Annotated in this window: 59 protein-coding genes and 1 other annotated feature (1 of these 60 running past the window's edge); of the genes, 49 read left to right on the top strand and 10 right to left on the bottom strand. The window is 27.1% G+C overall.

Features of this window, described 5'->3' with window-relative positions; genetic code table 11:
• The 7 genes from clpB to M4I33_RS12575 form a co-directional block, all read left to right on the top strand.
• On the top strand, positions 1 to 628 hold the 3' end of the coding sequence (gene clpB, locus M4I33_RS12605; RefSeq protein ID WP_257917126.1) for an ATP-dependent chaperone ClpB. Its footprint begins 1976 nt before the window's first position; the window shows 628 of its 2604 coding nt (coding positions 1977-2604); the start codon falls outside the window, past its left edge; the stop codon is at positions 626 to 628.
• A 96-nt stretch (positions 629 to 724) separates the two neighbouring features.
• Positions 725 to 1117, top strand: coding sequence for a hypothetical protein (locus tag M4I33_RS12600; RefSeq protein WP_257917125.1), 393 nt, complete (start codon positions 725 to 727; stop codon positions 1115 to 1117).
• 157 nt (positions 1118 to 1274) lie between these two features.
• Entirely contained in the window at positions 1275 to 2447 is a 1173-nt protein-coding gene (locus M4I33_RS12595; protein ID WP_257917124.1) for a cation:proton antiporter, read from the top strand.
• 203 nt (positions 2448 to 2650) lie between these two features.
• On the top strand, positions 2651 to 4189 hold the full coding sequence (locus tag M4I33_RS12590; protein WP_257917123.1) for a GGDEF domain-containing protein: 1539 nt from the start codon (positions 2651 to 2653) through the stop codon (positions 4187 to 4189).
• A 19-nt stretch (positions 4190 to 4208) separates the two neighbouring features.
• Positions 4209 to 5729, top strand: coding sequence for a GGDEF domain-containing protein (locus M4I33_RS12585; protein ID WP_257917122.1), 1521 nt, complete (start codon positions 4209 to 4211; stop codon positions 5727 to 5729).
• Positions 5730 to 5825: 96 nt separating this feature from the next.
• Positions 5826 to 6551, top strand: coding sequence for a Bax inhibitor-1/YccA family protein (locus M4I33_RS12580; RefSeq protein ID WP_257917121.1), 726 nt, complete (start codon positions 5826 to 5828; stop codon positions 6549 to 6551).
• A gap of 213 nt (positions 6552 to 6764) precedes the next feature.
• On the top strand, positions 6765 to 6932 hold the full coding sequence (locus tag M4I33_RS12575) for a hypothetical protein (RefSeq protein WP_257917120.1): 168 nt from the start codon (positions 6765 to 6767) through the stop codon (positions 6930 to 6932).
• A gap of 42 nt (positions 6933 to 6974) precedes the next feature.
• Here the strand turns inward: M4I33_RS12575 and yjeM are convergent, their stop codons facing one another.
• Positions 6975 to 8474, bottom strand: a complete 1500-nt coding sequence (gene yjeM / locus M4I33_RS12570) for a glutamate/gamma-aminobutyrate family transporter YjeM (RefSeq protein WP_257917119.1) — start codon at positions 8472 to 8474, stop codon at positions 6975 to 6977.
• Positions 8475 to 8761: 287 nt separating this feature from the next.
• On the opposite strand from yjeM, the gene M4I33_RS12565 reads away from it, so the two are divergent.
• Positions 8762 to 10921, top strand: coding sequence for a YhgE/Pip domain-containing protein (locus tag M4I33_RS12565; protein ID WP_257917118.1), 2160 nt, complete (start codon positions 8762 to 8764; stop codon positions 10919 to 10921).
• A 10-nt stretch (positions 10922 to 10931) separates the two neighbouring features.
• Entirely contained in the window at positions 10932 to 13097 is a 2166-nt protein-coding gene (locus tag M4I33_RS12560; protein ID WP_257917117.1) for a YhgE/Pip domain-containing protein, read from the top strand.
• Positions 13098 to 13128: 31 nt separating this feature from the next.
• Here the strand turns inward: M4I33_RS12560 and M4I33_RS12555 are convergent, their stop codons facing one another.
• The gene (locus tag M4I33_RS12555) at positions 13129 to 14268 is read right to left on the bottom strand and encodes an AI-2E family transporter (protein WP_257917116.1); all 1140 of its coding nucleotides are present in this window, start codon (positions 14266 to 14268) and stop codon (positions 13129 to 13131) included.
• A 189-nt stretch (positions 14269 to 14457) separates the two neighbouring features.
• Here M4I33_RS12555 and M4I33_RS12550 point away from each other — a divergent pair, with 189 nt between their 5' ends.
• The 4 genes from M4I33_RS12550 to M4I33_RS12535 all read left to right on the top strand — a co-directional run bounded on the left by M4I33_RS12550 (position 14458) and on the right by M4I33_RS12535 (position 18703).
• Positions 14458 to 15123: a response regulator transcription factor gene (locus tag M4I33_RS12550; RefSeq protein WP_257917115.1), complete on the top strand. Its 666-nt coding sequence runs from the start codon at positions 14458 to 14460 to the stop codon at positions 15121 to 15123.
• On the top strand, positions 15101 to 16516 hold the full coding sequence (locus tag M4I33_RS12545; RefSeq protein ID WP_257917114.1) for a HAMP domain-containing sensor histidine kinase: 1416 nt from the start codon (positions 15101 to 15103) through the stop codon (positions 16514 to 16516). Before M4I33_RS12550 ends, M4I33_RS12545 begins: the two co-directional genes overlap by 23 nt.
• A gap of 85 nt (positions 16517 to 16601) precedes the next feature.
• A complete protein-coding gene (locus M4I33_RS12540; RefSeq protein ID WP_257917112.1) occupies positions 16602 to 18023 on the top strand; it encodes an ABC transporter permease in 1422 nt (473 codons plus the stop codon).
• Between the two features lie 17 nt (positions 18024 to 18040).
• Positions 18041 to 18703 carry an ABC transporter ATP-binding protein gene (locus tag M4I33_RS12535; RefSeq protein ID WP_257917111.1) on the top strand — a complete coding sequence of 221 codons (663 nt, stop codon included), beginning with the start codon at positions 18041 to 18043 and terminating at the stop codon, positions 18701 to 18703.
• 71 nt (positions 18704 to 18774) lie between these two features.
• Here the strand turns inward: M4I33_RS12535 and M4I33_RS12530 are convergent, their stop codons facing one another.
• The 4 genes from M4I33_RS12530 to M4I33_RS12515 form a co-directional block, all read right to left on the bottom strand.
• A complete protein-coding gene (locus M4I33_RS12530) occupies positions 18775 to 18948 on the bottom strand; it encodes an alpha/beta-type small acid-soluble spore protein (RefSeq protein ID WP_194189719.1) in 174 nt (57 codons plus the stop codon).
• Between the two features lie 119 nt (positions 18949 to 19067).
• Positions 19068 to 20051 (bottom strand): P1 family peptidase, encoded by a 984-nt coding sequence (locus M4I33_RS12525; protein WP_257917110.1) that lies wholly within the window; start codon positions 20049 to 20051, stop codon positions 19068 to 19070.
• A 72-nt stretch (positions 20052 to 20123) separates the two neighbouring features.
• Positions 20124 to 20714, bottom strand: coding sequence for an ECF transporter S component (locus tag M4I33_RS12520; RefSeq protein ID WP_257917109.1), 591 nt, complete (start codon positions 20712 to 20714; stop codon positions 20124 to 20126).
• A 344-nt stretch (positions 20715 to 21058) separates the two neighbouring features.
• Positions 21059 to 21250, bottom strand: coding sequence for a PspC domain-containing protein (locus M4I33_RS12515; protein ID WP_194189722.1), 192 nt, complete (start codon positions 21248 to 21250; stop codon positions 21059 to 21061).
• 117 nt (positions 21251 to 21367) lie between these two features.
• Between M4I33_RS12515 and M4I33_RS12510 the strand changes: the two genes are divergently transcribed.
• The 9 genes from M4I33_RS12510 (at position 21368) to M4I33_RS12470 (ending at position 29458) form a co-directional block, all read left to right on the top strand.
• Positions 21368 to 21739 (top strand): GntR family transcriptional regulator, encoded by a 372-nt coding sequence (locus M4I33_RS12510; RefSeq protein WP_257917108.1) that lies wholly within the window; start codon positions 21368 to 21370, stop codon positions 21737 to 21739.
• A gap of 10 nt (positions 21740 to 21749) precedes the next feature.
• The gene (locus M4I33_RS12505) at positions 21750 to 22886 is read left to right on the top strand and encodes a DUF1648 domain-containing protein (RefSeq protein ID WP_257917107.1); all 1137 of its coding nucleotides are present in this window, start codon (positions 21750 to 21752) and stop codon (positions 22884 to 22886) included.
• A gap of 8 nt (positions 22887 to 22894) precedes the next feature.
• The gene (locus tag M4I33_RS12500; RefSeq protein WP_257917106.1) at positions 22895 to 23455 is read left to right on the top strand and encodes an NUDIX hydrolase; all 561 of its coding nucleotides are present in this window, start codon (positions 22895 to 22897) and stop codon (positions 23453 to 23455) included.
• Positions 23456 to 23664: 209 nt separating this feature from the next.
• Positions 23665 to 25122, top strand: a complete 1458-nt coding sequence (gene thrC / locus M4I33_RS12495; protein ID WP_257917105.1) for a threonine synthase — start codon at positions 23665 to 23667, stop codon at positions 25120 to 25122.
• The gene (gene thrB, locus M4I33_RS12490) at positions 25115 to 26017 is read left to right on the top strand and encodes a homoserine kinase (RefSeq protein ID WP_257917104.1); all 903 of its coding nucleotides are present in this window, start codon (positions 25115 to 25117) and stop codon (positions 26015 to 26017) included. The genes thrC and thrB overlap by 8 nt, the downstream gene beginning before the upstream one ends.
• Positions 26017 to 26454, top strand: a complete 438-nt coding sequence (locus M4I33_RS12485; RefSeq protein WP_194189728.1) for an ACT domain-containing protein — start codon at positions 26017 to 26019, stop codon at positions 26452 to 26454. Before thrB ends, M4I33_RS12485 begins: the two co-directional genes overlap by 1 nt.
• Positions 26455 to 26610: 156 nt before the next feature.
• A complete protein-coding gene (locus tag M4I33_RS12480; protein ID WP_257917103.1) occupies positions 26611 to 27114 on the top strand; it encodes a GNAT family N-acetyltransferase in 504 nt (167 codons plus the stop codon).
• Between the two features lie 65 nt (positions 27115 to 27179).
• Positions 27180 to 28304, top strand: a complete 1125-nt coding sequence (locus tag M4I33_RS12475; protein WP_257917102.1) for a hypothetical protein — start codon at positions 27180 to 27182, stop codon at positions 28302 to 28304.
• A 20-nt stretch (positions 28305 to 28324) separates the two neighbouring features.
• Positions 28325 to 29458 carry a hypothetical protein gene (locus M4I33_RS12470; protein ID WP_257917101.1) on the top strand — a complete coding sequence of 378 codons (1134 nt, stop codon included), beginning with the start codon at positions 28325 to 28327 and terminating at the stop codon, positions 29456 to 29458.
• Positions 29459 to 29501: 43 nt separating this feature from the next.
• On the opposite strand, the gene M4I33_RS12465 is transcribed toward M4I33_RS12470, so the two are convergent.
• Positions 29502 to 31505 carry a sulfatase-like hydrolase/transferase gene (locus M4I33_RS12465; RefSeq protein WP_257917100.1) on the bottom strand — a complete coding sequence of 668 codons (2004 nt, stop codon included), beginning with the start codon at positions 31503 to 31505 and terminating at the stop codon, positions 29502 to 29504.
• A 167-nt stretch (positions 31506 to 31672) separates the two neighbouring features.
• Here M4I33_RS12465 and hisZ point away from each other — a divergent pair, with 167 nt between their 5' ends.
• Genes hisZ through hisE form a run of 10 tightly spaced genes read left to right on the top strand, consistent with a single transcriptional unit; the run spans position 31673 to position 39114 of the window.
• Positions 31673 to 32761 carry an ATP phosphoribosyltransferase regulatory subunit gene (gene hisZ, locus M4I33_RS12460; protein WP_257917099.1) on the top strand — a complete coding sequence of 363 codons (1089 nt, stop codon included), beginning with the start codon at positions 31673 to 31675 and terminating at the stop codon, positions 32759 to 32761.
• A gap of 11 nt (positions 32762 to 32772) precedes the next feature.
• Positions 32773 to 33396 carry an ATP phosphoribosyltransferase gene (gene hisG / locus M4I33_RS12455; protein WP_257917098.1) on the top strand — a complete coding sequence of 208 codons (624 nt, stop codon included), beginning with the start codon at positions 32773 to 32775 and terminating at the stop codon, positions 33394 to 33396.
• 1 nt (position 33397) lies between these two features.
• Positions 33398 to 34702 (top strand): histidinol dehydrogenase, encoded by a 1305-nt coding sequence (gene hisD, locus M4I33_RS12450; RefSeq protein WP_257917097.1) that lies wholly within the window; start codon positions 33398 to 33400, stop codon positions 34700 to 34702.
• Positions 34689 to 35723: a histidinol-phosphate transaminase gene (gene hisC / locus M4I33_RS12445; RefSeq protein ID WP_257917096.1), complete on the top strand. Its 1035-nt coding sequence runs from the start codon at positions 34689 to 34691 to the stop codon at positions 35721 to 35723. Before hisD ends, hisC begins: the two co-directional genes overlap by 14 nt.
• Before the next feature lie 13 nt (positions 35724 to 35736).
• Complete coding sequence (hisB, locus tag M4I33_RS12440) at positions 35737 to 36318, top strand: imidazoleglycerol-phosphate dehydratase HisB (protein WP_257917095.1); 582 nt, start codon at positions 35737 to 35739, stop codon at positions 36316 to 36318.
• Between the two features lie 18 nt (positions 36319 to 36336).
• The gene (gene hisH, locus M4I33_RS12435) at positions 36337 to 36942 is read left to right on the top strand and encodes an imidazole glycerol phosphate synthase subunit HisH (RefSeq protein WP_257917094.1); all 606 of its coding nucleotides are present in this window, start codon (positions 36337 to 36339) and stop codon (positions 36940 to 36942) included.
• Positions 36943 to 36953: 11 nt separating this feature from the next.
• Entirely contained in the window at positions 36954 to 37670 is a 717-nt protein-coding gene (gene hisA / locus M4I33_RS12430; protein WP_257917093.1) for a 1-(5-phosphoribosyl)-5-[(5-phosphoribosylamino)methylideneamino]imidazole-4-carboxamide isomerase, read from the top strand.
• Positions 37671 to 37679: 9 nt separating this feature from the next.
• Entirely contained in the window at positions 37680 to 38444 is a 765-nt protein-coding gene (gene hisF, locus M4I33_RS12425) for an imidazole glycerol phosphate synthase subunit HisF (protein WP_257917092.1), read from the top strand.
• A gap of 1 nt (position 38445) precedes the next feature.
• A complete protein-coding gene (gene hisI / locus M4I33_RS12420) occupies positions 38446 to 38778 on the top strand; it encodes a phosphoribosyl-AMP cyclohydrolase (RefSeq protein ID WP_257917091.1) in 333 nt (110 codons plus the stop codon).
• A gap of 3 nt (positions 38779 to 38781) precedes the next feature.
• On the top strand, positions 38782 to 39114 hold the full coding sequence (gene hisE, locus M4I33_RS12415; protein WP_257917090.1) for a phosphoribosyl-ATP diphosphatase: 333 nt from the start codon (positions 38782 to 38784) through the stop codon (positions 39112 to 39114).
• A 30-nt stretch (positions 39115 to 39144) separates the two neighbouring features.
• Here the strand turns inward: hisE and M4I33_RS12410 are convergent, their stop codons facing one another.
• Complete coding sequence (locus tag M4I33_RS12410; protein WP_257917089.1) at positions 39145 to 39822, bottom strand: hypothetical protein; 678 nt, start codon at positions 39820 to 39822, stop codon at positions 39145 to 39147.
• An 11-nt stretch (positions 39823 to 39833) separates the two neighbouring features.
• Entirely contained in the window at positions 39834 to 40154 is a 321-nt protein-coding gene (locus M4I33_RS12405; protein ID WP_257917088.1) for a PadR family transcriptional regulator, read from the bottom strand.
• 222 nt (positions 40155 to 40376) lie between these two features.
• Here M4I33_RS12405 and M4I33_RS12400 point away from each other — a divergent pair, with 222 nt between their 5' ends.
• The 10 genes from M4I33_RS12400 (at position 40377) to M4I33_RS12355 (ending at position 50273) form a co-directional block, all read left to right on the top strand.
• Positions 40377 to 40802: a hypothetical protein gene (locus tag M4I33_RS12400; protein ID WP_257917087.1), complete on the top strand. Its 426-nt coding sequence runs from the start codon at positions 40377 to 40379 to the stop codon at positions 40800 to 40802.
• Between the two features lie 96 nt (positions 40803 to 40898).
• Complete coding sequence (locus M4I33_RS12395) at positions 40899 to 41978, top strand: histidinol-phosphate transaminase (protein ID WP_257917086.1); 1080 nt, start codon at positions 40899 to 40901, stop codon at positions 41976 to 41978.
• 83 nt (positions 41979 to 42061) lie between these two features.
• The gene (locus M4I33_RS12390) at positions 42062 to 42571 is read left to right on the top strand and encodes a hypothetical protein (RefSeq protein ID WP_257917085.1); all 510 of its coding nucleotides are present in this window, start codon (positions 42062 to 42064) and stop codon (positions 42569 to 42571) included.
• A gap of 60 nt (positions 42572 to 42631) precedes the next feature.
• Positions 42632 to 44395, top strand: coding sequence for a DNA helicase RecQ (gene recQ / locus M4I33_RS12385; protein WP_257917084.1), 1764 nt, complete (start codon positions 42632 to 42634; stop codon positions 44393 to 44395).
• A gap of 106 nt (positions 44396 to 44501) precedes the next feature.
• A complete protein-coding gene (locus M4I33_RS12380) occupies positions 44502 to 46424 on the top strand; it encodes a PrkA family serine protein kinase (RefSeq protein WP_257917083.1) in 1923 nt (640 codons plus the stop codon).
• Between the two features lie 3 nt (positions 46425 to 46427).
• Positions 46428 to 47600: a sporulation protein YhbH gene (gene yhbH, locus M4I33_RS12375; RefSeq protein ID WP_257917082.1), complete on the top strand. Its 1173-nt coding sequence runs from the start codon at positions 46428 to 46430 to the stop codon at positions 47598 to 47600.
• Positions 47601 to 47603: 3 nt separating this feature from the next.
• Positions 47604 to 48989 carry a SpoVR family protein gene (locus M4I33_RS12370; RefSeq protein ID WP_257917081.1) on the top strand — a complete coding sequence of 462 codons (1386 nt, stop codon included), beginning with the start codon at positions 47604 to 47606 and terminating at the stop codon, positions 48987 to 48989.
• 46 nt (positions 48990 to 49035) lie between these two features.
• Complete coding sequence (locus M4I33_RS12365) at positions 49036 to 49599, top strand: rubrerythrin family protein (RefSeq protein WP_257917080.1); 564 nt, start codon at positions 49036 to 49038, stop codon at positions 49597 to 49599.
• Complete coding sequence (locus M4I33_RS12360; protein ID WP_257917079.1) at positions 49596 to 49811, top strand: hypothetical protein; 216 nt, start codon at positions 49596 to 49598, stop codon at positions 49809 to 49811. The genes M4I33_RS12365 and M4I33_RS12360 overlap by 4 nt, the downstream gene beginning before the upstream one ends.
• A 78-nt stretch (positions 49812 to 49889) precedes the next feature.
• On the top strand, positions 49890 to 50273 hold the full coding sequence (locus tag M4I33_RS12355; RefSeq protein WP_257917078.1) for a hypothetical protein: 384 nt from the start codon (positions 49890 to 49892) through the stop codon (positions 50271 to 50273).
• 53 nt (positions 50274 to 50326) lie between these two features.
• Here the strand turns inward: M4I33_RS12355 and pssA are convergent, their stop codons facing one another.
• Positions 50327 to 50848: a CDP-diacylglycerol--serine O-phosphatidyltransferase gene (pssA, locus tag M4I33_RS12350; RefSeq protein WP_257917077.1), complete on the bottom strand. Its 522-nt coding sequence runs from the start codon at positions 50846 to 50848 to the stop codon at positions 50327 to 50329.
• A gap of 191 nt (positions 50849 to 51039) precedes the next feature.
• On the opposite strand from pssA, the gene M4I33_RS12345 reads away from it, so the two are divergent.
• The 7 genes from M4I33_RS12345 to M4I33_RS12315 all read left to right on the top strand — a co-directional run.
• Positions 51040 to 51918 carry a YegS/Rv2252/BmrU family lipid kinase gene (locus M4I33_RS12345; protein ID WP_257917076.1) on the top strand — a complete coding sequence of 293 codons (879 nt, stop codon included), beginning with the start codon at positions 51040 to 51042 and terminating at the stop codon, positions 51916 to 51918.
• Positions 51919 to 51967: 49 nt separating this feature from the next.
• Positions 51968 to 52612, top strand: coding sequence for a hypothetical protein (locus M4I33_RS12340; protein WP_257917075.1), 645 nt, complete (start codon positions 51968 to 51970; stop codon positions 52610 to 52612).
• Positions 52613 to 52903: 291 nt separating this feature from the next.
• Positions 52904 to 54169 carry a magnesium transporter gene (locus tag M4I33_RS12335; RefSeq protein ID WP_257917074.1) on the top strand — a complete coding sequence of 422 codons (1266 nt, stop codon included), beginning with the start codon at positions 52904 to 52906 and terminating at the stop codon, positions 54167 to 54169.
• Between the two features lie 66 nt (positions 54170 to 54235).
• Positions 54236 to 54470, top strand: a binding site (T-box leader).
• A 59-nt stretch (positions 54471 to 54529) separates the two neighbouring features.
• The gene (cysK, locus tag M4I33_RS12330) at positions 54530 to 55438 is read left to right on the top strand and encodes a cysteine synthase A (protein WP_257917073.1); all 909 of its coding nucleotides are present in this window, start codon (positions 54530 to 54532) and stop codon (positions 55436 to 55438) included.
• Positions 55439 to 55481: 43 nt separating this feature from the next.
• Entirely contained in the window at positions 55482 to 56078 is a 597-nt protein-coding gene (gene epsC / locus M4I33_RS12325; RefSeq protein ID WP_257917072.1) for a serine O-acetyltransferase EpsC, read from the top strand.
• Positions 56079 to 56226: 148 nt separating this feature from the next.
• Positions 56227 to 57207 (top strand): tRNA epoxyqueuosine(34) reductase QueG, encoded by a 981-nt coding sequence (queG, locus tag M4I33_RS12320; protein ID WP_257917071.1) that lies wholly within the window; start codon positions 56227 to 56229, stop codon positions 57205 to 57207.
• Positions 57208 to 57261: 54 nt separating this feature from the next.
• On the top strand, positions 57262 to 57671 hold a 410-nt coding region (locus M4I33_RS12315), incomplete at its 3' end, for a 1-acyl-sn-glycerol-3-phosphate acyltransferase (protein WP_257917070.1).

The raw sequence follows: 57671 nt of genomic DNA, 5'->3' as shown, positions 1-57671 counted from the left end.
ATATGTTGGATATGAAGAAGGCGGACAATTAACAGAAGCTGTTAGAAGGAATCCATATTCAGTATTATTATTTGATGAAATCGAAAAAGCTCATCCTGATGTATTTAATATGTTCCTTCAAATATTAGATGATGGTAGACTTACAGATAATAAAGGTAAAACTGTAGATTTTAAAAACACAATAATCATTATGACTTCAAATATAGGATCACAATATCTATTAGATGGTAACACTAAAGATGGAATTAGTGATTCAGCTAAAGAACTAGTAATGGGTGAAATGAAAGCAAGATTTAAACCAGAATTCTTAAATAGGGTTGACGACATAATTATGTTTAGACCTCTTACAGAAGAAGGAATAACTAAAATCATAGATATTTTCTTAAGAGATGTTGAAAGAAGATTAGAAGATAGAAACATTAAATTAAATATTACAGAAAGTGCAAAACATATCTTAGCTAAAGAAGGATATGATCCAGTTTATGGTGCTAGACCATTAAAAAGATATATCCAAAACACTTTAGAAAATAGCCTAGCTAGAAAATTAATAAAAGGTGAAATAGGATATGGTATGACTGTAAAAATTGATGGAGAAGGGGATAATATTACAATTACTCCTGAAAAATAATAGCATATAAATCATTTCAAAATATAAAAATATTAATAAGTAAAGGATAGAAATTTAATTTCTATCCTTTATTTAATATATAAAAGAGGTGATTTTATGGAGTATATTGTTCCTAAAAATAATTATTTAGCTGTTTTATCAAGTGGAAAAGGAAAAGGTTTTGTAGATTATGAGGAGGCTAAGGCTTATATAAACAGATATTTTATGGAAAATTTAAATAGGCAAGGAAGAAAAAATATATATGCAAATTATGATATGTATGAAGAAAAGTCTACTGAGGATATAGCTTTTGTTCTTGGGGCTGAAAATGATGGAGTAAGTATTTATATGATAGAAGATATAATAGACTACATAAGAGATATGGAAATTGCAACAATTGATGAAAAGGAAGAAATAATTTCAAAGCTTTTAAATGAAGAATGTAATATAGATATTTATACAGCTGGGATTAAAAGCATCTTAGAAAATATAAATCCAGTCTTTCTTTAAACTAAGTGAAAGAGTGAGGTAAATGTCAAAAAGTTAAAGTTAGCATACCTAATTACTTTTAATTCTAAGTAATGGCATAAAACTAAATTGTAAAATATTACTATAAGTAATATAATGGCATAAGTTACAAATTTAGTTTGAGTAAAGGGGGATTACTATGCTATCATATAGATTTTTATTTGACATAGCAATAATATTACTTAGTACAAAATTTTTAGGGATTGTTACAAAAAAATTTAAGATGCCACAAGTAGTTGGTGCACTTATGGCAGGATTAGTATTAGGTCCTGCGATGCTTGATGTTCTTCACGAAACAGAGTTTATATCGCAAATGGCAGCGCTTGGAGTTATCGTTTTAATGTTTACAGCAGGTCTTGAAACTGATATTTCAGAACTTAAAAAAACAGGTAAGGTTTCATTTGTAGTTGCGGTATTTGGAGTTATAATTCCTTTATTATTTGGCCTTTTAGTTTCTAGTTTTTTTAATAGAGGAGATCTTTCTTATAATGGTACAAGTAGCTTACTTAAAAATATATTTATAGGGATAATACTTACAGCAACTTCAGTAAGTATTACTGTAGAAACATTAAAAGAACTAGGCAAACTTAACACAAGGACAGGTAACACTATACTTGGTGCTGCACTTATTGATGATATTTTAGGGATTGTAGGTCTTACTATAATTACTAGTATGGCTGACCCTTCTGTTGATATATTAGAAGTATTATTTAAAATAGTATTATTTTTTGTATTTTGCTTTATAGTTGGATATTTATTTCATAAAGTATTTGTAAAATGGATAGATAGATATAGTAAAGATATGAGAAGGTTTGTCATAGTTTCATTTGTTTTTTGTTTATTACTTGCATTTATAGCAGAAGAGTTTTTTGGAGTAGCAGATATTACGGGGGCATTTATAGCAGGTCTTATAATATCAAATACAGAAAGAACTAAATATATAAATGCAAGGTTTGAGACTTTATCCTATATTTTATTATCACCTATATTTTTTGCAAGTGTTGGAATAAAGGTTGAACTTACATCTATGAGTATGACTATAGTTTTATTTACATTATTATTACTAATAGCTGCTGTATCTTCAAAAGTTATAGGATGCTTTTTAGGAGCAAAATTTTTTGATTATAAAACAAAGGAGTCCCTCCAAGTTGGAGTAGGTATGGTTTCAAGAGGTGAGGTTGCACTTATAGTTGCAAATAAAGGTATGGCAGTTGGCCTTATGAATCCGTATTTTTTAGCACCTATAGTAATAGTTGTTGTTTTTACGACCGTTGTAACACCTATACTATTAAAACTTACCTTTAAAAATTAACTGATTCACTTTTAGTGGATCAGTTTTTTTATCTTAAATTAAGTTTCCAACATTATATTAAATAGAAAATATTATTCATTTGAAAAAAACACATAAAATTAGTAAAAGTCTTATATTATTTAAATATATTGTTATTAAAATACAAAAATACTCTTAAAAAATGTTATAATTATTAATGAAAAAAATCATATAAGGTGGAAAAAATGAGCGACTATATATTAAATGAGCTTTTAACTACAAAAAAAATGCAAGTCTTTTACGATGGGGATTGTTTAAATAAAGACTTCGATACTACTTTAAAAGACTTATATTTAAAAGCAAAAGAAAAGATGCTTATAGGAGATTATAAAGAAGCTAAAGATATATTAAAAAGTTTACTTAATGAAAACACTGAATCTGTACTTTTTGAGATAAACATTTATATAGATTTAGGGTTGATTTTGCAGTATGAAGATGATTTGATTGAGGCTTTTCTTAATTATTGTAGAGCTTTAGAATTAGCACTACTTCAAAACAATGAGACTTTAATTTCAAGGTGTTTTATAAATCTTTCTGAGATTTTAATACATTTAAATTACAAAGATGAAGCTTTATATATCTATAATCAACTAACACTACAGAATATTTCAAAAGACAAGTTATATTATATAATTGCAATAGCAAATTTATCTTATCTAAATTATTACTTTAATAACACTGAACTTGGGAATTATTATTCTAAATTATTTTTTGATATCGTAAGTATAAATAAATTAGATACTATGGCGTTTAATTTATTAGGTAACTACATATTAGGAGAGAGATATATTTCAGTAGGTTTTCACGAAAAAGGGATTTATTATTTAAATAAAAACCTTGAACTTTTAGAAAGAGAAAAAAGATATGAAGAACAGGTGTGGACGTACTTAGAAAAAGCTAGACTCTACAAAAAGCTAAAGGATGAAGAATCATCAAGAGATTTTTTAAATAAAGCTTTTGTTATTTCAAGAGAGTATAATAACACAATGCAAAAGGTTCAAATACTCGAAACTATGATACTTTATGGATTTGAAGATAATATAGAAAATGAAATTATTATAGAAGTTTTATTAGAAAAAGAAAAGATGGAGTATAAACAAAAAAAGAAGCTTATGAGAGCTAATATAAAATCTATTAAAGAAAAGTTAGACCTTTATAATGAAAAGCATAAAGAAGATCTTAAAAAGAAGAGTTTAGAAATATTAAAAAATAGCTTAGAAGATATAAATGCAAAAGATATTTTAACTAATGCATTTAATAGAAAATATTTAGACAACTTTTTAAATAAAGAATATTTTTTAACAAAAGAAATGTGTACATTTATAATGATAGATATAGATAACTTTAAATTAGTAAACGATATATTAGGACATCTTTTTGGAGATGAAACTTTAGTTCAGTTTTCTACGCAATTTGAATTAGTTGTTGGAGAGTTTGGAAAGGTTTTTAGATATGGTGGAGATGAGTTTTTAATAATATATGAGCATGATACTTTAGAAGATGGAATAAGTATTACAGAAGAAATAAGAAAATGTATTACGGATATTGATGTTTTTAAAGACATAAAAAGATACAGAATAACATTATCTTTAGGTGCAGTAACTATAAATCCAAAAGATAAAAAAATACATAATTCCTTAGGTATTTTAAATAGGTGTGATAAACTTATGTATTTTGGTAAAAAAGATGGAAAAAATCAAGTTAGATATGAAGTAATAAGTTAGATGTTATGAGGTTTTATTTATGGAATATAAAAATTTTGAAAAGTTAATATTTGAATCTTTTTTAAGACCAACTGAAATGCTATGCACCATAAAAAATAAAGAGATATTTTTAGATAAGGGCGAAGAAATGTTTTTAAAAGGAATAGCCTTATCTAATTTAGAAAAGTTTTTAGAGGCTGAGGAGCTTATAAAAAGTGCTATATGCTATTTAGAAAGTGAAGAAAAGGTTATTGAAGCTTATATAGAGATGGGGAAAATAAAATGCAGAAATAACATGATGCTAGATGGAATAGTTTGGTTTTATTCTGCACTAGAAAAAGCAAGTCTTATAGAAAATAGGGCTTTAACTTACTCTGTTTTAATAAATATAAGCTATGTTATTTCTTTTTATGGAATGCACAAAGAATCAATAGAAATATTAGATAATATTGATATATCTAAATATAAAAAGATAGCTAATAATGAAATATATAATTTATCGCTTATAACGATAGCAACTATATATTATAAGAATAATAAACTTAATTTAGGAGAAAAGATAGAAAAAGAGATATCCTTTAAAAAGGTTAAGGATAGTTTTGTCTTAAAAAAATATAAAAATATAATGGAGCTTTATAAAGCTCTAGCTTATAAAAATTTAGAACTCGGAGAAAAGAGTTATAAATATTTAATGGAGAATACAAATTATGATGTTGAAAGAGTAAGATATAAATATGTATTTTTTAAGCTTTTAGACGGATATAAGGAAAAGGAATTTATAATAGGTTTTTTAGAAGAAATAATAAAAGATTCAATTAAATATGGAAATGATTTTATTTTATTAAGAGGTATAGAGGATATTTACAATAAAGGATATATAAAAAATATTTCAAAAGATATATGTATCAGTGTATTTTTAAGAGAAAGTAAAAGGTTTAATGAAGAAAAGCAAAGTTTAATGAACTTTACTATAAACAATATAAGTGAAAAACTTTTACTTAAAAAGAATCTTTTAAATAGAAAAAATAAAATATGTAAGTTAAGTGAAGAAATTTCAGAACTTAAAGTTGAATCTGTAAAGGATGGACTAACTGGCGCGTTTAACAGGCTTTATTTAGATAGTTTTAGTGCAGATAGGCTTAGAAAGAAATTCTTTACTATAGCTTTTATGGACCTAGATAATTTTAAATTAGTAAACGACACTAGGGGACATATATTTGGAGATAGAGTATTAGTTGAAATGTCATCAAACCTTGAGTGTTTACTACGAAATAAAGGAAGCTTAATAAGATTTGGCGGAGATGAGTTTATAGTTTTCTTTGAACACAATGATATTGGGGAAGGATTAGAACTTATAAAATATATTCATAAGAATATAAATGGATTAAGTGTAAGTAGGTACTCAAAATATGATATAAGTGTATCTACAGGTTCTTTGACTATTGAAAAAAGTAGAATGTTTGAAAAAAGTATATATAAATATATAGAAGAATGTGATAGGCTTATGTATAAAGTGAAGGGAGATTCAAAAAATAACTTCATACATAAATATATTTGTTAGTAGATAATTAAAATATAGTTAATTTTAACAAGTAAGTATATATTTATAGTATAATTGTTTTAGTAAATCTTTTAGTTTTAGGAAGGAGAAAATATTATGAGATATGGAAGTTCAAATCCAGCAATGGAAAAAGGATTTAATTCTATTTTAGAATCAGATAAAGAAGGACAAATGACTGTATCAGGAAGTGTTGTAAAAACTCTTATTTTACTTGCAGTTTTAGCTGTAAGTTTTATATGGAGCTATGCATACGTACCATTTAGTTATGGAACTATGATGATAGTATCAATACTTACTTTAGTTATTGCAATGATAACAACATTTAAACCAGAGGTAGCAAAATTCACTGCAATCATTTATTCTGCTTTTGAAGGTCTATTTTTAGGAAGTATTTCAAACCTTTTTGATCAGTACTATAACGGAATAGCAGTACCAGCTATTTTACTTACAATAGTTTGTGTTGCTGTTACTATGTTAGTATATGGTAAAAATCCAAGCATAGCTGATAAAACTAGAAAAGGGGTTATGATAGGTTTAATAACTATCTTAGTAACTTCATTAGTTTCAATGGTTTTAGGTTTCTTTGGAGTAAGTGTTCCTATTTACGGAAATGGACCTATAGGGATAGGGTTTAGTTTGATTGTAGTTGTATTAGCAACAGTTAGCTTAATGCAAGATTACGATTTTATAGTTAAGGGCTCTAGAATGGGCGCACCTAAATATATGGAATGGTATGGCGCATTTGGTTTAATGGTTACTTTAGTATGGTTATATCTAGAGATATTACAACTATTAGCTAAATTAGTTAGTGATAATGATTAAAAGATATGAAGCTTAAGCTTCATGTCTTTTTTTATAACTATCTTAAAAAATATATATGATATAAGTTTAAACTTACTATATAAAAGTAAAGACCTAAAATTTTGAAATTTATAAATTATATTGAATTTAAAATATAAATGTTTTGTAAAGTAAGATTTTTGTATAAAATTAAAAAAACTCCTTAAAATAAAATTAACATAAGGAGTGATAAAGATGCATGAAATAATTAACTTTAAAGATAATAAAGACGATTTAAAAGAAAATAAAAGGGGTATAGATGGAAATACACCAGAGTATTATAAAAATTTTAGCAAAACTTTAAACTGTGAATGCCTCGATTCAGTTAAAAAAGAAGAAGAGGTTAAAAGTACTCTAAAATAAAAAAGGTATCTAAAGATTTCTTTAGATACCATAACTTTTATATTATTTTTTTATAATTTTTTTCTCATATCTACTATAAAGTATTAACGCTATACTTGAGAAAATTATAGGGCCTGCTATTTGGAATATAGTAGCTACATAATCTCCTGAAACTATAATTGGTTTAATTATAGTAAAGAAGTTTGCAAAAGCTATTGTAATTATTACTATAGTTACCCAAAATCTAATTGCCTTACGTGATTTATAAACTTCAAAAGGTTTTTCAATTTCCTTTTTCTTTTTAAATGATATAAAGGCAAATGCTATAAACATATAAGGTATTGTCATAGCAACATTACTCATAAGGATTAAATAATTTAAAAAAGTTGATGCTGTGTCACCACCAAATGATGAGATTAATATAATAGCACATACTACTAAGCATTGAATCCACATAGCGTTTTTTGGCATTCCATTTTCATCTATTTTTATAAATGATTTTGGCCAAAGTTCTTTTGGAGTTCCTTCTATTAACTGCTTTATAGGTGAGTAAGTTAACGTAAAGAAAGCACCAAGTAAAGCTAAGAACATTGAAAGACCTATAAACCTTGCAAACCAAATCCCAATCTCTAGTGAAGCGCCTTGAGTTAGGTTAAACGCTTGTCCTAGAGAATACCCTAAGTTTTGCATAACAACATAACTTGCGTTTGCCATATTAACATTTGGATTGTTTAAAGTTTCTGACCAATTAGTAAAAAAGCCTACACACAATATTCCAAGAGAGTATCCTAAGGCTATTAAAACCGCTGAGATTTTAATTCCTTTTGGGAAAGTTTTCTTTGGATTTTCAGTTTGATCCACTAAACCACCTATAGCCTCTAAACCACCGTATGCAAAAACAGCAAAAACTACAAACCCAAAAATACCAACTGGTGATTGGTAGGTCGGGTCAGGTGATGTGAAAAAGGCAGCTTTAGTAATAGGTTCTGCTAACTTAAAACCGTTAAGTGCTAGAACTATAAAAGCTCCAACTAATAAAACTACATTAGATAAAGCTACGAAAGTACCACCTATAGACGTTACTTTTTTTATGTCATCTAAACCTTTTGATGATGTATAAGTAACTAAAGAGATAAATATTATTCCAAGTAGTGCCATAGTCTGTGGTGCACTTAGTCCAAATAATGACCAAGAGGCTGTGTTATCTTGACCAAATAAAAGGTTTGAAAAAGGTACCCAGATTGATGAAGAGGTTGATACCATCCAAATTAAATATGATGTATACCACATAAAAGTAACTACAAAGGCATACTTTGGACCTACTGATTTATCCATCCAAGAATAAATACCACCACGTTCCTTTCTAAAAGCAGCACCGTATTCAGCCATCATTAAACAATAAGGTAAAAAGAATGTTATAGCTGAAAGTACATACCAAGGAATTGATGAATATCCCATTAAAAGATAAGCTCTTGCGATATTTGTAAAACCAAAAACTGACGTAAATATCATTAAGATTAATGATAGAAGCGTCAATTTGTCTTTAGTTTGTTTTGTACTCATAAAAAAATCCTCCTAAGTATAAAAATAATTTTATTATAATACTTTATCACATTAAAGTGGAGGTCAAAAGTTAACAATCTATGAAGGCGGATTAGTTATATTATATTTTAAATAGTAAAATAGTATTAAATAAAATATGAAACGATAAAATAAAAATACTTGTAACAGTTTGTTTACAAAAATTTCAATATTAATACAATGAAATTTGTTATAATTTTAATATTATTTTTTTATAGTATATATGTAGTTGCTCGCATTTTGTCGAGCTAAAATTTCGGAGGTTTATTATGAAGAAGATTTTAAGCGTATTTAAAAGGGATATCCGAGCTATTATGAAAAATCCAATCGCAATTTTAATAGTGGTAGGGATTTGTATTATTCCTTCTCTTTACGCGTGGGTAAACATTAAAGCGAGCTGGGACCCTTATTCAAATACCGGCACAATACCAATTGCAATAGTCAACAATGATAAAGGGGCAAAGTTAAATGACAAAGAACTTAACATGGGTGACGATGTAGTTGATAAACTAAAAGATAATGATAAGATTGGTTGGAAATTTGTAGACCAAAAACAAGCAGATATAGGTGTAGTAGATGGAACTTATTATGCTGTAATTGAGATACCAGAAGATTTTTCTAAGGATTTAACAAGTCTTACAACTAACGATCCTAAAAAACCAGACATTATTTATAAAGTAGATACAAAAGCAAATCCAGTATCAGGGAAAATCACAGGTGCAGCGGAAGAGTCATTAGTTCAAGAAATAAAAACAAGTTTTATTTCTACTGTAAATGCAACAGTATTTAGTTCTATAGGTGACGTTTCAAAGCAAGTTGAAAAAAACAAAGACAATATAATAAAAATGAAAAATGAAATTATATTATTAAATGATCATATGGATACTGTGCTTAATATTTTAGGGGATGTATCTCAAAATTCAGAAAATCTAAACACTTACCTTTTAGGAATAAAAGATACGTTACCAAGTCTTACTAAAAGTTTAGAAGACATGCAAAAAAATACTAAAGATGCTAAAGGGTTAGCAAGCTATACTAAAAATAGTTTAAATAATTCAATAAGCAATTTAGAAACTAACATGAGTAATTTAAAAGCATCTAGTGATAGAATGAATGTAGCTATTAAAAATTTAATGGATGATGTTAATTCAGGAATAGATAGTAGCACAAGCAGTTCATTAAACGTAATAAGACAAAACGCTCAAAGTATGAAAAAAAATATTGAAGCTTTAGTAACATATCTAAGGGCTATTAATGATAAAGTTCATAATGAAAGCTTAGATAAGTTAATTAAAAGCTTAGAAGGAATTAATACAACTATAGATAGTGAACTTAAAAAGATAGATGATATTCAAAATTCTATAAATAGTTCAAATGGAAATATTAATTCAGAACTTCAAGGGTTACTTGATATCTCAAATGGTATAAGTAGTAAGGTTAATAACACATTTAATGAGTATAATTCATCTGTAAAACCAGAACTTAATAATATATTTGATAAGTTTATTAATTTGACAAACGATGCAAATAAGATATTAGAAGGTTCTAAAAAGACAGTAACTCAAATTAATACTATTATAAATTCCGCTATAGACGGAACTAAACTTACAACAGAAACTGCAAATCATCTAAAATCAACCTTAGAAAACTTTAAAGGTGATATAAGTGAATTAAGTAAAAAATTAAAAGAAGTTAACGATAATGATCTAGCTAAAATTCTTTCAATAATTCAAAGCGATCCAGATTTAATGGGAGAAAATATAGCAACACCTTTTGATGTTAGAGATGAATCAATCTACAAAATAGCAAACTACGGAACAGGAATGACACCTATTTATTCAGTTCTTGCAATTTGGGTTGGAGGATTTGTTCTTACATCAGTACTTAAGACTACAGTTCCAGAATTTCCTGGAAGTGAAGAACTTACACCTAGGGATGTTTACCTAGGAAAGCTTATATTATTTTTAGTACTTGGTATTATCCAATCACTAATAATAGTACTTGGGGATAAGTATTTGCTTGGGGTGCAAGTTGATAATATGCCATTATTTTTAGCGTTCTCCATAGTTATAGCATTATGTTTTAATATAATAATATATACTTTAGTATCCTTACTTGGAAACTTAGGTAAAGCTATATCTATTATAATAATGGTTTTACAAATAGCAGGTTCAGGTGGAACGTATCCTATACAATTAGACCCTGTATTCTTTAGAATAGTTCAGCCATTTTTCCCATTTACCTATGCATTAGGTGGATTTAGGGAAGCTATAGCAGGACCTCTAGTAAGTAGCGTAGTGATGGATTTTGCAATGCTTATATTATTTGGAGGAATATTCTTGATTATTGGTATTCTATTTAAAGAAAAGTTAGATAAAAAAATAAGTCGATTCGAAGAAAAATTCGAAGAGTCTGGAATTGCAGAATAGGGGGCTAGTTATGAAGAATGTATTTAAGATTTTCAAAAGAGATTTGAAAAATATAAAAAAGAATCGTGCAGCGCTAGCTATAGTAATTGGGTTATTTTTCGTACCATCTCTATATGCATGGGTTAATATAAAAGCCTGCTGGGACCCCTATGTTAATACTTACAACTTACCAGTTGCAGTAGTTAACAATGACCAAGGTGCTACCCTTGAAGGCAAAAATGTAAATATAGGTAATGAAATAGTTGAAGAACTTAAAAATAATAAAGATATAGGTTGGAAGTTTGTAAGTGACTGGGAAGGAAATTACGGTTTAAATGAAGGTAATTACTATGCCTTAATTGAAATTCCAAGTAATTTTTCAAGTGATTTAGTAACACTTGCAAGTGCAAACCCTAAAAAGCCAGAAATTATTTATAAGGCAAACCAAAAAGCTAATGCTATAGCAACAAAGATCACAGATGTTGCACAAACAAAATTTACAGAAGAAGTTAAAACTAACTTTGTAAAAACTGTAAATGAAGAAGCTTTTAAATATTTAAATGAATTAGGTGCAAAAATCGAAAGCAATAAACCTAAAGTTTTAGAATTAAAAGAAGCTATGAATGAAGCTAGTGAAAATATGACTAAAGTTCAAAATCAAATTGAAAAATCATCTAAAAATTCAAAAGAGTTTAGTGATTACTTAAAGAGTGTTCAAAATGATTTACCAACAGTAACTGACGGAATAAACTCACTACAAAGTATTTTAGATAGTAATAAAACATTAATCACAAACACAAGAATGACTGTAAATGATATGAGCAGTAACATGAAAAATGATTTAATGCAAATTCAAATGATAAGTGATAAATGTAATGATCAAATAAGAAAACTTAAAGAAGATTTAAATAACAATATTACTATTAATGGTGCTGAAATATCAAAAAACATAAAAAATATTATTTCTTCACTAAACAATATAAACAAAGTTATAGATAATAATTTAAAAATACTAAATGATTTAAATTCTAAATATCCAAACTTAGGATTTGGATCAGGTATAACAGCACTTCAATCTATGAAAGAAGGAATAAATAGAGAAATTGATGCTTTAAATAAATTAGATAGTGCAGTATCTGGTGGAGATAAAAATGCTATAAGTAGTGCACTTGATAATTTAAGCAAAATTAACGATGAATTAAATACTAAAATTTCTACAGGAGCTAGCACATTTTATAATGTAGTATTACCTGGAATAAATAATATAAGTTCAGTTTTAGAACATGGTAATGATTCAGCAAACACAGCATTAGATAGCTTAAGAATTGTAGTTCCACAGCTTAATGCATTAACTAGTTTCGGTATTTCAAGTGGTAGCGTAGCTACAACTCAAATAGATAGAATTTCAGATAAAGTTTCAGAATTCAAAGAAAAGCTTGATAAAGTTCAAAAGGAAACTAAAGATATAAATAATAAGACTTTAGATGATCTTATAGCTTTAATGAAAAAGAATCCTGATACTATGGCATCATTTATGTCATCACCTATAAATGTTAAAGAAGAAAAAATATATAATACAGACGTCTTTGGCGTTGCATTAACTCCATTTTATACTGTACTTGGTATTTGGGTTGGTGCACTACTTATGACATCTATGCTTTCAACAGAAGTTAAAGATTTTAAAGATGGAAAGAAAGAGCCTTCTGTTACTGAAAGACACTTTGGAAGATTACTATTATTTGTTTGTATATCATTTATTCAAACATTTATAGCAACTCTTGGAGACATTTTAGTTCTCGGAGTAAAGCCAGAGTCCGTAGGGCTGATGTTTGGTTTTGCATTTTTATCTAGCTTAACATTTATGATAATGATTTACACTTTAGCATCATTATTTGGAAATGTTGGTAAAGCTATTGCAGTTGTAATTATGGTATTCCAAATTGCAGGTTCAGGGGGAATTTATCCAATTCAAACTAACCCAGAGATATTTGGTATTTTACAACCACTATGGCCATTTACTTATGCTATAGATGGATTTAGAGAAGCTATAGCAGGACCGATTTGGCCTACAGTTTATTCAGATATAAAAATGTTATGTATGTTTATAGCCGTATTCTTACTTTTAGGATTCTTAAAAAGACTTTTCCACAAAGGTAATGAATTTATGGAACATAAATTTAAAGAAGCTCAAATATAAAAAAAGCTGCCAAAATATTTGGCAGCTTTTTTTAATTAATTTTGATATTTTTTTTAGCAAGTTTTTTATTAGTATTTTCTCTTATTAATCTGTATATAACGCTAAAGGCTGGAATTCCAAGAAGGAATCCTAAAAGCCCAAATAAACTTCCCCCAACAAGCATTGCAAGCATAACCCAAATAGGACTTAACCCAACTGAATTACCTACAACTCTAGGGTAAATGAAATGTCCTTCTACTTGTTGAAGTGCTAGTATAAATATTAAAAATATTAAAGCCTCTATAGGTTTAATCATAAATATTATAAATATAGCAGGAATAGTTCCAATAAAAGCACCAAATATAGGAATTAAACTAGTAACGCCTATAATTACACCTATAAGAAGTGCGTAAGGAAGTCCTAAAATTAACATTCCTATAGTGCAAAGAGTTCCTATAATGCATCCTTCTAAACACTGCCCTCCAATGAATTTTGAAAAAATATCATTAGATAGACTACCTATTTCTAAAAGCTTATCTGCAAATTTTATTTTTAAATGTGCATAAATGAATTTCTTTAAAGTTAAAGATAACTTCTCTTTGTTTGCAAGCATATATATTGAAAATATCAATGCTAAGAAGAAAGTAACTATACCAGATGTTACTGAAATAGTAAAATCTAATACATGAGATACTGCAACTCCTAAAAATTCACTTGCAAATTGAAGAACATCTTTCCACATAGATAAAATATCATTTATTAGTTTATCTGCGCCAGGAATATTACTTAAATTTTGGTCTATCATATGTTCAAATGAGTTTAAGTATCTTGGGATACTTTCAGTTAACGTAGACATACTTTTAACTAATTGAGGTATAACAAATACCATAAGAGTTATAAGAAGACCTATAATTAAAATTAAAGTTAATATTATGGCAAGTGGTCTTTTAAGTTTTTTAAATTTTTCATATTTTCTAGATTCTAGAGGGAAAAGTATAAACTTCTCAATTAAAGTCATAGGAATATTTAAAACAAAAGCGATTCCTATAGCACCTATAAAGGGAGTTAATATTCCAAGTCCACTAGATAATAAATTCCAAACCTTTTCAAAATTTAAAAGAACATAAGAGAGTACAATAATATAAGTTGCTAAAACAATATTAGGTTTTAGTTTTTCTTTAAAATCCTTCAAAAGAAATCCCCCTGTAAATATATTACATAATAGTTTAAACTTATATAAAAAATATTATACACTTTATACTTATTTATAACAACGAAGGAAGTAAAATATTTTGAACGTGAAGTCTGTGTGAATTTTAACTAAGTAAAATAAAAAAATGATATTATAAAATTATATATTAGAGATAAAAGGTGATTTAAAATGAGTAAAATTTTAGTTGTTGAAGATGAAAGAGAAATAAGAGAATTAGTAGTAGAATTTTTAAAAGAAGAAGGGCATGAAACGGACTTTGCAGAAGACGGCCTTATAGGGTATGAAAAGTTTAAAGAAAATGATTATGATCTTTTAATTATAGATTGGATGATGCCAAAATTAGATGGATATTCACTTTGTAATTTAATTAGAAATGAGTCTGATGTTCCTATAATTTTTTTAACTGCATTAGATGGTGAAGAAGATCAAATTAAAGCTTTTGATGCAAAAATAGATGATTATATAAGTAAGCCATTTTCATTTAAAATTTTAATAAAAAGAGTTGAAGCTGTTTTAAGAAGAAGAGAAAAAGATAATTCTAAATTAAAAAATACATTCTTAGATTTAGAATTAAATGAAGAAACCTATAAAGTATTTCAAAATAGTGTTGAGCTAGAATTAACTTTAAAAGAATTTAATATATTAAAAATGCTTATAAGAAGTTACCCAAGGGTTGTTTCTAGAGAGATGCTTATGGATGAAGTTTGGGGATATGAGTATTACGGAGATATGAGAGTTATAGATGCTCACATAAAAAATATAAGAAAAAAGATTTCAAAAGATTATATAAAAACTGTAAAGGGGATAGGCTATGTACTTAAAGAGGATGCTTAATAATTTTAGTATTAAAAAGAAAGTATTTATTATCTCTACTGTTTTTGTAGTAATAACGTCCCTAGTAATCTATTCACTTTTATATCTTTTATTTCCTAAAATTTATTTAAGTAATAAAGAAAGCATAATAAATAGTAGTTTAGAAGATACTTTAAAAACTCTTAAAGAAGATTCAAATATAGATTACAGATACGCTTTAAATGAATTTTCTTATAATAATGGGTCGCAGGTATTTGTTTTTAATGATAAAAACGATTTAGAATATACTACTGTAAAAGATTTAAATAAACCATTTTTTAGAGAAGGTAATAAGGTTCCTCCTCAAAATAAAGATATAAGAGGAAGCAGAAGCGAAATTAAAATAAAAAAAAGGATATACATAAAAAGTATAGATGAATATAGAGAGATTATATCTATAACTCCATTAGGCTATAAAAAGGATATAGATGACGTTATGACTATTATACTTCCTATAATGCTAGTTTTAACGATAATAATAGGCTCTATAATAACATATATCTACTCAAAAACTATAAGTAATCCGCTACTTAAAATTAACTCAGTTTGTAAAGCTATAGCTAAAAAAGATTTCTCTAAAAAGCTAGATTTTCAAGGTATAGATGAATTTGCAGAGCTTTCAAAATCTATAAACCTTATAAGTGAGAATTTAAAAGAAAATATTTTAAAATTAGAAAAAGCAAATAAAAAATTAAAATTAGATATAGAAAAAGAAAAGTTACAAGATAGAAGAAGGCGGGATTTTTTAAGGGCTATATCACACGAACTTAAAACTCCAATAACTATTATTAACGGGCAAATAGAAGGAATGATTTATAATATCGGAAAGTACAAAGACCGGGATAAATATTTAAACCAAACTTTAAAAAGTGTAAATAAACTAAAAAAATTAACTTCTGAAATAATAGAAGTAAGTAAAGTAGAAGAAGAAGTTAAAGTTAATAAAGAATTAGTAAATATAAAAGATATGGTTTTAGATATAGTATCCTCTAGAGAATATTTAATAAATAAGAGTAAAAAACATTTAGATATAAGTATAGACGAAGAGGCTGTAGTTTATATTGATAGATCTATTTTAGAAAAGGTTTTATCAAATATAATTGGAAATAGCATTAAATATTCAAAAGAGAATATTAAAATTTTTATGGAAGAAAATATTTTAACTATAGAAAATGACATATTTAAAGAATTAGAAGTGGAAACAGATAAATTATACGAAGCCTTTTATAGAGTAGAGGAGTCACGAAATAGTGAAAGTGGCGGAAGTGGACTTGGGCTTTATATAGTTAAAACTTTCTTAGAATTACACGGAGACATTAAATATAAACTTCAAATAAAGGATAATAAATTCATATTTAAGTTAGAATTTTTATAATTCACATTAGATTCATATTGGATTCATACACCTTACAGCTTGTGTCTATATCCTAGACATATAGAAAGTTAAGGAGTGTGACGATATGAATTTTTTTGTTCGTGGATTTTTAAGTATTAAAGAAAGAATAGGGAAAACTGCTTTGTTATTTTTAGTAATAACAACTGTAAGCGTATTTGTTTTAGCAGGTTTTTCAATAAAAAGTGCAACAGAAAATGCTAGTATTTTAGCTAGGCAAAAGTTAGGAGCTACAATTTCCTTATCTCAAAATATGGATAAGATGAGAGAAGAGATGAGAAGTTCTAGAGAAAGCGGAAAAGAACCAGATTTTAAAATAACAAAAACTTCTGTAAAAAAGAGTGATGTAGATAAAATACTAACTTTAGATAATATTAAAGATTATAATATCTTAAATAATACAGAGGCAAATAGTTCTCTAGCACCTATAGAAAGTAGTACAACAGAAGAGTTTACAAAAGATATGGGAAGCATGAGAAGAGATATGCCTAAAATGGTTTCAGGAGATTTTACTCTTCAAGGAGTTAGAATGATGACAGAGGAGGATGGTTCTATAGTAAGTGGAAGAGCTATAAATGCTGATGATGCAGGTAAAAATGTAGTTGTAATTGAAGAAACACTTGCAGAGAAAAACGATATTAAAGTTTCAGATAAAATAAAGATAAAAGATGTAAATGATGAAAAAAGTAAAGAAGTAGAAGTAGTTGGAATATATAAATCAAGTTCTGAATTAAATGATAACGCTATGAGAAATAACGCTATGAATCCATATAATAAAATTTACTCAAGCTATACATTTGTAAACACTATAAAGGGTGCAGATAGCGGTGATATAGATAGAGCAGAGTTTTATGTTAACGATCCGGTAAATGTTGATTCAGTTTTAGAAAATGCAAATAAGTTAGATATAGACTTCGATTTATTTAAATTAGATGCAAATAACGGGGAGTATGAAAAAATGATGGGACCTATAGAAAACGTAGGATCATTTGCAAATGCTACTGTTGTAATTGTATCTATAGCAGGTGCTATTATATTAGGATTAATAATAATGCTATGGATAAAAGATAGAAAAAATGAAATAGGAATTTTGTTATCTCTTGGAGAAAGTAAATTTAAAATAATAAGTCAATTTGCAGTGGAAGTATTAATAATTTTAGTATTATCACTTGGAGTAGCTGGAATAATAGGAAATGCTGTAAGTAACAAACTAGGAGAAGTTTTAGTTCAAAAAGAAATAAGTTCTTTTAGTGAAAATAACAAAACCAATGATTATATGATGGGGCCAAACGGTATGGGAGGAGATTTTAAAGGAGATAGAAATAATCAAAATGTAGAAACAATAGACAAATTAGAAGTTAACGTATCTATAAGTGATTTATCAAAAATGGTTGGAATTTCTTTAATTATCTCATTTTTAGCTATCGCTATTCCATCTATCGGAATAATGAGATTAGAACCTAAAGAAATATTAAGTAAGCATAATTAGAAAGGAATGATATTTTTATGGAGAAGGTATTAAGTTTAAAGGATGTATCCTATTGGTATGATAATAAAAAAGTTATATTAGAATCTTTAAATGTAGATTTTGAAAAAGGGAAATTTTATACGATAGTTGGACCGTCTGGAAGTGGGAAAACTACATTTTTATCACTTGTTTCAGGTTTAGATAAAGAAAAATCAGGAGAAGTATTATATTGTGGAGAAGATTTAAAAAAGATAGGACTTTCAAAGTTTAGAAAAAAATATGTATCTATAATATTTCAAGGATATAATTTGTTAAATTATATGACAGCACTTCAAAATGTTTTAGTCTCTATAGATATTAAAAATTTAAAGTTAGATGATCCTAAAGAAGTTGCACTAAAAATGCTTAAAAAGGTTGGGATAAACGAAGATGCAGCAAATCAAATGGTTCTAACTTTAAGTGGAGGGCAGCAGCAAAGAGTAGCTATAGCTAGAGCTTTAGTTTCAAATACAGATTTAATTATTGCAGATGAGCCTACAGGGAATTTAGATGAAAGGACCTCAAAAGAAGTTATAGAATTATTGAAAGATTTAGTTAAAAATGAAGATAAATGTTTGATTATGGTTACTCATAATAATGATATAGCTAAAGAATCTGATATAACTTATAGGCTTAAGGACAAAAATTTAATTAAAGAATAAAGTGAAAGGTGATAGATAAATCTATCACCTTAAGTTTGTTTTTTAGAAATTTCCCACAATAGTCAAATCAATTATTGTAGTCCGTTTTCGTATTGTTCTACCATTCTTTTAACCATTTCTCCACCAACGCTTCCGCATTGTTTTGAAGATAGGTCTCCATTGTAGTTAGAAAATGGAACTCCTAATTCTGTAGCTACTTCATTTTTGAATCCTGATAGTGCTTTTTTTGTTGATTTGCTTGTCATAATAGGTCCCTCCTAATAATAAAACAATTTATAAAACTCATTTACTTGAGCTTTATGATTATATTTTGCGTAAAAAAGAGTAGAATAAACTATGATATTAAAGGGATATATGGAAAATTTTATTTAAAACTAGCTAATCCTTTAAGGGAAGGAACTCCATATAGAGTCTCAGCAGATTTAACTGCTCTTAAAATAGCTTTTTCCATAACATTACTTGATAGCATACCGACTGTAGTTACATCAGATTCAATTTTATTTGTTGCCATAGTAAATATAGTATCTCCGTCAAACATAGTGTGAGCAGGTCTCATAGTTCTTGCAAAACCATTATGTGCCATAGAAGATACCTTTTTTGCTTCTGCCTTTGTAAACTTAGCATTTGTAACTATTATTCCAATAGTTGTGTTTCCTTTAAAAGGAGTTTTTTCTTTATTTATATTATTTAATAAAATATTTTCACTATTTAAAAAAGTTTTTGTACTTCTATCAAAGGCACCAGCTACAATTTCTGAATTTTTAGGGTCTATAACATCACCTAAACAGTTAACGCAAACTATAGCACCGACCTTTAATCCGTTAACTTCTACAGCATAAGTTCCAAGTCCGCCTTTCATAGAAGTATCAGGTCCTAAAAGTTTTCCAACAGTTGCACCAAATCCTCCACCTATATTACCGTTTATATCACCAGAATAAGTCTCAGAGTTTATACAAGCTTTATAACCCATTTCTTTATCAGGTCTAGCTTTAGGGTCTTTAAAAGCTAAATCAAATAATACAGCCTGACATACTATAGGAACTTTAGCTACAGTTACGTCAAATCCTATATCTCTTTCTTCTAAATATTTCATAACTCCAGAAGAAGCATCAAGTCCAAAGGCACTTCCACCAGATAAGACTACAGCGTGAACTTTTTCTACCATCTCTGATGGGTCTAAAAGGTCTGTTTCTCGAGTTCCAGGTGCACCACCACGAACGTCTACACCGCCTGTTGCACCATCTTTTGCTATAACTACAGATACACCAGTTCCACCGACTTCATCTTCTGCGTGACCTAATTTAATTCCATCTATATCTATAAACTTAATTTCTTTTAATTCATTCATTTTAAATACCTCACTTTAAAAATAAAATTAATAAAAAAGCTGTATCTAATATAAATACAGCTAATAAAAAACCTATTTCTTTAATTTTTGAATTGCTTTTACAACCGGTATAGCTATTAAGGCTGAGACTATAGATTCTGGGATACCATTTGTAAGAGCGATAGTGCCTATAGCACCACCTGCTGCATTTTGAGATATTCCCATAAGATTTGCGTATTGGTTTAAATAAAGGATGTAAATTAAACCTAAAACTCCAACTGTGTTTGTAAGTGTACCTAGAACAGCTGCTATACCTACAGATATAGATTCATTTTTAAATTTATTCTTAAAAAACTTATAAATATAGTATGCTACAAGTCCTATTAAAATTCTAGGAACTAAAGATACTATAGGGTTTAAGAAGAATGGTGATAATAAAACAGGTGCAGTTGCAGCCTGATACATAGAGAATAATCCAAAGACTAGTCCTACCATCATTCCAACTATTGGCCCTTCAATAATTGCTCCAATAATTACAGGTACGTGCATTATAGTTGCCTTCATAAAAGGCAGTGGTATAAAACCAAGTCCTGTAAGACCCATAAATATTGAAATACCTGAAAGCATTCCTATAATTACAAGTTGACGAATACCAAATTTTTGCTTTTTAATACTTTTTTCCATTTTAATCCCCCGTTCTTATTCCATATATTTTGGATATAATTCGGCAAAAAACAATATCTTAAGTTTTGTTTATTTGCGTTCAGTTTCTATAATAGAATACCGACAAGGATTATTTTATCACCATAATTGTATATAGTTCAAGATATATTGTTAAAAAAATATCTAGTTTATGTATCTTTATTTTAAAAACGTTGAAAACACTAGAAGTACAGGAAAAAGAAAATATATTCTGAAAATTTTAACTATTGAAATTGTTTAGATAATTGCAAAATATTATTACAATTAGAGGATAAAAATAGAAAAAACTTAGGAAATAGTTATTTATTTAACTATTTCCTAAGCTCTTACTTTTTTTCAGGTATAACTAAAGCTAAGACTAAGTAAACAAGAAATGTAGTAAAACAACTAAAGAAAAGGCTAATTACAAATATTACTCTAATTAATACAGGATCAATATTTAAATAATCGCCAAATCCTTCACAAATTCCAAGAAACTTACCTTCTTTAGGCATACGATAAAGCTTTTTTTCTACCATAAAATCACCTCTTTAAATTATAGCATAGTAACCTTATTAAAATGCTTATATTATGTATTAAAGTTAAAAAAAGTTTGTTATACTTTAAATATAACAAACTTATAGGAGGTATATATTATGATATTAGAATTGGATACAACATCTGAAATTCCAATTTATCAGCAAATAAGAAATTCTATTGTAATTGGCATTGCAAGAGGAAAACTTAAAGAAGGAGATAGTTTACCTTCTGTTAGAAGTCTTGCAAGTAGTATAGGAATAAATTTGCATACTGTAAATAAAGCATATAACTTATTAAAAGATGAAGGTTATTTGATTGTAGATAGAAGAAATGGTGCTATGGTACATTTAGATTTTAGTGGAAAAGAAGAAAGGTTTATGGACTCTTTAAAAGAAAATATTGAAATCTCAATTGCAGAATGTATAGTTCGTAAAGTTAAAGAAGAAGAGATAATTAGAATTATAAAAGAAAAATTTAAAGATATTTAGGAGTGAGTTTATGAAAGACGAATTTATTTTTATTACTTTTTTAAATATACCACTTGTTATATTTTTTATTTACTTAGCATTAAATACTGAAAGATTTAAATGCAGCGGTATATATTATGGGGTAAGAGTTCCAAATAAATATAAAGATGGTAAAGAAATAGTATCTATTACAGAAAAATATAAAAAGAAGATAATATTTGAAATAATAATAACATTTTTAGCTATTTCGATAATATCTTATTTTTTATCATATATTATTGTTTTTGTAATAGGAATTTTAATAGTCCCTATAGTATTTACTATTCAGTATAAAAATGCTAATAAAGAAATTTTAAAAGTGAAAAAGGACAAGGGCTGGAATAATGAGTTTAAAGGTAAGATTTATGTTGACTTAAATGTTAAAGGCACTGAAGATAATGTGAAGATTAATAATAAACCATTTATTATAGCTTTAATTATAGCGATTATACCTTTAATTATTACTCTTTTTATATATAAAAGTTTACCTAGCACATTAGCTATGCAGTTTGATTTTAGCGGAAATCCTTCAAGGGTAATAAGTACGCATACTTTAGGTGGATTTTTAGAGCTTATAATGATACCTATTTTAAACATTTTTATAGTTTTTATATTTTATATAACAACTTTATATGATTTTAAAAAAAGAAAGACTCAATCTTTAAATGGAGGAACGTATAACCAAATAAAATTTAAAGATAAGATAACAGGAGAGGCATTAAATAAGTTAAACGGAATCTCAGCATTACTTACAGCAGTATTTTTATTTTTTATAAATATCTATTTACTAAAACTAATTCCCCAAGATAAAAATACTTTTTTAATTTTGATGGGATGCACTGGTGTTTTTGTTTTAATTATAATTTTAGTCTCTATTAAAGCTATGAATGATACCACAAAGTCTTCAAAAGGTGATTTAAATGAAAAAGAATACTATAGAGATGATGATGAGTATTACAAACTTGGAATGTTTTATTATAATCCTTTAGACCCATCAATACTTAAAGAAAAAAGATATGGTATAGGATATGATTTAAATTATGGAAACATAATATCTAAAATAATAATGGGTGTATGCATACTATGTTTACTTGGGTCAATAATATTAACAGGTATAAATTATATGTGAGGTGCGTTATGAAATTACTAAATATAGAAAAACAAACAAATAATAAATTTCTTAATATGTATAAATTAAAACTTAAAAATAATTCAAATAAAATAAAAGAGTATTTTATAAGTAGTAGAAGGGAAAAAGAAGAACTAGCGTGTGTAACTAAAAATCATAACAAAGCAGACGGAGTTATGATGATTCCAATTACAGAAGATGATGAAATAGTATTAATAAAGCAATATAGACCTGCTATAGATGATTATATTTATGAACTACCAGCAGGACTTATAGATGAGGGTGAAACTATAGAAGAAGCTAGTAGACGTGAATTATTCGAAGAAACAGGATTAAAGGCTAAGAGCGTTGAACTTTTCTTAAAACCAAGCTATACATCAGTTGGAATGACAGATGAAACTACTGCTATTGTTAAGATGGAAGTTTTCGGAGAATGTACTTCTGAAAATTCAGAAGAAGACGAAGATATAGAAGTTATAAAGGTTAAAATCTCTAAAGCTTCTGATTTTGTTAAAAATAATAATATTTCAATTAAGGGTGGAATAATATTATCTATGATAGAAAAATAAATACAAAAGTCTTCTATTGTTCTTAAATAAAGATTTAATATTTAATAGAATAAAATTTTATAAACTTGCATAAACAGGAGGTTTGGGTTTTAAACTCAAACCTTATTTATTAATATTTAATGTATTTCTATTAGATACAGTTGTTTATGAATGGAGTAAATGTTAGAATTGAAAATAGGAAAATTTCTAGATTTCAATGGGGTGATTAAATGAATTTTATAAGTACTAGGGGGCTAGAATCTAGTATAAAAGGATCAGAGGCAATAATTAATGGTATAGCAAAAGATGGGGGACTTTATGTTCCAGAGACATTTCCTAAAATGTATGAAAAACTTATAGATAAAAAAATTTTTGGATATGAAGAAATCGCAGTAGAGATAATCTATAAATATTTCAACGATATATCTAAAGAAAGTATCAGAAAAGCTGTAAAAAGAGCATATAGAAATAGGTTCAAAGTAAATGTTAATAATGGATATTTAGAATTATATCATGGACCAACTTGTGCATTTAAAGATGCAGCTTTATTGTTTTTACCACAGATAATGAAAGAAGCAAAAAAGAACTTAGGGTTAAAAGATGATATTGTAATACTAACAGCAACATCAGGAGATACGGGAAAGGCAGCTTTAGAAGGGTTTAAGGATATTAATGGCTTTAAAGTATTAGTATATTACCCTAAAGATGGAGTAAGTGAAATTCAAAGAAAACAAATGGAAACAGCAGAAGGCGATAACTTAAAGGTAGTAGCTATTAAAGGAAATTTTGATAATGCTCAAAGTGGAGTTAAAGATATCTTTAACGATAAAGACTTAAATTTATCTATAAAAGAAAGAGGGATAACATTATCATCAGCAAACTCTATAAATATTGGAAGGTTAATTCCACAAATAGTTTACTATTTTTATTCCTATTTTAAATTAATAGATAAAGGTGATATAAAAAGGGATGAAGAAATAAATATAGCAGTTCCAACTGGAAACTTTGGAAATATCCTTGCAGCATATTATGCAAAAAAAATGGGACTTCCAATTAATAAGTTTATTTGTGCATCTAACAAAAATAACGTTTTAACAGACTTTTTTAATTCTGGAATCTATGATAAAAATAGGGAACTTTATTTAACCGAGTCTCCTTCTATGGATATACTTATATCTTCTAACTTAGAGAGATTATTATTTGAATCTTCAGGTAGAGATAGCTCTGAAATAAGAAAGCTTATGGATAGTCTTAAAATTAATGGAGCATATAAGATCTCTGAAAAACTTAAAAGCTCTTTAAGTGAATTTTATGGAGGGTATGCAGACGAAGAAGAAGTATATAAAGAAATAAAAAAGGTATATGTAAATGACGGGTATCTAATTGATACTCACACAGCCGTAGCATCAGTTGTTAAAGATAAATATAAAAATGAAACTAAAGATGATAAATATATATTAACTGTATCAACAGCAAGTCCTTATAAATTTCCAAGAAGCATATGTAGTGCACTTGGAATTGATGTTGAATTTATGAGTGATTACGATGTTTTAAAAGCCTTATTTTTAGAAAGTAGTAGTGAAATTCCAGCTTGTTTAAGTAAACTTCAAAATAAGAAAGAGCTTCACAATAATCTTTGTGATAAAGATAAAATGAGAGAAGCTTTAATAGATTTTTTAGATGAATAAAAGTTTTAATGTTATTGTACCTGGAACTTCAGCAAATATGGGACCAGGGTTTGATTCTATGGGACTAGCATTAAATTTATATAACATATATAAATTTGAAAAGATAGAAAGTGGGATAGAACTTAGCGGTTTTGATGAAGGGTATAATAATTTAGATAACATTCTTTATAAAGCTATGAAGTTGTGTTTTGAAAAAGCTAACTACAAAATAAGCTATGGAATAAAAATAAGTGAAATTAAAAGAGATATACCTGTTTCAAGAGGACTTGGAAGCAGCTCAGCTCTTATAGTAGCTGGTATTTTTGCAGCAAATAGATTTATGGATGACTTATTTAGTTTAGATGACCTTTTAGATTTAGCAGTTTTAATTGAAGGGCATCCTGATAATGTTGCACCTGCAATCTTAGGGGGAATTGTAATTGCATCGGTTTTAGATAAAAAGACTTATTATCAAAAAGTCGTATCAAAAAACGATTATAAATATATAGCAATAGTTCCAAGGTATGAACTTAAAACTGATATGGCAAGAAGTATTTTACCTAAAACTGTAGAGTATAGTGATGCTATTTATAATATATCTAGGGTTGGACTTTTAGTTTCAGGTCTTATAAATGGCGATGATAAGGCAGTTAATATAGCAATGAATGATAGATTGCACGAACCCTTTAGAAAAAAATTTATAAAAGGGTTTGATTTAATAAAAGAAGAAGCTTATAATAATAAAGCTATAGCATCATTTTTAAGTGGTGCAGGTCCAACTATTATGATATTAGCTAAGAGTGAGGATCTATTAATTAAAAAGATGCGAGATGTTTTAAATAAAGAAAAATTAACTTATAATATCTTAGATTTAAATCTAGATATGAATGGAGTTTTAATAGAAGGTGGAAACTAATGACAGGTAGATATTTAGTAATAGATAAAAAGGTATTACCAGAGGTATACGAAAAAGTTTTAGAAGTAAAGAAAATTTTAAAAGAAGGAAAAATAAAAGAAATAACAGAAGCTACTAAAAAAATCGGGATAAGTAGAAGCGTTTATTATAAATATAAAGACTATATATTTGATTTTTCAGAAAGTGCACAAGGTAGAAAGATGACTTTTTCTATGATGATAAAACATAGAAAAGGAGTTTTATCAAATATATTAAATTACTTATCTGATATAGGCGGAAATATTTTAACTATAGACCAAGGGTTACCTATAAATGAAATAGCTAACCTTACTATAACTATAGATATGTCTATGCTTGAATTAGACTTAACATCCTTTTTAGATTGTATAGGAAAAATTGAGAACGTTGAAAAAGTAGACTTTATCGCGATGGAATAAACTTAAGCACTATAACTTTTAGTTATAGTGCTTTTTAAATTAAAAGTATAAATAATACTTTTATTCGCATTAGATTAATTAATTCTAGTTTTTTCCTTTTATAGATGATATTATATTACTTAAGTAGATATAAACTAATTAAAAGGGGCGAAGTTTATGAATTACATAGAAACTAAAATAGAAGGATTTAAACTTAGAGAAACTAGTGAAAAAGACATACCTTTAATTTTAAGTCTAATTAAAGAAATAGCAATTTATGAAAAAATGTTAGACGAAGTTATTGCAACAGAAGAGACTTTAAAAGAATCTATATTTAATAGAGATGAAGCTGAAGTTTTGATTGCAGAATTTAATGGTGAGCCTATAGGATACGTTCTATACTTTTATAATTTTTCTACATTTATCGGAAGGTCAGGGTTTTATTTAGAAGATATTTATATAAAGCCTGAGTATAGAGGAAAAGGTATAGGAAAAGAAATATTTAGAATAATTGCGGGTATTGCTTTTGAAAAGGGATGCAGGCGTATGGAGTGGACTTGCTTAAATTGGAATGAGCCGTCAATAAATTTTTATAAAAGTTTAGGGGCAGTTCCTATGAGTGAGTGGACTGTTTATAGATTAGATAGGGAAAATATAGAGAAAGTTTCAAAAATGAAATAAATTAATAAATAAGCGTACTAAAGAATATTATATTTAGTACGCTTTTGTTTTAAGTGGGGGAATTTATGAAAAAAGTGTTAGTTATGTTTATGGTAGGAGTTTCCATAAGCTTTGTAGGGTGCATAGATGATTCTAAAGGTAATAGTTTAGAATTAAAAGAAGTATCATATTCAAATAAAGAAAATAGGATAGAAGATTTTAAGATTGAGTTTAATGAAGGAAATCTTTATGGGTACACTGAAGAGGTTATTTTAGATTATATTTTAATTAATACTCATTTAGTTCTTTTAAAAGATATAGATAAAGAAGATTTAGTTAATTTTAGATTAGAATATTTAATTAAATTTAATGGAGAAGAGTATGTAAAATCAGACTATATTAAAAAAGAAAAATTAGATAAATATGATATTTATATTTTTAAGATAAATAAAAATGGTGATATAAAAAGAGTAAAAGATATAAAGGAAAGAGATATATTTACCTTTTATGAAAATGGGAAAGCTATATATAAAGTAAAAGAAGATGTTAAAGAAAAGATTTATAAAAATTTTAAAGGGATAGAAGAAGAATTTTCTATAAATAAAAATTCAGTAAGCTTAAATTATTTAAAAGGAAGTAATAAAAAATATTTTTTATTAAAAGTTAGTAATATTTATGGGATGCAATATGTAATTATAAATAAAGAGAAGGATAAGGCATACTATAGTGAATACATAAAATACTCATTTCCTAAAGATAAATTAAATTTAGAAGAAGAAATTTTTATAGATAAAGATAGCATTTATAAAATAGATGGAAAAGGATCTCTTTACAAAACAGATATTAATTTTAAAAATCAATTTGAAAAAGTTAAAGATTTAAATGAATACATTTTAGGTGTAGTAGAGTCAGAAGAAAATATTTATTTAGTTAATAATAAATATGAGATAAAAAAATTTAAAGAAGAAAATTTAGAACTTTTAAAAAGTTACTCTAAGGGTTTAAGAGCAGATGAAAGATTTGATTTATTTATATATGAAAATTCAAATGAAATTTATATTGGAAAACCAAAGGGAAATAAAATCGAAGTTATATCTAAAATCTATTTAAAAGATAATGAATCGATATTAAGTATTTCAGATAATAAAGTTGTAATAAAAGAATACGACGTTAGAAAAGGAAAGGTAATTTATAAGTTTTATAAAATTTAATCACTGTTTTAGGGGGCTATATGTTAAAAAAATATATAATAAGTTGTATTTTAGTATTTTCAGCAGTTTCATTTTTAGGCTGCACAAATAAAGGTGTAAATACAGAAAAAATAGATAGGGGAAGTTTAAAAAGCGAAGCTTTTAGTAATTATGATAATGAGATAGAGATAGATACAGAAGGTAAGTTTAATATTTGTTATGAAGAAGTAATCTCTGGAAAACTTATTATAGAAACAGACCTTATAAGAATTTCAGATGTTTTAAGTAAAGAAGTATTTGAAGAAGATATTTTAAATATAAACGAGAAAAGTTATGTAAATGAAAATATAGCAAAAGAAAGATATAAAGTAAAAAATATAATAGATCGCGTTAAATTCGAAGTAAAAGAAAATGGTGAACTTGAAGAATTTAATGAAAAAAGGGATTTAGGCCTTATGATACTAGATGATGCTGGAAAAACAGAATTTTCTATAGATAAAAATATATTAAAAGATTTTGAAAGTAATAGCAAAATTCTAAGAGATTTAGATAGTTCAATGAACTACTGGACAGATTATATTTTAGGTGGAGATAAAAAATATGTAGCTTTTTCTATAGAAGATAGTTTTGGAAGCGAATTTTTTATACTAAATAAAGAAAATAATAAAAAATATTATTTAGATTATAAAAGTTATGGGGAAGGCATAAGAAACTTTATGGTAGCTACATTTATGGACAAAGATACATCAGATATTTATGGAATTAATTCATTAAATGAATTGATGAAAATCACTTTTAATGGAGATAAAATAAAGACTGAAAAACTTTTTAATGTAGAAGATAACTGTATTTTATATAATGATTCTAAAATCTATTTAGTAGATGTTCATAGTGGAAAAATTCAAAATTTTGATTTTAAAACAAAAAATTTAGTAACTATAATAGAAGAAGATGATATATCTGATTTTAAAAAGTATGCATATAATGATTATCTTGTTATAAGTAATGATAATGCAGGATATATTTGCAAAGTTAAAGATAATAAAATAAACGTAAACAAAAAACTTAACTTAGAAAATAATAAAACATTAATCTTAGGGGCAAAAGATAGGGTTATAACAAGAGAAAAAGTAGATTTAGATTTTAAATACAAATACAAGATATATAAGCTTTAAAATAAAAAAGATGCAACCCTTTAGTAAAGGTTGCATCTTTATTTTATATTTTCATTGAAAATTTAAGTTTTTCTATTAATTCATTTTTATAATGCTCTATAATTTCTAAATTTTGATTAAAATCTAATTCGTTATTATCCTTGTCAGTAACTTTTGCATTTAAAGTAGTTAAATCTACTATTCCAGAATCAGTAACATTTTCTACTGTTTCAAAAAATACGCATCTTTCCGTATCTCTAAATGAAGCTTTATAAGTTCTATTAGGATATAATGATTCAGAAAAAACATATTTTCTTTCATCTTTTCCACCAAGAGTTTTTGGAATTATTGAATCAGTATTTTTACAGTTAGTTTTTATATTAAAAGCATTAGAACAGATGCTAAATAAGTCAAGTGCTTGTATTAATTCATCTGACTCGCCTTTTGGTATATTAAATCCTCTTGTCATAAATGGAACTTTAACTCTATAGTCATTTAAAAATTCTAAATTTTCATCTGCAAGATATCCTTGGCCGTGGTCTGAAACTAAATTAATTATATAATCTTCAGTATCATAATTATCTTTTACATAATTTAAAAGAAGAGAAACATAAGTATCTAATCTATTTATAGCATATTTATATAGTTCGCATTTCTCTTTAGAGTATTTCTTTTGCACACTAGTTTCTTCAGAAGATACGGTTTTGTGTAAGCTTGAGTCCATTTGTGTTTGGATAGATGTATAATGCTCGTACTCGTCAGCTACGTCATGCAAATCAGGTAAACATACCCATAAGGCTTGGTTTGTATCTTTAAAAGTTCTTAAATGTTCAATTGAATGCATAACAACTTCATTTGCTTGCATATGATATCTTCCAAAAGAATAAAGATATCTATTAAGACCTTTATAATAACTATAGTTTGGATTACTTCTCCAATCACCGTCAATCTTTGCTGTAAAGAAGTTATTATCACTTAAGTTTTCAAAATATAATCTTTCATCATTTAAAGAAAATGAGTTTTTTAGCGGGTGATATAGTCTATGGTTATGAGTATATTTTCCTGTAAACATACTTGCAACTGAAACTAAAGTCCATTCACCTGATACGTAGCAATTATTAAATATTGTTCCTTCTTTAAAGAATTTATAAGTAAGAGGCATTAAAGACTCTTTACCGTTTTCTTCTAAGAATTTTTGTGATAAGCCATCTATAAAAATATTTAATAAAAGTTTTGGTTTTTTAGAAGTGACTATTTTATCCCCGAAAAATAAATCTAATGATCCATCAAACTGTATTAAATCTCCTTTTTTGAGCTTTAAAAAATAAACTCGATTTTTTAGTAGTGATTTAGAGATTGATTCTTCATTTAAAATGAATTTATATTTAGCTGTTTTGGATGATACTAAAGGTATTATACAATCAAATTTAATTTTTTCATTAAGTGCTTTTATATTAGGATTTATTTTAAATAAATCAGTTGTATAAAAAGCAAAGGCTTCCTCGATTATATCTTTAGCTTTATCTTCTTCAAATAAACCGTTTCTGTAAGTAGAATAGTTATTAAATACCCCTGAAAAATAATCTTTAAAAATAACTTTTCCTGTGCAATTTTCTTTTTCTGTGAAAGGAAACTCCAACAAAGAAGATGTTAAAACTTTCATTTCTTTTTTTATAAAATCGAAATCTTCTTTTGTTAATTTATTGTTTTGAACTAATAAATCATTTGCAATAGATATTAATGTAGAATCCTCACAAAAAGAAGTAATTCTTAAAGCGTCTAAAACTCCTTCTTTTAAATTTCCAAGGTTTATATTAATAATAGCTCTATTTAAAAGTAATTCATAATCATATTCATTAAATTTTAAACCTTCATTAGCTATTTTAAGTGCTTTTTTTAAATCTCCAGTATTAAAGTAGTAAAAAGCTTTTAAAGAATATAGTTCAAAATCAAAGCTAAACTTTTTTTCATATTCATCTAATAATTCTTTAGAAGACTCAAAATTTGAAGATTCAAGTTCTGTTTTTATAAGTTTTTTTAATTCTTTTGCCTCTAATATATTTATCAAGTTTTTATCCCCTTATTTAATAAAAATTTTAATTTGATTATATCATAAAAAGATAATAAAAAAAGGTTGACAACCATTAAATGGTAAATTAAGATGTTTATAACAATTTAACGCTTTAATATAGTGAAGTGCAAACAATTATAGATTTTTGTTTTAGGAGGTAGGTTATGGTTAAGAAAAATATTATTCCAGAAGGAATGAAAGATTTATTATATGAGGAGTGTAACACTAGAGAATTTATAAAAAATAAATTGCAAGATGTATTTTATAGATTTGGATATGATGAAATAGTAACGCCAAGTATAGAATTTTTAAATACATTTAAAGCATATAAAAACTATATAAAAGAAGAAGAGGTATATAAATTCTTTGATAGAGAAGGTAGGATACTTTCTTTAAAACCAGATGTCACTATTCCTATAGCTAGAGTTGTTGGGACTAAAATGAAATCTTTAGATCTACCAATTAGACTAAAATATACATCTAACACTTTTAGAATGAATAAATCTTTAAAAGGGAGGCAAAACGAAAACTTAGAAAGTGGAATTGAACTTATTGGAAGAGGCGGAATTTTAGGAGATATTGAAGTTCTTATTATAGCTATAGAAGGAATAAAGAGTATAGGATTAGATGATTTTAAAATAGAAATTGGAAACATCAACTTTTTTAAGAAGAATTTTTATAATTTAGGTTTAAGTGAAGAGATTGAGGAAAAACTTGCATCACTTTTAGAAAGCAAAAGTTTAAATGATTTAAATTTATTGTTAGATAAATTAGATATAACAAAAGAAAAAAAAGACTTTTTAAAAAGGATGCCATGGCTTTTTGGTGGAGTTGAAGTATTAGATGACTTATTAAAAGATGGATTTAGTGATGATATAAAAAAAGAAATTATATATCTTAAAAATATTTATAAATACTTAGAAGATTTAGGATATAGTAAATATATTTCTTTTGATTTAGGTATGGTACCAAGAGTTAATTATTATACAGGAATAATTTTTAGATCCTATATAGATGGTGTATCTAAGAGCATATTAAATGGTGGAAGATATGATAATTTAATTAAAGAGTATGGAAGAGATGCTTTAGCTATTGGGTTCTCATTTGATTTAGATTTAATTTCTAATAATTATTCATTAAAGACTAATAAAAAAGAAGAAATTATAGTAATAAAAGATGATTTTATAGATTCTTTTAAAAAGGGAATAAAATCATTTAAAGAAGGTAAAAGAATTAAATTTACAAAAAATTAAGGAGGGATTTTATGACTATAAGTATAGCACTTACTAAAGGAAGACTTGAAAAAGATACAGTTAAAATATTAGAAAAGGTAGGTTATGGCATAGATGAACTTAAAAATAAGGGAAGAAAGCTTGTATTTAAAGATAATAAGAAAGATATAGAGTACTTTTTAGTTAAGTCAAAAGACTCTATAACGTATGTAGAACACGGTGTAGCTGATATTGGTATAGTAGGAAAAGATACTTTATTAGAAAGTGAAAAGGAGTATTTTGAAGTTTTAGATTTAAATCTTGGAAAATGTAAATTTATAGTTGCATCTTTACCTAATAATAATATTTACGAAAAGGTTGGGAGCTTAAAGATAGGAACTAAATATCCAAAGGTAGCTAGAGATTATTTTGAAAAGTTAAAGATGGATGTTGAAATTATAAAAATTGAGGGTTCAGTTGAACTTGCACCTATATTAAACCTTTGTGATGGAATAGTAGATATTATGGAAACTGGGACAACTCTTAAAGAAAATGGACTTATAGTTTTAGATTCAATTTGTGATATAAGTGCTAGAGTAATTGTTAATAAAGCAAGCTTTAAATTAAAATCAAAAGAAATAAAGGAGTTTTTGAATGATATAAGAGAGGAGATTTAATATGCTAAATATCGAAGAGGTTTATTATAAAGATTTAAAAAATAATTATGATCTTTTAAGTTTTAAAAATAGAAAGAGTAAAATTGACGAAAGCAAAATAAAAATAGTAAAAGAAATTATAGAAAATGTAAGGGCAAAAGGTGATAAAGCATTAAAAGAGTATACAAAAGAATTTGATAAAGTAAATGCTTATGAATTTTTAGTAAGTGATGAAGAATTTGAAGAATCATTTAAAAATGTATCAAGTGAATTTATAGAAAATATAAAAGAAGCAAAAGAAAATATTTTAGAGTATCATAATTTTCAAAAACCTATTCCATATAGAATAAATAGAGAAAGTGGAACCTTTTTAGGAAGAAAGGTCACTCCCTTAGAGAGAGTTGGTCTTTACGTACCAGGTGGGACTGCAAGCTACCCATCCTCTGTTTTAATGAATGCTATACCAGCTATAGTAGCAGGAGTTTTAGAGATTGTAATTATAACTCCTCCAGATAAAAATAATAAAATTAATCCCTATGTTTTAGTAACTTCTAAGATTTTAGGTATTGATAAAGTATATAAAGTCGGAGGGGCACAAGGTATTGCTGCATTAGCTTATGGAACAGAAAGCATTAAAAAGGTATCAAAAATAGTAGGGCCTGGAAATATCTATGTATCTATTGCAAAGAGAGAGGTTTTTGGAGATGTTGATATAGATATGATAGCAGGCCCTAGCGAAATATTAATTATTGCAGATGAAAATAGTAATCCCAAATATATTGCGGCAGATTTAATGAGTCAAGCTGAACATGATATTTTAGCATCAGCAATTCTTATAACAACTTCTAAACTTTTAGCTAAAAGAGTAAAAGAAGAAATAAGTAAAGCAGTAGAAAATCTATCTAGAAGGGATACTATTTTAAAGTCTTTAAATGATTTTGGGAAAATAATAATAATAGAAGATATAGAAGAGGCTTTTACTATTTCAAATGAAATAGCACCAGAACATTTAGAAATTTTTTTAGATAATCCAAAGATTTATTTAGAAAAGATTAAAAATGCAGGCTCTATATTTCTTGGGGAATATTCTCCAGAACCTGTAGGAGATTATTTTGCTGGGACTAATCACGTTTTACCTACAGGAGGAACTGCTAAGTTTTCATCTCCCTTATCGGTAGAAGACTTTATGAAAAAATCCTCTTATATATATTATTCAAAAGAAGATCTTTTAAATAATGGAGAAAAGATAATAGATATTGCAAACAAGGAAGGATTAACTGCCCATTCCTTTTCTGTGAAGGTGAGGCTAGAAGATGAGAAATATTGAAAAGTATAACCAAATAGAAGAAGGTGATTTTATAAGGTTAAATGGAAATGAAAGTCCATTTAACTTAAAAGAAGAAGCTTTAGAAGAGATTTTAAAAAAGATAAAATTAGCTTCTTTTAATAGGTATCCTGAAAGTGAAAACTTAAATCTAAGAGAAGCTTATTCTAAATATATAGGAATAGATAAAGACTCTATAATATGTGGAAATGGTTCAGATGAAATGATAGCTTTAGTTATTAATAGTTTGATAAATAAAGGTGACAAGGTTCTTACTTTAAATCCTGATTTTTCAATGTATGATTATTACGTTCAAATAAACGAAGGAAATTTATTAAAAATAGATTGCAAGGAAGATGGGAGCTATAAAATAGAGGATTTTTTAAGCATTAGGGAGAAAAAGGAAATAAGATTAATTATTTTTTCAAATCCAAACAATCCAACAGGCTTTACTATTAAAAATAATGATATAGAAAAGCTTCTAAAAGAATATAAAAATGCAAAAATACTTATAGATGAGGCTTATACTGAGTTTAATGAAGAAACTATTATAGAAAAGATTAAAGACTATGATAATTTGCTAGTTACAAGGACACTATCAAAAGCCTTTGGGTTAGCTTCTATAAGAGTTGGATTTTTAATAGGAAACAAGAACCTAATACAAAGTCTAAATAATAATAAAGTTCCATATAACGTAAATAGTATATCTCAAATTATAGGGTGTGAAATTTTAAAAGATACAGATAGTATAAATAGCTCAATAAAATATATAAAAAATGAAAGAGAAAGATTATTTAATAGATTAAAAGAAATTCAAAATGCAAATAATTTAGATATTAAGTTTTATAAGTCTTTTGGTAATTATATATTTGGAAGAAGTAAATCTAAAGAAGAATTAGTAAACTATTTAAAAGAAAATAAAATATTAATTAGAAGTTTTAAAGATGATAGTTTTAGGATTTCTGTTGGAAGTTTTTCTGAAAATAATATATTAATCGATAAAATAAATAGTTTTTATAACTAAAGGGGGCAAAAAATTGGGGAGAGAATATTGCATAAACAGAAAAACTAATGAAACTAACATAGAAGCTTATATAAACTTAGATGGTATAGGACATAGTGAAATAAGTACAGGTATTGGATTTTTTGATCATATGCTAGAACTTTTAGCTTTTCATAGTTCAATTGATATAAAGATTAAATGCAAGGGAGACTTAAATGTTTGCGACCACCACTCTATAGAGGATATTGGAATAGCACTTGGAAAAGCTTTTAAAGAAGCTATTTCAGATAAAAAAGGTATAGAGAGATACGGAAGCTTTTATGTTCCTATGGATGAGAGTTTAGCTTTTGTATCTATAGATATAAGTGGTAGACCCTTTCTAGTTTTTGATTGCGATTTTAAGAGGACGAGTATAAATAATTTTTCAACTGAGATGGTAGAAGAGTTTTTAAGGGCTTTTGCTTTTAATGCAAAAATAACTCTTCACTCTAAAATTCTTTACGGTAAAAATGATCACCACAAAATAGAAGCTATATTTAAAGCTTTAGGAAGAAGTCTAAAAATAGCAAAGGAAATCACAAGTGAAAAACTTCAAAGCACTAAAGGCACAATTTAATTTATAGGAGGCTTAAATATGATTGGGGTAGTAGATTACGGAATGGGGAATTTAAAAAGTATAGCAAATGCATTAGATTTCTTAAAGATAGATTATATTATTTCAAGAAACATAGAAGAATTAGAAAGTTGTGATAGATATATATTACCTGGGGTTGGAGCATTTAAAGATGCTATAGAGTATATAAAAGATAATTCCTTAGATTCTTTTTTAATAAATATGACAAAAATAAATAAACCTCTTCTTGGAATATGTCTTGGGATGCAGCTTCTTTTTGAAAAGAGCTATGAGGGGGGAGAGACTTTAGGGCTTGGTTTGATTTCGGGGAAAGTGATTAAATTAGACCGAGAAATGGTTAGAGTACCTCATATAGGTTGGAACTCAATAGATAAAAATAAGGATGATTTTTTAGTTAAAGAAATAAAAAATAAAACATTTATGTATTATGTCCATTCCTTTTATGCAATAGATTATGATATTAATGATTTAATTTTATATTCTCACTATGGCGATATTAAAATTCCAGGGCTAATTAGAAAAGGAAATATTATAGGGGCACAGTTTCATCCTGAAAAATCAGGAGAGGATGGACTTAAGATATTAAAAGCATTTAATAATATTTAAAGGGGGCAAAAATGATTATAATACCAGCTATAGATATAATTGATGGAAAACCAGTACGGCTTTATAAAGGCGATTATAGGAAAAAGGAAATAGTAGGTGAAGATATATTAGAAATTGCATTAGATTTTGAAAGGTGTGGAGCAAAATATATCCACATAGTTGATTTAGATGGGGCAAAATGCGGAAAAGTTATAAATAAGGATGTAATTTCAAACCTTAAAAAAAGTTTGAAAACACCAATTGAAGTAGGTGGTGGAGTTAGAAGCATTAAAGATTTAGAAGAATTAATAGCTTGTGGAGTAGATAGAGTAATTCTTGGGACTAAAGCTATAGAAGATTTAAACTTTTTAAAAGAAGCTATAAAAAAATATAAAGAAAAAATAGCGGTAGCTATAGACTTTAAAGACGGGTATGTGTGCACTTTAGGTTGGTTTCATAAAAGCACGGTTAAATATATTGATTTTGCAAAGGATTTAGAAAAGATAGGGGTACAAAATATTATAGTAACTGATATAAGTAAAGATGGAACTTTAGAAGGTGTAAATATAGAGATGCTTAAAAATCTTAAAGAAGAAGTAAATATAGATATTACAGCATCTGGTGGAGTTAAAGATATTGAAGATATTAAAAATTTAAAAGAACTTAATTTATATGGAGTTATAACAGGAAAAGCATTATATAAAAACAGGTTATCTTTAAAAGAAAGTATAAAATTATTAGAGGGCTAGGTGATATTTATGCATACAAAAAGGATAATACCTTGCTTAGATGTAAAAAACGGGGAAGTAGTTAAGGGAATAAATTTTAATAAATTAAAAAATGTTGGAGACCCAGTAGAACTAGCTAAATTTTATAATGATGAAGGAGCTGACGAATTAGTATTTTTAGATATAACAGCCTCAAACGAAGAACGTGAAATAATGAAAAATGTTGTTAAAAAGACAGCTAGTGAAATTTTCATTCCATTTACAGTAGGTGGTGGGATTAGAAATATTGATGATATAAGAGAAATACTAAGGTGTGGCGCAGATAAAGTAAGTTTAAATTCTAGCGTAGTAAAAAATAAAAGCTTAATAAAAGAAGCTTCAAATATATTTGGTAGTCAATGCATAGTTATCGCAATAGATGCTAAAAAAAGAGAAGATAATTCAGGGTGGAATGTATTTATAAATGGTGGAAGAGTTGATACTAAAATAGACCTTTTAAAATGGGCTAAAGAAATTACAAAATTAGGGGCTGGAGAAATTCTATTAACATCTATGGATAGAGACGGAACTAAAAAAGGCTTTGATTTAGATATGCTTAAAGAAGTTAGAAAGGTTTCTAATTTACCTATAATAGCATCTGGAGGCTGCGGTAAAATAGAACATTTTAAAGAAGTTTTAGAAGGCGATATTGCAGATGCTGCACTTGCAGCTTCCTTGTTTCATTATGGAGAATTAAATATTAAAGAAGTAAAGGAATTTTTAAAAACAGAAAAAATTCCAGTTAGAAGGGTTTAATATGATTAGGCTTTTAGATATAGATTTTGATAAAGGAAATGGACTAGTTCCTTGTATAATTCAAGATTATAAAAATTTAGAAGTATTAATGCTTGGATATATGAGTAAAGAAAGTTTAAAAAAGACTTTAGAAACAAAACACACATGGTTTTTTAGTAGAAGCAAAAATAGACTTTGGAATAAAGGAGAGACATCTAAGAATTTTCAAATAGTAAAAAATATAAAAATAGATTGTGATAAAGATACAATTTTAATATTAGTAGATCAAATTGGGGTAGCTTGTCATACCGGAAAAAGAAGTTGTTTTTATAGAGAATTAGAAGGGGGAGATTAATTTTTGGAAAGAATAATTAATGAATTATATAACACTATAGAAAACAGAAAAGATAAACTTTCAAACGAAGGGTCTTATACTAGCTATCTTTTTTCAAAAGGAAGAGAAAAGATTTTAAAAAAGGTAGGGGAAGAATGCACAGAACTGATAATAGCTAGCATGAAAGAGGATAACAAAGAAGAACAGGTAAACGAAATGTGTGATCTTTTATATCATTTGCTTGTTCTATCTTCTGATATAGGAATTTCTCTAGAAGATATTACAAATGAGCTTAAAGAACGTAGTAAAAAGATAAATAACTTTAAAGGTGAGAGAAAGAGTATAGAAAATATTTAAAAGGACTTAATTTAAGTCCTTTTAAATATTTTATTCTTTTGAAGGAATAAGCTTTGGAATATATATAACTAAAATTATAATAGATATAATAAAACATACTAAGTAATTAGGAATAGAAATTAAAATAGGATTATTAAATATACTATTAAAAATAATAGGAAAAGCCATAGTTATAAAAAATATAGTAAAAAGGTATAAGTAATTTTTAAATTTACTATTATTATTTGGCTTTAAACATAAGTCTAATAATATATTTATAGATATAATAAGGCATATTGATGTAATTATAACTGAAACTTTAAGATTAAAATCTGTATTTAGCAACGTATTTAAGCTTATATTTTTTAATGAAAAAAGTTCAGTAAAGCAGCTTAGTGAAATAAAAAAAGGAAGTAGCTTTAATACAGTTATAGCATTTTCAAATATTAATTTATATTTATATGATTTAGAGTTTTGTCTATAAGAATCTATTATATCATCACAAAATTTCTTAAAGTCATTTCCTACAAAGTCATAAAGATCTTCACCTCTAACTTGCGCTGAAAGTAACATATCTAATATATCATCTATCGCTTCTTCAGCATCATTTTCTAAAAGTTCTAACCTGATATAGCAAACTATATCAGTAATTAGAGAATCATACTTTGCATCTATTTTTTTTATATTTTTGTAGTTAAAATTAATGTTTTCCTTAGCATTATTATTCATAAATATCCTCCTTAATTTAAAATATTTGAAACGAATATATTTAATTCTATCCAAGTCTCTTTAAAATCTTTTAATTCCTTTAAACCTTCATTCGTTATAGAGTAGTATTTTCTATTAGGTCCAAGGGGAGATGGCTTTTTTATAGAATTAAGTAGACCTCCCTTTTGTAATCTTGTTAATAATGGGTATATAGTTCCTTCGCTTATATCTTTAAATCCATAATGTTGAATTTCAGAAACTATTTCATAACCATAAGTTTCTTTTTTTGTATTTATTATTTGTAATATACATCCTTCTAGAATGCCTTTTAGCATTTGCGAATTATTATTCAAATATATTCCTCCGATTCTATTATGCATTGCATAGTAGTTTTTACCATAATATCACAAAAAATAGTACTATGCAATGCAAAGTAGCTGTAAATAAGTTTAATATTAAAAGAATTCTTAAAGTATTAATAAATTGTGCATAATTTAAATAAAGGAAAAAAAGGATAAATAAAGAATTAATATATATAAGAGGTAATTAAATATTGTGTAAAAGGGGATGAACTTATGATAAAGATTCTAAAAGGTAAGGGGGTAACTATTTTCAGTTTATTTCTAATAATATTAGCTATTACTATTATTGCGTTTCAAAACATTACTTATTATTCTCATGTGAAGGTTAAAATAAACAATAACACTAATTCTAATATTACTGGATTAAATATTTATTATGTTGATTCGGAAAAGAAAGTTTCAATGCCAAATTTAGAGTCAAAAGCTGACTACAATATTGACATAAAAAATAAGAGTAAAGATGAATGTGAAGCAATATTTATAAATTACTTAGATAAAGAGAAAAATGAAAATAATATTACTTTAGTCGGCTATATTGAAAAAGGGTATAGTGGAGATGTAAATGTTGATATAACAAATATTGACGAAAACGGAATTATAGATATGAAAATAAATTCAAATATTAATGTAGAAATTTAGGCTGAGATAATATAAGCCTAAATTTTTTTATAAGATTATACTTAAAAATTCTCTATATGATATAATGTTATATATTATTTTAATGGAGGAATTTTTATGTCAGTTAAACATGGTGCAAATCTTTTTGATTTAGAGAATGAATTAAAAATAGATAAAAGTGAAATTAAAGATTTTAGTTCAAATATAAATCCATTTGGTGCTTCAAAAAAGGCAAAGAAAGCTGTATGCGATAATATAGATATGGTATCTATTTACCCAGACCCAGAATATAAAAACTTAAAAGATGCTATAGGATATTATTGTAATTCAAAAAAGGAAAATATAATACTTGGAAGTGGAGCTACAGAACTTATATCATCATTTATAAGTACTATTTCTCCAAAGAAAGCGCTTCTTATATCGCCTGCTTACTCAGAGTATAAAAAAGAACTTTTAAAAGTAAATTGCGATGTAGAGGACTTTTTTTCAAAAAAAGAAAATGATTTTAAGATAGATAAAGATGAATTTATAAAAGAAATAAATAGTAAAAATTATGATTTAGTTATTATCTGTAATCCAAATAACCCAACTGGGTTTGCTTTTAATAAAGATGAAATAAAAAGCATCTTAGAAAATACTAATACATTTATTATGGTTGATGAAACTTATATTGAATTTACAGATACTAAAAAGTATTCAAGTACTCCTTTAGTTGATGATTTTAATAAGCTATTTGTAATTCGAGGTACTTCAAAATTTTTCTCAACTCCTGGAATAAGGTTAGGATATGGACTTATATCAGATAAAAATATTTTCCAAAGTATAAATAAAGAATTAGACCTTTGGAATATAAATATATTTGGTGTCCTTATGGGTGAAGTTATGTTTAAAGATGATGAATATATAAATTTCACAATTAAACATATGGAAAAAGGAAGAGAATATCTTTATAATAACTTAAAAGATATAGATGGAATTAAGCCTTACGAAAGTAAAGGAAACTTTATTCTATGTGAAATAACTAAAAAAGATTTAAATTCTAAAATGCTTTATGAAAAATTACTTGAAAAGGGAATGATAATTAGGGATTGTTCTTCATTTTTAGGATTATCAGAAAATTTCTTTAGAGTTTGCATTTTAAAAGAAGAAGAAAATAAAAACTTAATTAAAAACTTAAAAGATATAATTAATATGTAATTTAATTATAAAGATAAGCTATCTCTAATATAAATAATTAAGAGAATTTCTCTTAAATTTATTAAGTAGAGGTAGCTTTTGTTATGAAAAAAGTATTTTTAGGGATTATAGTTTTCATATTAATTATAATGATTCCATATTTGCCTTACAAAAAAGCATTTAGTGAAAAAGTTTATGATGAATCTAAAATAAATATTCAAATAAGATATAGTGAAATAGATGGAGATATTTTAGTTACTTATGGCAAAAAACATTTAAAGGAATATGTTGTTTCAAAAAATATAAGACATATAGATATTAATAAAATAAAATTGTGTGGAAAAGAGCCCTATAAAGAAATTGCAAATTTTGAAATAGGTAGCCCTTCATTTAGAGATTTTGTAGTTACAGGAAAATTTTTAGAACATAAAAGTGATAGTAATATTTTGTTTTTTGAAGTAGATAACTGGTTTCCTGTCCTTTCTTCAGTAAAACTAAAAGATACAAGCTTTTGGCATAGGTATAATTATAGCTTACTTAGGATTTCAATACTAAGTTTTTTAGGGGTTTTAATTGTATGTAGCACAATTATCTATTTAAATAATAGAAAATGATGGTTTTTATATAGTATAATAGGTAATAATTATACTAGAAAATTAGAAAAGGAGAAGAGGATGAATAACAGAGAAAGGGCGTATCATGCTTTAAAAAAGTTCTATGGGTTTGATACATTTAGAGAAGGACAACTTAAAATAATAGATTCTATTTTAAGCGGAAAAGATTTATTTTGCCTTATGCCAACTGGCGGAGGAAAGTCTTTATGTTACCAAATCCCAAGCTTACTATTAGATGGAATAACTATAGTAATTTCTCCTTTAATATCACTTATGAAAGATCAAGTAGACAGTTTAAGGGAGAGTGGAATAAACTCTACTTTTATAAATAGTACTTTAACAAAGGAAAAAATTGAAGAGATTTTAAAAGATGCTTCCCTTGGGTTATATAAAATTATATACATAGCGCCAGAAAGGCTTAAATCTAACTATTTTAAAAATATGATAAATAGTTTAAATATCTCTCATATAGCTATAGATGAGGCTCACTGCGTATCTCAGTGGGGTCACGATTTCAGAGAAAGCTATAGAGAAATTAAAGCTTTTCGTGAAAGCTTAAAAAGTAAGCCTAATCTTTCAGCATTTACTGCAACTGCAACAAAGGAAGTTTTAGAAGATTCTATTAATCTTTTAGGTCTTAAATCTCCTTATATACATATTAGCAACGTAAACAGAAGTAACCTTAAAATAAATGTTTTAAAAGAGATAGATAAAGAAGAAGAACTTAAAAGTATAGTAAGGTTTCACCAAGATGAGTGCGGAATAATTTACTGTAATTCAAGAAAAGAAGTAGAGTCTATCTATTTTGCATTAAAAGGTTTAGGCTATAGTGTTTCTTTATATCATGCAGGTCTGTCAGATAAAGAAAAAGATAAAAATCAAGAAGATTTTCTAAATGAGAAAACAAACATAATGGTTGCAACTAATGCTTTTGGTATGGGAATAGATAAATCTAATATAAGATTTATAGTACACGTTAGTTTAACTAAAAATATAGAGTCCTACTTCCAAGAGATAGGAAGAGGGGGAAGAGATGGCCTAGAATGTAGTTGCTATATGTTTTACTCTAAAAGTGATATAGAAAGAGTAGAGTATATGATTCACAAAAGTATTCCACTTAGCAGAATAGAGGTGTCTTTAAGGAAGCTTCAGGATATGATAAATTTTTTAGAGTATGAGGGATGTTTTAAGGAATTTATTTTGAAATATTTTGGAGAAGAAAAACCACTTAATTTTTGTAATAATTGTTCGAACTGTTTTAGTATGGATGGAGTTCGTGATTTTACTATAGAATCTCAAAAAATATTAGCTACAGTTTATAGAACTCGCGAAAGATTTGGAATATCAGTTTTAATAGATATTTTAAGAGGGGTTAAAGGACCTAAGGTAAAGGCTAACAAACTATACGAAGTTACAACATTTGGGCTTATGAGAGAATACACTACAAAGATGATTAAAGAAATTATTAATGGATTAATTAAATTAAATTATGTTTCATTAAAAGAAGGAACATACTCTATGCTTATATTAAATAATAATTCATTAGATATTTTGAAGAATTCTAAAAAAGTATTAATGAAAATAGAAAACGAAGAAGATGTAATCTTAAATCCAAAACTTTTAAAAGCACTTAAAAGTTATAGAAAAATTACAGCTGTTAAAGAAAATATTAGGCCTTATATAATGTTTTCAGATACAACTCTTATAGATATAGCAAATAATAAACCAAAGACAAAGGAAGAGCTACTTGATATAAGAGGTATGGGAGAGAAAAAGCTTCAAAAATACGGCGAAGATATTTTAGATTTAGTTAGAAAATTTTAATATAAAATTATTAAGAATCAGAAAAAATTTTTCTGGTTCTATTTTTTTTGTCATAGAACATCCCTTTACTTGAATATATTTTAACTAGAGAAGGAGGGGGTAGGTTATGAACTTCAAAGATTTTATTAAGCATGATAGAGAAAATAGAGAAAAAGAAAAATTTAATGGTACATTTTTGGAATATCTAGAACTTGTAAAGGAGAATCCAGATATTGCAAAGTTATCTCACAAAAGAGTTTATGACAGAATAATGGAAGAGGGAGTAGAAACTTTAAAGGGTGAAGATAATTACAAAGTAAAGAGAATTCATGGAAATGAAATTATAAGGAAATATGGATTTTTTAAAGATGAGTTTTATGGGATAGATAAAATTCTTATGAAACTTGTAAATTATTTTCATTCAGCTGCAATGAAAGGTGAAGAATCAAGACAAGTATTGTATTTAGTAGGACCTGTAGGTGCTGGTAAATCATCTTTAGTTGAATCTGTTAAAAAGGCATTAGAATCTTGCCAAAAGATTTATTCAATTAAAGGATGCCCTATGCATGAAGAACCTCTTCATTTAATTCCAAAACATTTAAGACCTCAATTTGAAAAAATGCTAGGAGTTAAAATAGAAGGTGATTTATGCCCAGTATGTAAATATAGACTTATGCATGAATTTAAGGGTGAATATGAAGAGATACCAGTTGAAACTAAAAGCTTTTCTATAAGGTCTAGAAAAGGTGTTGGAGTAGTTCCACCAGTAGATCCAAACAATCAAGATACATCTATACTTACAGGGTCAATAGATATATCAAAAATGGATATGTATTCAGAAGATGACCCTAGAATATTTTCATTAAATGGAGCTTTTAACGTTGGTAATAGAGGAATGGTTGAATTTATAAAATTATTTAAAAATGATGTTGAATACCTTCATACTATAATTACAGCAACTCAAGAAAAATCTATTCCATCTCCAGGTAAAGGTTCTATGATTTATTTTGATGGAGTTATAATAGCTCACTCAAACGAAGCTGAGTGGAACAAATTTAAAGCTGACCATACAAACGAAGCTATATTAGATAGGATTGTAAAAATCGAGGTTCCTTATTGTTTAGAATTAGATGAAGAAAAGAAAATATATGAAAAAATCCTTAAAAAGAGTAGTTTTGATGCTCATATAGCACCTCATACTATGAGAATTGCAGCAATGTTTGCAGTACTTTCAAGACTTACAGCATCAAATAAAGTAGACCCTATAACTAAGCTTAAAATATATAATGGAGAAGAAATAGTTGAAAAAGGTTCAACTAAGAGAATAGATATAGCAGAACTTAGAGAAGAAGCTGGTTCTTATGAGGGAATGAAAGGAATTAGTACAAGATTTATAATTAAAGCTATAGATAATGCACTTTCAAACTCTGAGCATAACTGCATAAATCCTTTAAGTATTATGGAGAGCATAATTAAATCAGTTAAAGAAATGGATATAGGTTCTGATGATAAGAAAAGATATCTTGGATTTATTCAAGACACAATAAGAAAAGAATATAATAAGATTTTAGAAAAAGAAATTACAAAAGCATTTATTCATTCATTTAAAGAACAAGCTGAAAGTCTATTTAATAATTATATAGATAATGCAGAAGCTTTTGTAAATAAGAGTAAAATTAAAGATACTTCAACTGGAGAAGAATTAAATCCAGATGAAGACTTTATGAGAAGCATAGAAGAGCAAATAGGTGTATCAGAATCGTCTTCTAAAGGATTTAGAGCTGATGTTACGTCTTATATGTTCTATTTAATTAGAAATGGCGCAATTATAGATTATAAGTCTTACGAGCCAATAAAAGAAGCTATAGAAAAGAAATTAATGGCATCTGTTAAGGATTTATCTAGAATAATAACTAAATCTAGGGTAAGAGATAAAGAACAAACTGAAAAATATAATGCTATGGTTTATGAAATGCAAAAAAATGGATATTGTCTTCACTGCTGTGATGTAATCTTAAAATATGCAGCAAACAACCTTTGGAAGGATTAAAAAATGGCAATCTTTAGAGATAGCACAGTAAATCCTGTAGATCATGATAGATCTATTGAAGACAGAAGAAGGCATAGGCAATTAGTTGAGAAGTCAATTAAAGAGAATTTAGGGGATATCTTAGCTGAAGAGAGCATTATAGGGGAAGGTAAAAATAAAAAATTTAAAATTCCAATTAGAGGAATAAAAGAATATCAGTTTGTTTATGGCAAAAACTCAAAAGGAGTTGCAACTGGAACAGGAGAAGAAAAGCGAGGTGATAAACTAGGAAGTGGAAGACCACAAAGTGGTAACGGAAAAAATGGTGCTGGAAACAATGAAGGCGATGATGTATATGAAACTGAAATAACTTTAGAAGAACTTTTAGATTATATAGTAGAAGATTTAAATCTTCCAAACCTAGATAAAAAGAAGTATTCAGAAATAATAAGTGAAAGTTCTGGAAGAAGGTCTGGCTATCAAAGGTATGGAATAAGGCCAAGACTTGCTAAAAAGAAGACAGTAATGTCTAAAATAGCTAGGAAACAAGGAAAAAGAAGGGCTATGTTAGAAGCTAAAGCTAAAGAAGAATTAGATAGATTTCCTTTTAGGGAAGAGGATTTAAGGTATTACAGAGTTAAAAAGAAACCGAAAAGAGAAAGTAATGCAGTTATGATATTTATTATGGATGTATCTGGTTCTATGGATAGTTCTAAAAAATATTTAGCAAGGTCATTTTTCTTTGTTTTATCTAAATTTTTAAGAAGGAAATATAATAACTTAGCTTTTGAATTTATTTCTCATACTACTGTAGCTAAAAGAGTTAATGAATTTGAATTTTTCCATAAAGCGGAATCTGGAGGAACTTATATATCTAGCGGTCTTAATTTAGCTTTAGAGACTATTAAAGAAGAATATCCACCGGAAATGTGGAATATTTATCCAGTATATGCTTCAGATGGGGATAACTGGACTGAAGATAATGAAAAGGCTATGAAGGCAGTTAAAGATTTATGTGATATAAGTAATATGTTTGGATATGCAGAACTTTTACCTTCTACGTATTCAACTACTATGTATTATAGGTTTGATAAAGAAATAAATGAAGAAAACTTTATTCCTGTGATAGTTAAGGAGAAAAAGGACTTATGGGAAGCACTTAAAATTATGCTTTCTAAGGAGATGGAGGAGGTATAGACTTTGGAATACAACTTGCGAGACTTAGAAAAATGGAATGAAAAAATTGAAGTTGAAGCAAGAAAGCTTGGTTTAAACTATTATCCTCAAGAATTTGATGTAGTTGGATTTAATGAAATGATAGGATATGAGGCATACGTAGGTATGCCTTCTAAATATCCTCATTGGAGTTATGGAAAGTCTTATGAAAAGACTAAGACTTTATATTCTTTAAATTTAACAGGCCTTCCATATGAGATGGTTATTAATTCAAATCCTTGCCTTGCATATTTAATGAAGGATAATACTTTAATGCTTCAAATACTTACTATGGCACATGTTTACGGTCATAACGATTTTTTTAAGAATAATAGATTGTTTAAAGAAGGGACTAATGCAGATAGAACTTTAGAGATGTTTAAATTAGACTCTGAAATAATTAGAGGATATATAAATGACCCGTCTATTGGGTATGAAAAAGTAGAAAAAGTTTTAGATGCAGCACATTCAGTTAAATATAGTATAAAAAGAGCTATAGGAGTTAAGGAAATTAGCGATTTAGAAATTAGAGAAAGAAGAATAAAAGATTATAAATCTTCTATAGAAACTCGTGACTTTTTAGATATGGATAAGGAAGTTATTCCTCCGATAATTGATAAAATTCCATTAGAGCCTAGAGACGATGTTGTTGGATTTATTATAGAATATGGAAACCTTGAAGAGTGGGAAAAAAATATATTAAGAATAGTAAAAAGAGAGACAGAGTATTTTATGCCTCAAATAGAAACAAAGACTATGAATGAAGGTTGGGCGTGTTATTGTCATTATAATATTTGTAAAAACCTTAATTTAGATCAAGAACTTTTTATAGAATTTATAAAAAGACATAATGATGTTGTATCACCTATTCCAGGAGGGCTTAACCCGTACTATATAGGATTTAAGATATTTATGGACTTAGAAGAAAAGTATGGAAGAGAAAAGCTTTTTGAAGTTCGCGCACTTGAAAGGGACTCATCTTTTATAAGAAAATATCTAACTAGAGAGTTATGTGAAGAGCTTAACTTATTCCAGTATGGTAAAAGAAGTTTTGATTTTGTAGTTGAGGAAGTAGCAGATGAATTAGGCTTTGAGAGTATTCGCGATAATTTAGCATTTTCATCAGGGATAGGAAGTATACCCCATATTAGAGTTATAGATTTAAATAAAAGAGATTACACTTTAACTTTAGAACATGTATTTGACGGAAGAGAACTTGAAATAAGTTATGCAAAAGAAACTCTTAAAAATTTAGGAAAGCTTTGGGGATATAAAGTAAAACTTATAACAAAGGGCAGAGACTCAGATGAATTCATATTAAATTGCGATGAAAAATTAAAAGTAACTATAACAGATAGTAACAAAAAATAGCGATTAGAATAATCTATAATGATTAGAAATTTTAAAAGGAAATGTTATGGATTCAAAAGGAAAAGTTAAAGATTTAAAAGGAAGTCAAACTGAAAAAAATTTATATAAAACTTTTGCAGGAGAGTCTCGTGCAAGAGCAAAGTATAATCTTTATGCAGAAAAAGCAAGAGAAGATGGCTATATGTGGGTTGGAGATATCTTTGATGAAACTTCAAAAAATGAGTTTGCTCATTTAAGAGAAGCATATAAAAGATTTCTTAAAAATGTTAAAAGTACAGAAGACAATTTAATAGATTCAATAAATGGAGAAGGTGAAGAAGCAGATTCCATTTATTTAGATTTTGAAAAAACAGCAAATAAAGAAGGCTTTTTAGAAATTGCTACATTTTTTAAAGAATTAAGAGAAGTTGAAGAAGCACATAAGGAAAGATATAAAGCTCTATTAGATAGAATTAAAAATAATACTATGTTTAATTCAGATAAGGTAACTTACTATCAGTGTTTAAATTGTGGATATATTCATGAAGGAAAGAGCGCACCTATGCATTGTCCTTTATGTACTTATGAAAGAAAGTACTTTAAACCTTATAGCAAGGAGTGTAATAGATGATGTTTTTAAGAAGGCCTAAAGATTATTTTTATGATGTTTTAGATAATTTAGAAGTTGAATGTGAGATGATAACTTTAGAAGAAGATCTAACTTTAGAGAGATCTATTACTCCAAATGAAGAGATAGATTTAGAAAATAAAGTGATAGATGAAGAAAAAAGTGTTTGGAAAAGCTTGGATGATGAATTTGCGGATTCGATAAATAATATTTAATAGGATAAACTATAAAAATACGCCTTATCTTATTTTAAGGCGTATTTTTAATATATATTATTTAGGAGGCTTAAGACTATGGGAAATAAGCTAATGGAAAACCATTTTAATGAGATGGATAAGCTTGCAGACTTATTAAAAAAATTAGTAGAATCTTATAGACTACTTGTAGGAGGCGCAGCAGAACTTAATAATATAAACAAAAGAAAAGGAAGAGATGTAGATAGCGCTTTAGATAATATTGAACATGTTGATAGAACTATAGCTAGTCTTCTAGAAGTTATAGAGTGTTATGAAAAAAATTATATGAAATATAGCAAAATAAAAAATGAAATAATAGGGTTAAATAATGAAAAAAGTAAAGTTAAAAAAGAATTAGAAAATGAAATATTAACAGAAATAAACGAGGATTTGAATTTACAAAATAAACAACAGAGAGAAAAAGAAGAAAAAGAAAAATAGAGAAATGCAAATATATAAGCATTTCTCTATTTCTTTATTATTAAATTTTTATATTAGACTTTTTTTAATTTGATGTTACTAACCATTAAGTATGCACCTAATATCATTAGAAGTACTATTATAACTTTAGGAATTGTTATGTATAAAGCTAAAAGAGCTACTACCGCTAAAACAGCACCAGTAATAGTTATAGGAACACCTCTAAATACTCCGTCAAAATCTGTTGCGTTATATCTTGCTAGTCTATAAGCACCACAAATTGGAAAAGCTAAAAGGACGCAATATCCTATAATTCCTTTTGGTCCAAAACTTTCTAATTCCATTAATATAAATAGTAAAACTGATGGAGCAACACCGAATGATACTAAGTCTGCAAGTGAATCTAATTCTTTACCTAAATCACTAGAGACATTAAGGTATCTTGCTATTCTTCCGTCATATCTATCAACTAAGCCTGCAACTAAAATTAAAATAGCTGCTAAAAGAAACTTTTTATTAAAACATGATAATAATGATAATACCCCACAGCCTAAGTTGATAAAAGTAAATATGTTAGGAATACAACTTTTTTTCATATCACCACTCCTACAATATATGAATAATTCTCATTTAATTATTATAGCATAGAATAAGTTACTTTTTAATAAAAAAAAGAATTTATAAGAAAGTTAAGGAAGTCTTAAGGTTATTAAGATGTAACGAAGTCGACAATATATGTAAAAAATGATATAATCTCATTTAGTTAAATTAATAATCGGAGGTTAGTATGAAGAGGGTACGTTTTATTTATAATCCTTATTCAGGCGAAAATGCAATTTTAAGTAGCCTTGATTCTGTTATTAAAATTCATCAAAAAGCAGGTTTTGAAATTCACCCATATAGAATTCACAAAGAAGCAGACGTTAAAGATGCTTTAGATTGTATAGATAAATCTTATGCGTATATCCTTATTGCAGGCGGAGATGGAACTGTAGATTCAGTAGTAAATGCAATGATGGAAAAAGGCATAAAACTTCCTATAGGAATTCTTCCAGTAGGAACAGCAAACGATTTTGGAAAAGTTTTAAAAATTCCTCAAAACATTAAAAAAGCATGCAAAAAAATAGTTGAGTTTAAACCAGAAAAAGTTGATATTGGAAAAATTAATGATAAATACTTTGTAAATGTAGCTAGTTCAGGGCTTTTTACAGATGTTTCTCAAAAAACTGATGTGCATTTAAAAAATACTATAGGAAAGCTTGCATACTATATAAAAGGGCTAGAAGAGATCCCAAACTTTAGAAAGCTTAAAGTTAAAGTTACTTCAGAAGAATACAACTATGATGGAAATATGTATTTAATGCTTGTTTTTAATGGAAAGACAGCTGGAAATTTAAACTTAGCTACAAGGTCTGACGTTCAAGATGGTATGTTAGATATAATTATTTTTAAAGCTGTTAAAATAATAGAACTTATGCCTTTATTTTTAAAGGTTTTAAGAGGAGAGCATCTAGATTCAAACAAGGTTGTTTACTTTAAAAGTGATAGAGTTAAAATTGAATGCGACGAAGATATAGTTACAGATATAGATGGAGAGAAAGGACCAGATTATCCTCTTGATATAAGATGTATAAAGAGCGGAATAGAGGTTTTAGGAATAAATTAAATAAAAAATTAATAAGTATAAATAATCAGTATTTATGTAGGAGTTTTGTATGAGTTTCGTATATTATAATTGCTTGTTATTTATGCTTTTTTTTATAATTTTTTTGCTTTTTGAGAACAACTTTAAATCACCTAAAAAGATAAAATTATTGATTTTTTTTGGATTATTCACTCTTCTTTTAAGATATCTTTCTTTAATTCTTTTATGTTTACTTAAAGATATAGAAGTAATTTATAAACTTAGAGCTTTTGTTTATTTAGATTATTTAAGTATAGTAGTACTTGCAATTTCTCTATCATATATATACTTAAGGTTTAATAAGTTATCTTTTAATAAGTTTTATATTATTTCTTTAATTCTTTTTATAATATACTTTTTAGGGATAAAGTATTTAGATTTAGGAGTAAGTTTAAGTAAAAACTTTGGATATATTATTAATATAAAAGGAGAAGAAATAGTAAATGGAGTAAGTCTTATTATACTTGGGATAATTTTTTTATCACTTCTATTTTTTATAGATAAACCAAATATCTTAAAAAGAGAAGTTTTATTTCTAATTCTTACAATGATTATAATGATTATAGAGATAGCACTTATGGTATTTAAAATAAAGATTTTCCCATATTTACTTATAAGTGAGGGGATATTTTTATTAAATGTGTACAAAGGAATAAATAATTTTAAAAAAACTTAGAAAAAGGGAAAAAATCTTATATAAAGGTTGCCTTTTTCACTCTATATAATATAATAGTATTAAGAAGAATTATAAATTTTTTGGATTTAACGGTTTTGTGATGAACAAAACCTTATTTTTTGTGTAAAGATAAATGTAAAAAGGTGGTGTATTTAAATGGAGGGTAGCCCTCAGATTGGTGAAAACCCAAAACTCATAAAAACAGAATAGAGGGAAGTTCTTTTTAATACACTTTTAAGTCTGTCTTTTTTTAAAGGTGCTTTTCTCTATGTCTGGAAGGGGGAAAGTATTATGAAAAAAAAGACAGTTTTTTTATTTACTGACATTCTAGGAACTAAAATATATGATGAGTTTGATGATGTTTTAGGAGTGCTTAGGGATGTTTATGTAACAACAGAAAATGGATATCCTAGATTTATAGGATATAAAGTAAAAAAAGATAGTACTAATTATCATTATGAATTTAAAAATTTAGAAGTTTATGATGATGATGGTAAAATAATTATGAAATCAAGAGGAAGTAAAGAAATACTTCCAAGAACATATAGCTATCTATTATCTAGACATCTTTTAGATAGAAAGATAGTAGATATAAACGGAAAGCAAGTAGTTAGAGTTGATGATTTAAGAATAGCTTTAATTGCAGGAGAATATAGAGTAATTGCCGTTGAAACAGGCCCTCTTGCAAAGTTTCGAAGAATGGGAATAGCAGGAATTGCAAAATTTTTCTATAAGATAATTGGTAAGAACTTTGAAGATACAGTAATTATGTGGGATGATGTTGAATCTCTTGAGATGGTTGATAACAACTTAAAAATTCAAGTCCCTTATAAAAAATTATCAAAGCTTCACCCAGCTGACCTTGCAGATATCTTAGAAAACTTAGACCCTAATTCAAGAAAGCAAGTATTTGAATCTTTAGATTATGATTTAGCATCAGATGCTTTAGAAGAATTAGATCAAGAATACAAAGGTAAAATTTTAAAAGAATTATCTGAAAGTAAAGCGCAAGAACTTTTAGAAAACATGCCAAGCGATGAGATAGCTGACCTTTTAGATGAATTAAATGAAGAAGAGAGAGAAAATATCTTAATTAATCTTGAAAAAGAAGATGCAGATGAAGTTAAAGAACTTCTAGAATACGAAGACGAAGCTGTCGGAAGTATTATGGCAAAAGATTTTATTTCTCTTAATTTAGATGTAACTGTAAGAGAAACTGTAGATATTTTAAAAGAGATGGAACCTGATGAAGAGTCAATGTATTATATTTATATTACAGATTCAGATGAAAAGGTTCAAGGAATAATTTCTCTTAGAGACTTAATTTTAGCAAAGCCTACAGCAAAGCTTAGTGAAATTATGGATGATAATTTTGAATATTTAAGACATGAAGATGATATAGAAGATGCTATAGAACTTGCAAACAAATATGACCTTTTGTCTATTCCTGTAGTAGATGAAGATGATAAGTTAGTTGGTATAGTAATAATACATGATTTAATAGATGAATACCTTTATCCACTTTGGAAAAAGAAAAATAGAAAATCAAAAGATTAAAAAAGTGTTGACAAAAATAAACTCTAGCATATAATAAAAGTATAAAGTTTATCAATTTACTAGGAATTAAATGCTAGGAAAAAGGAAAGTAGTATATTGAAGATTTACAGAGAGAAAAGCAGAGCTGAAAGCTTTTTATTAAAGATATATACGAAGTGCCCTTTGGAGCTAATACCTGAAATTATAGTAAGGTTATTCGGGAATTGCCCGTTATAGCAATTAAGTATGTATGTACTGACACAAGAGGAATTATTTTAATTCAAATAGAGTGGAACCGCGGATTTTACACTTCGTCTCTAATTATAGTTTAGAGATGGAGTTTTTTTATTACAAAAAATGGATTTAAAGGGAGGATTTAAGATGATTTATAACAATATTTTAGAATTAATAGGCAATACACCAATAATAAAAGTTAATAATTTAGTAGAGGAAAATAGTGCAGAGGTTTATGTAAAACTTGAAAAATTCAATGTAGGTGGAAGCGTAAAAGATAGAGCAGCGCTAGGAATGATTGAAAAAGCTGAAAGCCTTGGATTAATAAAACCTGGTGATACTATAGTTGAACCTACAAGCGGAAATACAGGAATAGCTTTAGCTATGATTGGAAAATTAAAAGGTTATAATGTAACTATAATTATGCCAGATACTATGAGTAAAGAGAGAAGAGCTTTAATTAAAGCTTATGGCGCAGACCTTATCTTAACTCCAGGGACTAAAGGAATGAAAGGTGCAATAGAAAAAGCTAACGAATTAGTTAAAGAAAAAGGATATTTCCTTCCACAACAATTCGAAAATGTAGCTAACCCAGAAAAACACTACGAAACAACAGCTATAGAAATTATAAATGACTTAAGTGATTTAGATTACTTTGTATCTGGAGTTGGAACTGGAGGAACTATAACTGGAATAGGCAAATACCTTAAAGAACATATAGATGGCGTTAAAGTAATTGCAGTAGAACCAGAAAGTTCACCTGTAATTTCAGGCGGAGAACCAGGTCCTCATAAAATACAAGGTATAGGAGCTGGATTTATACCATCTATATATAAAGAAGAATATGTTGATGAAGTAGTAAAAGTTTCAAATGAGGATGCATATAAAATAGCTAAAGATTTTTCTAGTGAAGAAGGAGTTTTAGTTGGAATTTCATCAGGGGCAGCTATATATGCCGCTATAGAACTAGCTAAGAAATTAGGAAAAGGAAAGAAAGTATTAGCTATAGCACCAGATGGTGGAGAGAAATATATATCAACAGGATTATATGATTAATTAAAGCTTAAACAATTAGAAAAAATAAGGAGGCTTAGAGGCTGTGTTTAAAAATTTAAGATATGATTTAAATAGAATATTAGAAGAAGATCCAGCCGCTAGAAGTAAACTTGAAGTATTTTTACTATATCCGAGTGTTCATGCATTAATAGCTTATAGAATAGCAAATAAGTTATATAAGCATAAATGGTTCTTTTTAGCTAGACTTATATCACAGATATCAAGATTCTTTAGTGGAATAGAAATACATCCAGGTGCAACGATTGGCAAAGGATTATTTATTGACCACGGTATGGGAGTAGTTATAGGAGAAACGGCAGAAATTAAAGATAATGTAACTATATATCATGGAGTAACTCTTGGTGGTACAGGAAAAGATAAAGGGAAAAGACACCCAACTGTTGGAAGTAATGTAATCATAGGTTCAGGTTCAAAGGTTCTAGGACCTATAAATATAGGAGATAATGTTAAAATAGGGGCAAATTCAGTAGTATTAAAAGATATACCAAAAGATAGTACAGCAGTTGGGATTCCAGCTAGAATAATTGGAAATAGTAAAGAAGAGAAATACGATAACATTATTGAAATAACTGATTTAAAAGGAAAAAGTAAAAGAATATATAATGATATGGTAATATAATAATTTGCTAAGTTAAGCTTTATATTGTAAAATAGATTGGTAATGTGAAAAGTCTTAAAACTTTTTGCATTACTTTTTTTAACGTATAGGAGATTATTAAAATAAGCCTTTAGGTTTAAATATCATTTTATTTTTATAGGTGTATATTATGGATAAACAAAAAAAAATAATTGATTTTTGCAAAAATGAATTAAACCTAGATACTATAGGTTTTATTAAATGCAGGAAGTTTGAAGAACTTAGAGATTTTTATTTATTTAGGAAAAATTCAAATTTAGAAAATGAGTTTGAAGAAAAAGATATAGAAAAAAGAATAGAACCTAGTATCTATATGGAAGACGCTAAAGCTATAATTTCAATAGCATTTCCTTATAATACTTTTGAAAATACTTTAGATAATGGATTTTCTATTTACACAAAAGGGGAAGATTATCATAAGGTAGTTTTTAAATATTTAGATACTATAATTAAATTTATTGAGTCACTAGGAGGAAAAGCTTTAGGTTTTGTAGATAGTAATTCCCTTCCAGAAAGATATATAGCATATTTAGCTGGGGTTGGAACTATTGGAAAAAACAATATGATAATTACTAAAAAGTATGGCTCATTTGTTTTTCTTTCAGAAATAATTACTGATTTAGATATAGGAAACTTAGATAAAGGAACATTTAGTGATATAAAATTATACAAAGATTGTAAAGAATGTGATATTTGCCTTAAAGAATGTCCAACTAAATCTATAAATAATTATAAGAGAAATCCAAATATTTGTTTATCTTATTTAACTCAAAAAAAGGATTTAAAAGATAGTGAAATGAATCTTTTAAAGGGGAGGATGTTTGGCTGTGATAGTTGTCAAAATAAGTGTCCTAAAAATAAAGATATATCTAAAACTCCTATAAGTGAATTTGAAATAAAAGATTTTATGAAGAATTCTTTAGATGATTATATTATAAATATAAACAATAGCGAATTTAAAGAGAGCTTTAAAAATACATCATGTGGTTGGAGAGGTAAAAATACTCTAATTAGAAATGCCTTAATTAGAAAAAAATATAAAGGCGAAGATATAGAAAGTTTTAAAAGCGAATCACCTTATTTAAAAGGGTATAAAGATAGACTTTTATAGCTTACTAGAATATAATAAAATTGATTAATTTTGAGGAAGTGGGTGAATTATCTTATGTTATCACCATTTATGGCTAAGGTTATAGGATTATTACCTGAGAGCTTTTTAGTTTTTGCAGGTAAAAAGATAACAGATAGATACATAAAAAATCATGCTACTATGCACGTTAAAGGCTTTGATGAAATAAAAGATTTAGATGGGCCTATAATATTTATTTGCAATCATTTAAGTAACTCAGATGGGTTAATCTTAAATAAGCTACTTAAAGAAAAATTTGATCCGTATTTTATAGCAGGAGTTAAGCTTTCAGACGACCCTGTAACAAAGATAGGAACAGCTATGGTTAAAAACATACCTGTAAAACCTAACACAGCAGATAAAGAAGCTATGACTAAAATGGTTAAAACTTTAAAAAACGGAGAAAATCTTTTAATATTCCCAGAAGGGACAAGAAGTAGAACTTG

It is taken from the genome of Clostridium sp. LY3-2, from assembly GCF_024705715.1.
Taxonomy (GTDB): Bacteria; Bacillota; Clostridia; order Clostridiales; family Clostridiaceae; genus Clostridium.
Note: the sequence above shows the minus strand (reverse complement) of the source record. Positions and strands in the feature narration are given on the sequence as shown.

What these genes read in the sequence shown, in the direction of transcription:
- M4I33_RS12600 (WP_257917125.1), top strand. Translation starts at nt 725, where the DNA reads ATGGAGTATATTGTTCCTAAAAATAATTATTTAGCTGTTTTATCAAGT.
- M4I33_RS12595 (WP_257917124.1), top strand. Translation starts at nt 1,275, where the DNA reads ATGCTATCATATAGATTTTTATTTGACATAGCAATAATATTACTTAGT.
- M4I33_RS12590 (WP_257917123.1), top strand. Translation starts at nt 2,651, where the DNA reads ATGAGCGACTATATATTAAATGAGCTTTTAACTACAAAAAAAATGCAA.
- M4I33_RS12585 (WP_257917122.1), top strand. Translation starts at nt 4,209, where the DNA reads ATGGAATATAAAAATTTTGAAAAGTTAATATTTGAATCTTTTTTAAGA.
- M4I33_RS12580 (WP_257917121.1), top strand. Translation starts at nt 5,826, where the DNA reads ATGAGATATGGAAGTTCAAATCCAGCAATGGAAAAAGGATTTAATTCT.
- M4I33_RS12575 (WP_257917120.1), top strand. Translation starts at nt 6,765, where the DNA reads ATGCATGAAATAATTAACTTTAAAGATAATAAAGACGATTTAAAAGAA.
- yjeM (WP_257917119.1), bottom strand. Translation starts at nt 8,474, where the DNA reads ATGAGTACAAAACAAACTAAAGACAAATTGACGCTTCTATCATTAATC.
- M4I33_RS12565 (WP_257917118.1), top strand. Translation starts at nt 8,762, where the DNA reads ATGAAGAAGATTTTAAGCGTATTTAAAAGGGATATCCGAGCTATTATG.
- M4I33_RS12560 (WP_257917117.1), top strand. Translation starts at nt 10,932, where the DNA reads ATGAAGAATGTATTTAAGATTTTCAAAAGAGATTTGAAAAATATAAAA.
- M4I33_RS12550 (WP_257917115.1), top strand. Translation starts at nt 14,458, where the DNA reads ATGAGTAAAATTTTAGTTGTTGAAGATGAAAGAGAAATAAGAGAATTA.
- M4I33_RS12545 (WP_257917114.1), top strand. Translation starts at nt 15,101, where the DNA reads ATGTACTTAAAGAGGATGCTTAATAATTTTAGTATTAAAAAGAAAGTA.
- M4I33_RS12540 (WP_257917112.1), top strand. Translation starts at nt 16,602, where the DNA reads ATGAATTTTTTTGTTCGTGGATTTTTAAGTATTAAAGAAAGAATAGGG.
- M4I33_RS12535 (WP_257917111.1), top strand. Translation starts at nt 18,041, where the DNA reads ATGGAGAAGGTATTAAGTTTAAAGGATGTATCCTATTGGTATGATAAT.
- M4I33_RS12530 (WP_194189719.1), bottom strand. Translation starts at nt 18,948, where the DNA reads ATGACAAGCAAATCAACAAAAAAAGCACTATCAGGATTCAAAAATGAA.
- M4I33_RS12525 (WP_257917110.1), bottom strand. Translation starts at nt 20,051, where the DNA reads ATGAATGAATTAAAAGAAATTAAGTTTATAGATATAGATGGAATTAAA.
- M4I33_RS12520 (WP_257917109.1), bottom strand. Translation starts at nt 20,714, where the DNA reads ATGGAAAAAAGTATTAAAAAGCAAAAATTTGGTATTCGTCAACTTGTA.
- M4I33_RS12515 (WP_194189722.1), bottom strand. Translation starts at nt 21,250, where the DNA reads ATGGTAGAAAAAAAGCTTTATCGTATGCCTAAAGAAGGTAAGTTTCTT.
- M4I33_RS12510 (WP_257917108.1), top strand. Translation starts at nt 21,368, where the DNA reads ATGATATTAGAATTGGATACAACATCTGAAATTCCAATTTATCAGCAA.
- M4I33_RS12505 (WP_257917107.1), top strand. Translation starts at nt 21,750, where the DNA reads ATGAAAGACGAATTTATTTTTATTACTTTTTTAAATATACCACTTGTT.
- M4I33_RS12500 (WP_257917106.1), top strand. Translation starts at nt 22,895, where the DNA reads ATGAAATTACTAAATATAGAAAAACAAACAAATAATAAATTTCTTAAT.
- thrC (WP_257917105.1), top strand. Translation starts at nt 23,665, where the DNA reads ATGAATTTTATAAGTACTAGGGGGCTAGAATCTAGTATAAAAGGATCA.
- thrB (WP_257917104.1), top strand. Translation starts at nt 25,115, where the DNA reads ATGAATAAAAGTTTTAATGTTATTGTACCTGGAACTTCAGCAAATATG.
- M4I33_RS12485 (WP_194189728.1), top strand. Translation starts at nt 26,017, where the DNA reads ATGACAGGTAGATATTTAGTAATAGATAAAAAGGTATTACCAGAGGTA.
- M4I33_RS12480 (WP_257917103.1), top strand. Translation starts at nt 26,611, where the DNA reads ATGAATTACATAGAAACTAAAATAGAAGGATTTAAACTTAGAGAAACT.
- M4I33_RS12475 (WP_257917102.1), top strand. Translation starts at nt 27,180, where the DNA reads ATGAAAAAAGTGTTAGTTATGTTTATGGTAGGAGTTTCCATAAGCTTT.
- M4I33_RS12470 (WP_257917101.1), top strand. Translation starts at nt 28,325, where the DNA reads ATGTTAAAAAAATATATAATAAGTTGTATTTTAGTATTTTCAGCAGTT.
- hisZ (WP_257917099.1), top strand. Translation starts at nt 31,673, where the DNA reads ATGGTTAAGAAAAATATTATTCCAGAAGGAATGAAAGATTTATTATAT.
- hisG (WP_257917098.1), top strand. Translation starts at nt 32,773, where the DNA reads ATGACTATAAGTATAGCACTTACTAAAGGAAGACTTGAAAAAGATACA.
- hisD (WP_257917097.1), top strand. Translation starts at nt 33,398, where the DNA reads ATGCTAAATATCGAAGAGGTTTATTATAAAGATTTAAAAAATAATTAT.
- hisC (WP_257917096.1), top strand. Translation starts at nt 34,689, where the DNA reads ATGAGAAATATTGAAAAGTATAACCAAATAGAAGAAGGTGATTTTATA.
- hisH (WP_257917094.1), top strand. Translation starts at nt 36,337, where the DNA reads ATGATTGGGGTAGTAGATTACGGAATGGGGAATTTAAAAAGTATAGCA.
- hisA (WP_257917093.1), top strand. Translation starts at nt 36,954, where the DNA reads ATGATTATAATACCAGCTATAGATATAATTGATGGAAAACCAGTACGG.
- hisF (WP_257917092.1), top strand. Translation starts at nt 37,680, where the DNA reads ATGCATACAAAAAGGATAATACCTTGCTTAGATGTAAAAAACGGGGAA.
- hisI (WP_257917091.1), top strand. Translation starts at nt 38,446, where the DNA reads ATGATTAGGCTTTTAGATATAGATTTTGATAAAGGAAATGGACTAGTT.
- M4I33_RS12410 (WP_257917089.1), bottom strand. Translation starts at nt 39,822, where the DNA reads ATGAATAATAATGCTAAGGAAAACATTAATTTTAACTACAAAAATATA.
- M4I33_RS12400 (WP_257917087.1), top strand. Translation starts at nt 40,377, where the DNA reads ATGATAAAGATTCTAAAAGGTAAGGGGGTAACTATTTTCAGTTTATTT.
- M4I33_RS12395 (WP_257917086.1), top strand. Translation starts at nt 40,899, where the DNA reads ATGTCAGTTAAACATGGTGCAAATCTTTTTGATTTAGAGAATGAATTA.
- M4I33_RS12390 (WP_257917085.1), top strand. Translation starts at nt 42,062, where the DNA reads ATGAAAAAAGTATTTTTAGGGATTATAGTTTTCATATTAATTATAATG.
- recQ (WP_257917084.1), top strand. Translation starts at nt 42,632, where the DNA reads ATGAATAACAGAGAAAGGGCGTATCATGCTTTAAAAAAGTTCTATGGG.
- M4I33_RS12380 (WP_257917083.1), top strand. Translation starts at nt 44,502, where the DNA reads ATGAACTTCAAAGATTTTATTAAGCATGATAGAGAAAATAGAGAAAAA.
- yhbH (WP_257917082.1), top strand. Translation starts at nt 46,428, where the DNA reads ATGGCAATCTTTAGAGATAGCACAGTAAATCCTGTAGATCATGATAGA.
- M4I33_RS12365 (WP_257917080.1), top strand. Translation starts at nt 49,036, where the DNA reads ATGGATTCAAAAGGAAAAGTTAAAGATTTAAAAGGAAGTCAAACTGAA.
- M4I33_RS12360 (WP_257917079.1), top strand. Translation starts at nt 49,596, where the DNA reads ATGATGTTTTTAAGAAGGCCTAAAGATTATTTTTATGATGTTTTAGAT.
- M4I33_RS12355 (WP_257917078.1), top strand. Translation starts at nt 49,890, where the DNA reads ATGGGAAATAAGCTAATGGAAAACCATTTTAATGAGATGGATAAGCTT.
- pssA (WP_257917077.1), bottom strand. Translation starts at nt 50,848, where the DNA reads ATGAAAAAAAGTTGTATTCCTAACATATTTACTTTTATCAACTTAGGC.
- M4I33_RS12345 (WP_257917076.1), top strand. Translation starts at nt 51,040, where the DNA reads ATGAAGAGGGTACGTTTTATTTATAATCCTTATTCAGGCGAAAATGCA.
- M4I33_RS12340 (WP_257917075.1), top strand. Translation starts at nt 51,968, where the DNA reads ATGAGTTTCGTATATTATAATTGCTTGTTATTTATGCTTTTTTTTATA.
- M4I33_RS12335 (WP_257917074.1), top strand. Translation starts at nt 52,904, where the DNA reads ATGAAAAAAAAGACAGTTTTTTTATTTACTGACATTCTAGGAACTAAA.
- cysK (WP_257917073.1), top strand. Translation starts at nt 54,530, where the DNA reads ATGATTTATAACAATATTTTAGAATTAATAGGCAATACACCAATAATA.
- queG (WP_257917071.1), top strand. Translation starts at nt 56,227, where the DNA reads ATGGATAAACAAAAAAAAATAATTGATTTTTGCAAAAATGAATTAAAC.